The sequence below is a fragment of the Psychrobacter faecalis genome (assembly GCF_016107575.1).
Classification (GTDB): Bacteria; Pseudomonadota; Gammaproteobacteria; order Pseudomonadales; family Moraxellaceae; genus Psychrobacter; species Psychrobacter faecalis.
Map to the genome: position 1 here is coordinate 1 of NZ_JABAST010000001.1, position 57,671 is coordinate 57,671.

Genomic DNA, 57,671 nt, shown 5'->3' on the forward strand with positions numbered 1-57,671 from the left:
CGTAAAGGAATATGATTTTATCATCGAGACCTGAGATACGGGTTTGATGCTTACTAACGAGTACAGGCTCAAAGCTGCCACCGCGGTCTCTTGGGGTGGATATCTCAAGATCGCCTGTGTCACTGCGGACGGTCTTTTTAGTGTGCCCGTTACGCTTATTAGGTTTATCCGCCTTTTCATGCTTGGGATAGCCGAGATGGTCTTCCATCTCAGCTTCTAAGGCAGTATCAATAAAGGATTGCATGAGCTGCTTTTGAAAATCTTTGATGTCATCGAAGCTGTTCATGCTACCAGCCATTTGCTCGGCCAGTTTCTTGATGTCAGATTGAGTAGTCATTGCTTATTCTCCTGTTATTGGATTATAAGCAGTTACACAGTTTTTAGGAAAGGCTCTATTAGCTTTTTTATTTCATTCATCTTTTTATAGACATCAAAATAGGCTTTTTACTTAGCAGTAGTAAGCCTGTTTCCGATGTAATGAGTCTCGCAAATGTGCAACGAGCAGTTTTAACTTTTGATCTGGTTGCCTGGCCTTAGGATATACTGCATACATGCCCAGTTCCTTTCGTGTAAACCGTTGCAAAATCTGAGTAAGTGTATGTTGTTGTATCTCCTCATGGACCAACGCTTGGGGCAAAAAAGCAATGCCTAAATCGCTGAGCGTGGCTTGTTTAATCGCACTAAGATGATTGCTATGAAACCTACCATGGACAGGCATTAATTGCTCTGTGCCGTCTATACATACTGGCCATATGTTGTTAGAGGTATTATCTAACTTATAGATTATGCACTCATGATTGTCTAATTCTTCAGGGGTTTGAGGCGTACCATATCGCTTTAAATAGTCTGGCGTCGCACATATCACCCATCGGCTATCTATAAGACGTCTTGCAATGAGCGATGAGTCTTCAAGCTCAGCGGTCCTTATTGCCAAATCAAATCCTTCCTCTATCAAGTCAACCAATCGATTGGTAATTTGTAACTCTACCGATACTTCAGGGTGTTGTTTACAGAATTCAGCAATAGATTCGCTCAATATGAAATTCGCAGAGACCACAGGCAGGGTTATACGTATATGGCCTTTCATATCTTCGCCGTAACCCGTTACTGCATCTTCAGCTTCCTGAAAGGCATGTTTAGCAATTTTAGCTTTGTCGTAAAGCGTCCTGCCGGCATCGGTTAAGCTCAACTTTCTAGTGGTTCTATAAATGAGTTGAGTATTTAAGTTCTCTTCTAATCTTGCAATGCGCTTGCTCACTACTGAATTGGTTAATGATAGTTTTTCAGCGACTTTAGAAAATGACCCTTCCTCAACAACTTGGACAAATAAAACCATATCGTCAGCTTTGACCATACTTGTGCACCAATTGGCGTAATGCGGATTAGATTATAGCAAAAAAGGAAAATAATATTGTCCATTGATGCAATATATCAATTAATTAACAAGGCGTAGACTATTTTAGGGCTTTTTGAACATGGGCCATAGACTGTCGCAAGTCGTGCTCGGTTTTGTCTACAAGACGGCTTGGATAAATTAGCAGTCCCTGTTTGTGAATGTTTAATACAACTTAGTCATCATTGAGTCGTCAAAATAAAGGCTGCGATGACTTGGTTCAGGGAAGATCGCACAATCAAAAGGATGTAATTTTGAATCAAACAATATATGGGCTTTTGGCATTACTGCCAATCGTTCTCTGTGGTATTTTTCTTATAGGCTTGCAATGGTCAGCTAAAAAAACAATGCCTATCATTTTAGTTGTTACCGCTGCGCTTGCCATTTTTATATGGGATATGACGCTTAACCGAGTGTCATCATCTATTATTCAGGGTTTGGTGATAACTGTCTCGGTGTTGTGGATTGTCTTTGGTGCTATTTTTCTGTTGAATACATTAAAACATACTGGTGCAATCGCCGTTATCCGTGCTGGGTTTACCAATGTATCGCCAGATAGGCGTGTGCAAGCCATTATTATTGCATGGTGCTTTGGCTGCTTTCTTGAGGGTGCCTCAGGTTTTGGTACAGCTGCCGCTATTGCTGCGCCTTTGCTGGTGGCGATAGGATTTCCAGCGCTGGGTGCGGTGTTGATGGGAATGATGATACAAAGTACACCTGTATCATTTGGTGCGGTCGGTACGCCTATCGTTATTGGGGTAAATAATGGGTTAGATAAAGCGGCCATTAGCGCTCAACTGGCACAAGAAGGACTACAGTGGGGCGACTTTTTACAACTGATTACCAGTCAAGTGGCTATCATGCATGGTGTCATTGGTACGTTTATGCCACTTTTTATGGTGATGATGCTCACCCGCTTTTTTGGTAAGAATAAAAGCTGGAAAGAAGGCTTCGCTATTTGGCCGTTTGCGATTTTTGCAGGCTTGGCATTTACAATCCCTTATATGATAACCGGTGTTTTTTTAGGGCCAGAGTTTCCTTCACTGGTCGGAGGTTTAGTTAGTATAGCCATTGTTGTAAACGCTGCTAAAAGAGGGTTTTTAGTCCCAAAAACAACTTGGGATTTTGCGCCTCAGAAAAACTGGCCAAGCGAATGGATGGGTAAACTGGTGGTCAGTAAAGAAGATGTGACGCTTGATTTAACCAGTAAAAAGATGTCTGCGGTTATGGCGTGGTTCCCTTATTTACTCGTTGCAGTCTTACTGGTGTGCTCAAGAGTATTCGCTGGATTTGAATCCTTATTAACCAGTGCAACGTTAGATTTTACGACGGTTTTAGGAGAGGCAGATGTAAGCGCTAGTTTTAGTCCTCTGTACTTACCTGGAGGCTTGTTAGTAATAAGCGCCTTGGTTGCCGCTGCTCTGCAAACTAAAAAACCAGGTAGTGCACTAAATAATGCCTTTAAAGAATCAACTAAAACGGTCTTAGGAGCTGGTTTTGTACTGGTTTTTACGATTCCAATGGTCAGAATCTTTATCAATTCAGGGGTAAACTTATCAGATGTGGCGAGTATGCCAGTCGCCAGTGCCGAGTTGTTTGCGGGTACTTTTGGCAACGCTTTTCCGTTAATTAGTTCTACCATTGGTGCACTAGGGGCCTTTATCGCGGGTTCTAATACCGTTTCTAACATGATGTTTAGTCAATTTCAGTATGAAGCGGCGGTGAGCCTACGTATTTCACCTTCTTTAATCATAGCGTCTCAAGCTGTTGGTGCCGCAGCCGGTAATATGGTTGCCATACATAACGTGGTGGCTGCATCAGCAACGGTGGGTTTACTTGGTATGGAGGGCGCCACACTTAGGCGTACTATTTTACCCACCATATACTATGTGTTGTTCTGTGGCATCATCGTCATGGCCGCCATTTACATTTTTGGTTTTCAAGGGCCCTTAGCATGATGAATGACACACAATCACAAGATAAGGAGCATCATATATCTTCGTCAAATCGCGATTCTCAAGGCATGCTTAGTCCTGATCAAGTACTAGACAAGCTAACACAATTACTGGGTGCTAGTAATGTACAGGCTGATCCAGAGAAAAATGAGCACTATAGAATGGGGTGGCGCTCTGGTGGTGGCAGTGCCTTAGCCGTTTTATTTCCGCAAACACTGCTGGAGATTTGGCGTAGCCTAGAAGTATGCGTTGAAGGCGACTGCATCATTATCATGCAAGCGGCTAAGACAGGTCTGACTGAAGGCTCAACACCGAGCGGTAATGACTACGATAGACCAGTTGTGGTGATTAATACGCTTGCAATGAACCAGTTGTATTTGGTGAATGACAACGAGCAAGTGATCAGCTTGCCTGGTGCGACATTGCATCAGCTACAAAGTCAGCTTAATGCTGTCAATAGAGCGCCTCATTCCGTCATCGGTTCCTCGACGTTAGGCGCGTCTATTATTGGCGGTATATCTAATAACTCTGGTGGGGCTTTGGTCAAAAGAGGGCCCGCCTATACCGAGCTTGCGTTGTTTGCCCAAATAAACGAACAAGGACAGCTGGTATTGGTTAATCATCTAGACGTAGAGCTAGGTGATACGCCAGAAGAAATACTGACTAATTTGCAAAATGGTAATTTTGATAAAAGAGAATTACCTGATAGTGGCAAGCTCGCATCTGACAAAGAGTACATCGCCAGAGTAAAAGACGTTGATGCAAGCACGCCCAGTCGCTTTAATGCGGACAAGCGCAGACTGTATGAAGCCAGTGGCTGCGCTGGCAAGCTTGCGGTGTTTGCAGTACGTCTTGACACTTATCCAATAGCGGCAAAAGAGAAAACCTTTTACATAGGCACTAACAGTGTGAGTGAGCTTGCACAGCTCAGAAGGCAGATACTATCAAGCTTCGACAATATCCCTGAAGTGGGCGAGTATATGCATCGTGATATATTTGATGTCTCCGCTAAATACGGTAAAGACACGTTCCTAAGTATTAAGCATCTCGGCACAGATGCCTTACCTAGATTGTTTTCTATCAAAGGCGCTATTGACGCTAAATTTCATAAGTGGTCATGGATGCCAAAGCATTTTACTGACAAAGTCATGCAGTTCATCGCTACTCTATTTCCAAAGCATTTACCGAAGCGCATGATTGAGTATCGTGAACAATATGAGCATCACCTAATCTTAAAAATGAGTGATGAAGGGATAGCAGAGGCACAGGATTTTCTGAAGACCTTCTTTGCTGCTTCAGACACGGGTAACTATTTTGAATGTAGCCAGGAAGAGTCAGAAAGCGCGCTTTTAAATCGTTTTGCGGCAGCCGGTGCCGCATTACGCTATGAAATCATACATGAAAAAGAAGTTGGTGAGATATTGGCATTAGATATTGCCATACCGCGTAATGAATTAGAATGGCTTGAAACCCTACCTGAAGAAATTGAAAAACACTTAGAGATGAAGCTGTATTACGGACACTTCTTTTGCTATGTGTTTCATCAAGATTATATTTTGAAGAAGGGCAGTGATGCACACCTTGTTAAAAAGATGATGTTAGAGCTATTGAGCGCACGCGGAGCCAAATATCCTGCTGAGCATAATGTAGGGCATCTATACGAAGCAGAGCCTGATTTGCAGAATTTCTATAAAAGCCTAGACCCAACCAATAGCTTTAATCCCGGCATCGGTAAAATGTCGAAAACCAAACGTAACTGCTCGTGCTGTGTGTAATAGTGAGTGTGGGTTGAGCTTGCCGCTTCAAAAATAAGCCAATTGCATCCATCGTTTAGCACTAATCAATAAATAATTAGAGATTCAAAAATATTACATAGATATTTAACAGAATAAGGGCAAGCGTATGATTATTTCATCTCCAAACGACTACAGGGCTGCTGCCAAGCGCCGACTGCCACCATTTCTATTTCATTATATAGATGGCGGTGCTTATGAGGAATATACCTTAAAACATAATGTTGAAGATTTATCGAAAATTGCCCTTAGACAACGTGTACTAAATGATATGTCACTGCTTAGTCTCGAGACGCAGTTATTTAATGAAACTCTGTCTATGCCTGTCGCGTTGTCACCCGTGGGTCTGACAGGTATGTATGCCCGCCGCGGAGAAGTGCAGGCCGCTATGGCAGCCGATCAAAAAGGCATTCCGTTTACCATGTCGACAGTTTCGGTTTGTCCGATTGAAGAAGTAGCGCCTAAAATTAACCGTCCGATGTGGTTTCAGCTTTATGTATTAAAGGACCGAGGTTTTATGAAAAATGCCTTGGAGCGTGCCAAAGCGGCGGGGTGTTCGACCTTGGTTTTTACGGTAGATATGCCAGTACCAGGGGCACGCTACCGAGATATGCACTCTGGTATGAGCGGTAAAAATGCTGCTATGCGCCGTTACTTACAGTCTATGACGCATCCGCAATGGGCATGGGATGTAGGGCTAAATGGCCGTCCGCACGATCTGGGCAATATCTCTACTTATTTAGGTAAGCCAACAGGATTGGAAGACTATATAGGCTGGCTAGGTAATAACTTTGACCCCTCTATTTCTTGGAAAGATTTAGATTGGATTCGCGAGTACTGGGATGGGCCTATGGTCATCAAAGGTATTTTGGACCCAGAAGATGCCAAAGATGCGGTGCGTTTTGGAGCCGACGGCATAGTCGTATCGAATCATGGTGGGCGACAGCTGGACGGTGTTTTATCCAGTGCACGTGCTCTGCCTCCTATTGCCGATGCAGTTAAAGGAGAGATTAAAATTTTAGCCGACTCTGGTATACGTAATGGCTTAGATATTGTGCGTATGTTGGCTTTGGGCGCTGATATTTGCATGCTAGGGCGCGCTTTTATTTATGCTTTAGCAGCGGATGGCGGTGCAGGGGTAAGCAATTTGTTAGAACTGCTAGATAAAGAAATACGCGTCGCAATGACCTTGACTGGTGCCAAAACGATTGCTGATATTAATTCTGACTGTTTAGTAAAGCTGGAGAATTAAACTTGAAGCCGTTAGTTTAGTCATCAATCGTAATAATGAAACTCATAATATTGTTGGCTGACTAGGGATAGACAGATATACCATTACAGGAATGGCTGACCCAGTATCACCAAAAAATAAATGATTAATACATAAAGCTGACAACGTCTTGGCTGATGAGAAGCGAGAGCTTCGAGATCCACATAAACAGGTTAAATGGCTTACACCATAGAAAACCTACATTTAAGACCGCACGACTATATTTGAATGAATTTGATCAGGAGATCAAGGATGACTATTGATAACGACGTACTACGTGAACGCATCAGCTTATTAGGCTCATTTCTAGGAGAGGCGATTTCTCGGCAAACGGGCGAACAAACACTCAACACGATTGAAACCCTACGCCAAGGTTTTATCCAGCAACGCCGGGCGCCTAACGCAGCGAACCAGCAACAACTCATCGACTTTATTGCCTCGTTAGACAACCAAACCTTAAAAAATGTCATCCGCAGCTTTTCTATCTATTTCTTCTTAGCCAATCTCAGTGAAGAAAATTACTTACGAGAACAACGTCAAGCCTTGCGTATGCAATCGGAACATAGCTGGGAAGGCTCGTTTCGGCGTACGCTGCTTGAATGTCGTGAGCGCAATATTGAACCCGCCCAAATGCAAGAGCTGATTGAGCAACTAAAATTTATCCCAGTATTCACCGCCCATCCGACTGAAGCGCGTCGCCGTACGACGATGAATCTATTGCAGAGTTTATTCAAGCATAGCGATGCTTTGAATAATCTTCCTGAAAACAGTTTCGCCTATGAGCAAGCGAAAGAACAAACGGCGCAAACCATTGATTTATTATGGTCATCTGATGAAGTACGGACGCGTAAACCTTTAGTCTATGACGAGATCAATAATGGCCTGCATTATTTCAATGCCAGTTTATTCAGCGCCATTCCCAAAGTTTACCGTAATATTAAAGACGCCATTGTTGATATCTATCCTGAGCTAACAGACTATCCCTTACCGGCGTTCATGAGCTTTGGTTCTTGGATCGGTGGTGACAGAGATGGCAATCCCTTTGTCACTCATGACACCACAGAAATGGCCGTATTGATGCATGCCAATACCGTCTTGCGTCACTATCAAGTGTTGATCAAAAAATTGCGTCGTGAACTGATTCACAGCGATACAATTGTCGCTATCGAACCTGACGTGTATACAAAAATTGAAAGTTATCGTGAGCTCGACAGACGAGTCTTTGATTACAATACTGACGATTACAACAATGAGCCGTACCGAAGACTGTTATCGATTATTCTTGCCAAAATAAAATCGACTAATAGCCATATTCAAAGCAAAGGTAGTGATAGCGAGGCTGAAAAAGATGCTTACACCAATCCGCAAGAATTGTTAGAAGATTTACGCATCATTCGGAAAAGTGTCAATACTCACGATACGGCACATGGCGAAGGCTTATTACTTGATATGATTCGTTTGGTCAAAACCTGTGGTTTTCATTTGGCAGCGCTCGATATTCGTCAAGAGTCCTCTTATCATAGCGAGGTGATAGCTGATATTTTTGCCAATGCCTCTAATCTGCCAGATTATCAAATGCTCACTGAAACTGAGCGCCAAGAATGGCTAACGCGCTTACTTGAAAAGCCCGGTACACCGCTCATTTATACCGATAACTTGAGTGATAAAACACGCGAACAATTGGCTTTGATGAACTCTGTGGCAACCTTACGTAAACTGGTCGGGCAAGATACTTTCGGCAGTTACGTCATATCAATGACCAATAACGCCAGTCAATTATTAGAAGTGTTACTACTCATGCGCTTTGCAGGCTTATGTACAGTGAATGACGAAGGGCAACTGTCCGCTGACTTACCCGTCGCACCCTTGTTTGAAACCATCGAAGACCTTAAAAATATCGATAAGATTTTACCTGCCGTCTTGGATAATCCGCTTTATCGAGGGTTGCTGCAACACTTAGATAACACGCAAGAAATCATGCTGGGTTATTCAGATTCATCAAAAGATGGCGGTATTATCACCTCTGCATGGCAGCTGTATAGCGCGCAGCAAACCATTAACCGTATCGCTGAGGAATATGGTATCAAAACCCGCTTGTTTCATGGCCGTGGTGGCTCTGTCAGTCGTGGTGGCGGCTCAACACATAATGCAATTGCCGCTCAGCCCGCAGGGACACTGCATGGAGAAATTAAAGTCACCGAGCAGGGCGAAGTCCTTTATGCCAAATATGCCAACACCGATACCGCTGTGTTTGAGCTAACCATGGGCATCACTGGTACCCTCAAAGCGTGCTCAACAAGATTTGTGGTGCAACCGCCTGAACTACCAAATTATGAAGCACTCTTTGCGCGTCTAGCCGATGCGGGTGAACAAAGTTATCGTACGCTTACTGACCATACCGAAGGGTTTTATCAGTTCTACTCACAAGTGACGCCAGTGCAGGAAATCTCTTTATTAAATATCGGCTCACGCCCAGCGCACCGTAACAAAGGTCTGCCTAGTAAGACAACCTTGCGGGCGATTCCCTGGGTATTTGGTTGGTCTTTAGCGCGCTTTACCCTACCAGCTTGGTATGGCGTAGGTAGTGCTCTTCATAGTGTTAAACAAGACGAAGCTTTAATGAGGGAGATGAACAGTTGCTGGCCATTTTTTAACGTATTTATTAGTAATATTGAAATGGCGTTTACCAAGTCTGAGATGAGCATTGCTCAGGCTTATAGTCAGTTATGTGAAGATGAGGGATTACGTGAAAAGATTATGCAAGCGGTAATCGATGAGCACGAGCTGACATTTTCAGGTTTAAATTCTTTGCTTAACCAGACATCATTATTGGCACATCAGCAAAACCTTGCCGCGTCACTGCAGTGGCGAAATGCTTATTTAGATCCGATTAACTACATACAAATCGAGTTGTTGAAACGTGCCAGACAAAAAGACACTATATATGATGACGGTGACTTTAGTGTTGAAGATCCATTAATCCGTAGTATCAATGCTTTGGCAGCGGGTCTACGCAATACGGGTTAATTAATAGAGAATTACGTTCAGATATCTAACTTATGACCTAAATACATTGACTTCCTTTAATTAAATTAAGAAGGTTGAAAAGGTGTAAGGGTCAACTAATTTAGATGTGGGTGGGTTTCTATCGTCAGGCTCCCTAACTAAAATCTCCCGAATTTTTTTATACGGATTTGACGGTAGGGGTCAGTCAGCTACCAGCTATCGAGACGACCCGTATGTAACTTGGTGAAACAGATGCTTGATTATGCCACTACAGTCTATTAATTAGGCAGCAATTGAGACAAGATGTTAGAAAAAAATATTGCCTCTCAAAAAGCTCGATTATCACTGCCATATCCTATCCAGCACAGTGAACCAATTCTTTGACGTAATCTTTTCAATGAGTGGATCGGAGAAATGTCGTTGTTGCATGTGCTCAATCAGCATAGAGATTTGACTGATATCAGATAACTCATCTGGCAATAGACAACCATCAAAATCAGAGCCAAAACCGACGTGATCTTCGCCTAAATGGTCAACTAGATAATCAAGATGATCGACAATCACATCAACTGAAGTTTGCGTGTTGCGTTGACCGTCAGCACGAAGAAATGCAACATCAAAGTTCACCCCAACCATACCACCGCTTTGTTTAATGGCAGCCAGTTGCTGGTCAGTCAAATTCCTTGCTTGCTGACATAACGCGTGTGCATTAGAGTGTGTCGCGACAATGGGCTGATCAATAATCTCTAACGTATCCCAAAAAGCACGCTCATTCATATGCGACACATCGATTAGCATATGTTTTTCACGACACTTTAGAATGAGGTCTTTACCTTGATCCGTGAGACCAGATCCTGTATCGGGAGAATGAGGAAAGGAGGCATTTAAGCCATCACCAAAGAGGCTTTTTCTATTCCAGAGTGGCCCTATACTTCTAAGACCTGCATCATAAAAAACATCCAATAACTCAGGTTTAATGGCTAAAAACTCAGCACCTTCCAAATGAAGGATGATGGCTAATTGCTGATTCTGCTGACAGGCTTGAATTTGCGCTAAAGACTTACAAATCTGAATCTGACCGTCTGATCGCGCCTGTAATTGTTGCACAAGTGCCAACTGTGCACAGCAAATATCCACGATTTTTTGCGGCTCAAAATCTAAGCCTGAGAGATTTGATAACTTGTCAGGATGGTTTTTTTTAACATAAGCGTAGGGCGGCAGGAAAATAGAAAATAAGCCGCCCATCCATCCCGCTTTCTGACAACGTTGTAAATCCAAATGTCCTGGTAGCGTACCATAAATGAAATCATGCACAGGATCTGCGGCTGCACTCAGCCACAGTCGGGTCAATAGGTCGTTATGTCCATCAAATATCACAGGCTGAGCATTCATTATTCATCCATTACCGTACGAGTAGGAATTAATTGCTCTTGACTCAATAGCTTTGAGTTTTTAGGGTTCCTAAAGCGTAACTCTTCAAAGGAAACTGGCGTTTCACTGTTTATACGCGCTTCCTCGATCAGATAATGATAAGGTGATTTGCCACACACAGGATCGGCATTTTTGGCATCCCCAGTCAGCATAAACGCTTGGCAACGACAGCCGCTGTAATCCCGCTCTTTATCTGGGCAGCTTTGGCACATGTCAGGCATCCAATCGTCACCGCGAAACTGATTAAAGCTCGCAGACTCATACCAAATATCTGCAAGTTGGGTGTTGCGTACGTTAGGGAACTGTATTGGTAATTGTCTGGCGGCATGGCAAGGTAGGGCTGTGCCGTCCGGTGCCACAGTCAAGAAAATCTTACCCCAACCATCCATACAGGGTTTAGGACGTTCTTCGTAATAATCAGGAACGACAAAAATGAGTTTACATTTGATGCCACGTTTTTCAATTTTCTTGCGGTGCTCATTGGTAATACGCTCGGCTCGAACCACTTGCGCTTTGGTTGGTAGTAAGCCTTCGATATTCTCAAATGCCCAACCATAAAACTGACAAATGGCCAGTTCAACGGTATCGGCTTCCAGCTCTAAGCACAGCTCAATAATCTGATCAATCTGATCAATATTCTGCCGATGAATGACAAAGTTGAGCACCATAGGATAGTTGTACTGCTTGACCAGACGTGACATCTCATACTTTTGTTCAAAGGCATGTTTTGAGCCAGCCAATGCATTGTTAACCGTTGGATCACTGGCTTGGAAACTGATCTGAATGTGGTCAAGGCCAGCCTCTTTTAATCGAGCAATCCGAGATTCGTTCAATCCCATGCCTGATGTGATTAAATTGGTGTAAAAACCTTTGTTATGAGCATAAGCGACCAATTGTTCTAAATCTTGACGAACGAGTGGTTCACCGCCAGAAAAGCCGAGCTGCACCGTGCCCATTTGCCGCGCCTGATCAAGAACATCGAACCATTCTTGCGTTGTCAGTTCCTGCTTATACTGAGCATAATCAACAGGATTAGAGCAATAAGGGCATTGTAATGGGCAGCGATAGGTAAGCTCAGCCAATAGCCATAATGGCAGTCCTACTGGCGCAGTCATACTAAATCAATCCAATGTTCACGTTGAGCCACCAACATATATTCGATAATGTCTTGCTCGATTTCAGGTATATCACCAAACATAGCCTTCACCTTTTTAATAATATCAGCAATGGACGCTTGACCATCAATGTGTTGACCGATGATGCTGGCACTCTCATTTAATTTGATCATCCCTTCAGGGTACAGCAACACATAAGCGTTCTGTGCAGGCTCAAACTGAAAGCGATAACCATGACGCCATACTGGGACGATAGAGTGATCTAGTTCAGGTAAACTCATTTGAACAATCCTTTATGCCAGACATTATCATCAGTGACGCTTTGGTAAGGGGCTTGATTATGGACATAGGCCAAGCTCAAAGAATCCAAAATGGTCCACAAAATATCCAGTTTAAATTGTAGAATCTCTAGCATACGCTCTTGTTGTTCAACTGTTTTGAATGAGTCGAGCGTAATGGTTAGGCCATGCTCAACATCGCGGCGGGCCTGACTTAAGCGCGAGCGAAAATAGGTATAACCTTGCTCTTTAATCCAAGGATAATGTTTTGGCCAAGACTCTAAGCGCGATTGATGAATCTGCGGGGCAAAAAGCTCAGTCAGTGAGCTGCTGGCTGCTTCTCGCCATGAGGTACGACGCGCAAAATTTACATAAGCATCGACTGCAAAACGTACACCCGGCAACACCAATTCTTCAGAAATCACTTGTTCGCGGCTAAGACCAACCGCTTCTGCCAGACTCAACCATGCTTCACGACCGCCACCATCAGGATACACGCCATCTTGATCAATCATGCGCTGAATCCACTCTTGACGCACCCGCTGATCGGGGCAATTCGCCATGATTGCCGCATCTTTCAAGGGAATATTGATTTGATAATAGAATCTGTTGGCGACCCACGCTTGAATCTGCTGTTGAGTCGCTTGTCCTTCATGCATCATGATATGAAAAGGGTGGTAAATATGGTAATACTGACCTTTAGCCATAATCGCTTGTTCAAAGGCCTCTACGCTTAGGGCTATTTTTTCTTCTTGCATTATCTTCATTTTGCTGTCGCCTTACAATTCAATCTGCATACCATCAAACGCCACTTCAACACCGTGTTGTTTCAATGTTGCAGCCTGTTCAGATTGTTCATTCAATATTGGGTTGGTGTTATTAATGTGGATCAATACCTTACGAATGTTTTTGAGCTGATCTAAATAGTGCAGTGATCCATCTTCACCACTAATGTGTAAATGCCCCATGTCTTGGCCTGTTTTTGTACCGACACCGCATTCTTGCATCTCACTGTCAGTCCATAAAGTGCCATCAATCATCACACAATCAGAGGCTTCCATAATCTGCATAATATCATCGTCAATTTTGCCCAAACCTGGCGCGTAAAAGAGTTGTTTTTGCGTTTTTAAGTCTTTTACAATCAGCGCAATATTATCGCCATCATGGGGGTTATTACGATGTGGCGAGTAGGGTGGTGCCGAGCTTCTAATCACCAAAGGCGTCAATTCTAAATTGCTAAAACCTTCAATATTAAAGGTCTGTTTCGGATCAATTTGGTGATATTGCAGGCCACCATTCCAGTGTTTCAACATATTGAAAATAGGAAACCCTGTCGTGAGATCTTGGTAGACCATCTCAGTACACCAAACAGGAATCGGACACCCTTCTCGCAGGGTCAATAGCCCAGTCGTATGGTCAAGCTGACTGTCCATCAAAACCACATTCGTGATGCCTGTATCTCTCAGGTTACGTGCTGGCTGTGCCGCCTTAAATTCAAATAATTGCTGACGAATATCAGGTGACGCGTTGAATAAAATCCAATCTATGCCATTCTCTGATATGGCTATCGAAGACTGGGTGCGGGTCTTTGCTTCAATTGTGCCTTGACGAACACCATGACAATTATAGCAATTGCAATTCCACTGTGGAAAACCACCACCAGCCGCTGAGCCTAAAACGTGAATATACATAAATCAATATTTCCAAAAAAATAAAAGCCCTAATCATCTAGGGCTTTTAATGTATTTAAGTCTAGTAAATTTTAACGCGCTTCAAAATACATAGTGACTTCGAAACCGATACGGATATCTTGAAAAGCTGGTTTAGTCCATTGCATAGGATTACTCCGGAAAGATCTCACTAGCTAATAAGTAAGATTAGTAAAAAGAATCTTTAATGGTATTCTAATCTAGCCCCTGCTGTCAAATCTGTAAAAAGACGGGAAACATTTTAGTTACGCAGTCTAACAGTAGTAATCAAACTATACTTATCTTGGCATATACCACTGTTCATTGTAAGGTAAATTGGATATATGCCTTAGTAATAAAACGGCAATGAATCAAATCATTACCGCTTCATTAAACAGGTATGATGTTACTTGGCTTTGTCAGCAAGTTTATAAGCCATAACATAATCCCCAATAGTAGTACCAACTGAACCATGTCCACCAGCTACCAATACGACCATCTGCTCACCTTTAGAATTTAGATAAGTCATAGGCGTCGCTTGGCCACCTGCTGGAATACGAACATTCCACAATACATCGCCATTTTTTAAATCATAGGCGCGGAAGTTGTTTTCAGTAGCCGCTGACAAAAATGCTACGCCTCCTTTTGTGATGATGGGTCCGCCAATACCAGGAACACCCAGCTCAAACTTCAATGGAATAGGGGACAAATCTTGCACGGTACCGTTTCTACGTTGATAGGCAATCTCACCGGTTGCTAGGTCAGCACCCGCTACTGTGCCCCATGGTGGTTGCTGACAAGGAATGCCTAACGGTGATAAAAATGGTCCCAGCTCTACCGCGTAATCTGCACCTTTATTTTCATTAACTCCTTGCTCTCCTGTATTGGTTTCTCCCTCACCAAGATTGTCTCTAGGAATGAGTTTTGATGTAAATGCCAAATAAGTTGGCATACCAAACATTACGCCATTTTCAGGATCAACGGCGAGGCCGCCCCAGTTAAAGGTACCGAAGTTACCAGGATAGACCAAACTGCCATTCGTCGATGGTGGTGTATAACGACCATCATAATTGAGTTGGTTAAACTCAATACGGCACATCATCTGATCAATGAGGCTAGCGCCCCACATGTCTTTTTCTTTCAACATCGGCGGCTCAAAACTCAAACCAGAGTAAGGTTGCGTTGGAGCGGCATGTTCACCTGCAACCAAGTAACCTTGCGGCGCGGCGCGTTCTTTGATCGGTACGATTGGCTCGCCTGTTGCGCGATTCAATACATACACATCGCCTTGTTTGGTGGGAACAACCAGTGCAGGCTGAACACCTTCTTTGGTTTTTAAGTCAAGTAAGCTTGGCTGAGCTGGCGTGTCCATATCCCAAAGATCATGGTGAACAAATTGTTGAACCCAGCGCGCTTTACCTGTTTTAATGTCTAAAGCGACAACAGACGTCGCATATTTTTCTTCATCTGCGGTTCGATAGCTGCCTAATTGATCCGGTACACGATTGCCCATAGGGAAATAGACCAAACCAAGTTCTTCATCAGCGCTGGCGATCGCCCATGAGTTTGGTGAACTGGTTTTGTACATCTGAGTTGGATCATTGACATCGAAAGGCGCTGTGTTATCAGGATCTCCTGAATCCCAGTTCCATAGTAGCTCGCCAGTATTGACATCATACGCACGAATAACACCAGAAGGTGAATTGACGTCGTAGTTATCATTAACGGCACCTGCCACCACAATCGTATTGCCTACCACTATCGGAGGCGACGTTGAATAATAATAACCCGCTTGTTTAAATGGCATATTATGCATTAAATCTAAAGCACCATCTTTACCAAAATCTTGACAACGTTGCCCAGTATTTGGGTCAAGTGCATATAACTTAGCATCGGAAGTTGGAATAAATATTTTTGCATCGCATTGCTTAGACGCGTTTTCAAAGGTATTACCAGCTACTTTCTGAACTGGTGTATGGCCGGTCTTGACAGTTGTGTTAGTCACAGCTGCATTATTACTATTTGTCTCATCATTAATAACTGGAGAAATACTATCAGTACCAGCTTGACCTGCATAATAGGACACGCCTCGACACGTTTGATGTTGGCGTTGTAGATTTTTTCCTACTTTGGGGTCAAACTTCCATAATGTTTGACCAGAGTCTGCGTCCAAAGCTAATACCCAGTTGTGTGGAGTGCACATATATAGGGCATTGCCAATCTTTAAAGGAGTTGCCTGATAGGTGGTCTCACCGATATCATTAGGACCTTTGACATCACCTGTTTGAATTTGCCAAGCAAGCTCTAAGTCTTTGACATTATCAGTGGTGATTTGAGTCAGAGGCGAGTAGCGCTGCCCATAGTCAGTACCACCATACGCGCTCCACTCACCCTCTGGCGTTTGCTCGCCATTTGATAACGGAACACCAAGATTTGTAGGTGTTGAATTTTGATCAGCACCATCTTTGGCAGTTAAATTGAGTTCACCTAACTTATCGGTGGCATTATTAGCCATACTACCAAAAGAGATCAGTGCGCCCACAACCACACTAGCCAGCAATCCCCAATAATAAATAGGGTTTTTTGAGTTATTTTTGGCGTCTTTGAAGGGAGTTGTAATAAGATTTTCGGAATGTAAGCTCGATGTACCATTAGCAACTAAATTTTTATCAGAGCTCTTTGATACTCGAGTTTTATTACCCTGCATCTTGTTAGATACCCATGGCAATAACATTAATAAACCAAATATCAGCGGAAAGCCCAAGCGAGTTGCCAGTGCCCACCAATAAAACCCAGATTCCCAAAGCGCCCAAGCCAGGGTCGCTATAATAAAAATAGTATAGAGCCCATAGGCGCTCCAATGTCTTTTAAATAGCAAGAATGCTGTGACAAGCATCGTAATGCCAGCAATAACATAGTAAGCGCTACCGCCTAACGAGAGTAAGTAGGTACCTCCAATAAGCAAAGGTGCGGCAAAAACCGCCATAATAATAGCTATGAATTTTTCCATGAGCGGAACCACCTGTTTATATAAAAGCAGATTGGCATGCAATGATGGACGACCAGTTAAAACTAGACGTCCATCATTACATACCTATGTAATTAACAAATAAATCAAACGTCGAATAACGTTTTGGACTTTATTTTATCACTTATACACAAGATCAGTAAAGGTGAGGTAAGATAGGAAAAACTGTTTGGTAAGTGTTTTAGATACTAGGGCGTGTCTTCATTTTAAAAATGGTAATAAAAATTAGATAAATTGTAGTCAAACAAGGAAAATAGCGCCGTTAATATCGGGATATTACCTAGCTATTTGATGAAGTTTGGCAAAATTTAGCCATTTTTAGCCCATTTAGATGTCCATCGATTGAATTGAAGACACGCCCTAAACTGTTTTTGATATAAATCCATAAATGCATAGCCTAAGACTCAAGTCCTCACTAGCAGACTGAGCTTCTTCCTAGAGATGTTACGTTAAATGGTTTTCATGCAAAAAAAGTCATCGGTTCGAGTGCTCGAAAATAGCTCTGCTATCATGAGAATAATACATAAGTTTAAGTTCCAAAAAACTATCTATAGAAATCTGCTATGACCCTCCCTAAAACCTCTTTAACACGTAAATATATCCTTTTTTAGCAGCAGCGATGCTGTCTGTGTCAGCTATGGTTACTGATTTTAGCCAAGTTCAACGCGAAGCTAATCAAGGTGATGCTGATGCCTAATATGTGCTTAGGATGATATACGTCAAAGGCGAAGGCGTGCGACTAAACACCATGACTACTAAAAAATGGTTTGAGCTATGCTGAAGAAACCGTAGAGGTAAATTTGGTAAACTAAGCGTATTAATCGGAGTTTATCATGACCAAGAAAGTAAGAACCTACTGTGACGAATTTAAAGCCGAGGCAGTCAAGAAGATAGCAGACAATAATGGCAATATCTCAGCGACCGCAAAGCAGCTTGGCATCGCCATGCAGACCTTATCTAATTGGCACAATAAAGCCAATCAAGGCAAGCTTATCAGCACTCAGCAATATGAACCTGATCTTATGGCAGCTATTCAAGAAATAAAGTAGCTCAAGCGACAACTTAAAGTTGCTGAAGAAGAGCGAGAGATATTAAATGAGGAGGGATAAAGCGGAGCATTGCTTCGCCCCGACGCAAGGGGAGAGCTATGCTCGAGTGAGGCGACGGCGTACTTTGCCAAGCACAGCTAGTAAAGTACGCCTTTATAAAAACTAATAGACAGGTCTTTAGTATCGTCTCTATGTGCCGTGTGTTAAGCGTCAAACCATCAAGCTATTACGACTGGAGTAGTCGCGATATCAGCGAGCAGCAGATACATCGCAACCATTGTGAGCTACTAGTTAAAGCCGCTCACAGTGAAAGTAAAGAACGTTATGGTTATGAACGTTTGCATGCAACACTCACCGAGCAAGGCCATGACATCACCTATATCTGGACAAATGAGGGTTGGCTGTATTTAGCAGGCGTTAAAGACTTATACATTAAAGAGCTTGTCGGTTACGCCATCATCAAACGCATGACAGCAGATCTAGTATGCAAAGTATTGAACATGGCCATCAAGAACAAACGACCCAGTAAAGGGCTAGTCGTTCACTCTAAAATAGGCAGCCAGTATGTAGCCACGCGTACCATAAGATCATCAAGCAGCCTCACTTTACAAGCTCAATGAGCGCTAAAGGTAACTGCTTTGACAACGCACCCATAGAAAGCTTCTGGGGCATATTGAAGAACGAACTAGTATATTACCAAGACTATAAAACAAGGTTTGCCGCTATTACCAATATCATTAGATATATCGAGTTGTACTACAATCAAACGAGGATGTTGATGAAGATGACTTTATGAATAGTTAGTAGGTATGAGAATTAATCAATCATCAACCAATCTTTATAGGGATTTATCATATAATTATAATCCCATGAACTTATTGTATGGTACCCTTAGTTTAACATAATATACATTATGCGAAAACAAACCAACGGTCTTAAGAGTTAAGTGCATAAGGTTTTTATCTAACTTTCTCTGTAATAATTGTCGTTCGTTTCCAGCCAAACTTAAACATCTACAATATTCATCTTCGCATTTAATATTAATACCAGCACCGACTTTAAAATTTTCATTTAAAACTTAAGCGCCAGCTAACGACAATGCTCTAGTAAATACTCGCGTAAAGATTTTCCATCCTCATCTAGGATGACATCCGTCACTTGGCAAGCCACGTCATTATCAACGCTCTTACATGACAGTTCATAATACACATCATCGCCTTGTGCCAAGCTGACTTGCACCAATCCTTGCTCGGTCACTGCAAACTGCTTATCTTGCTCATAATCAGGATCTTGCGAATTCCATAAAACATCATAACCAATATGACAAGACATTTGCTCTCTAGCAAAATAATCCCGCTCAAGCTGCATGGCCGCTTTTAGCTCTGGGCTGCCATATTGGTGCAAAACCACTGGATAATCTTGACCCTGATTATCCACATCTTGCTGGTACATATCTGCGATGGTCGTGACTTTCATGGCAAACGTCGTCTGCAAGGCTTCTGTTAGATTGGCGGTCGCAGACATGGCAAAAGACCCTATGATTAACATCATGATAGAAAATATGGTTTTCTGCATGGCGCTCTCCATCGGCTACGACTTATGATGTATTATATTCGTAAATAAGAATATAAACTATCATTTTACGCTATTATTATGTCAATTAAGCTTTTAAACCAAAACCCCGTTTACACAGCAACATTATCAACTTTGGGCAGTTATGAGTACTATTGATAAATAATCGCTACTGATAAGCGAACACCGATGTAAACCAGTAATGACCTAGGTTTCAAGCTATTCTAATTTTAATAAGCTACGATAAGGATATTTTTATGATGTCATCATCTCGTTTTAATATTTTTCAGTCAGGTTTGTATAAATTAACCATTGCTGCGTGCTTTGCTTCCATACTTGTTACGACCGGCTGCTCATCTTCCGCTGAGTCTAGCGTCAAAATACCCAGCCAACAAAATGGCAACACCTCAGCCCCCGTTATCTCCGATATGAACCAGCAAACGCTCAGGCAGCAAGCTTTACGTATCCAGCGTGCCCTAGCGAACAACGACTTTGCGCGCATTACCAACGACATTCATCCGACGCGCGGCGTGCGTTTTTCCATGTATGCCTATGTGCGCCCTGAGACTGATAAAGTCTTTAGCCGCGAGCAATTCGCGCAGTACTTACAACAAGCCAAAATCCGCTTTACTTGGGGTGAACGTGATGGGTCTGGTGAGCCGTTAGTGATTCCGCTCCCAGAATACTTGGAAACGTGGGTCGATGGCGATACCTATAACAATGCCAGTATCAGCATTAATGAGTTTAAGCACAGCGGCAATATGATTAATAATTTAAAGGAAGTTTATCCCAATTCCGAGTTTGTTGAGTTTTATCATAAAGGCTCAGAACAATACTCTGGTATAGATTGGCGTATCCTGCGCTTGGTGTTTGATGAGTACCAAGGCAAACGCTATTTGGTCGCTATCGTCAATGAGCAATGGACGGTTTAAATATTTTTATCTGCAAAAACAGATATTTACACCTATAAAAGATAATAAGAGGCAGTGTGATTAAATCAATACACTGCCCTTTTCATCTGTTTTCTAAGCTATTAAACCGATAATTAAGACATTAGCGACTGAAAAATCCGTAAAAATACTTATAAACTGAGCAAACATTGATGATTTTTATAGATCATATAGAAGGTAGTAGCAGTACTCTTATTCTCTTTGCTTTCATATACTGGATAATCATATGCTTCCTCAAAAACACCCTTATAACTATCTAGTTTATCCATGCCTTTTGTCGTTAAATCTGCTTTGTTGTTTATGTTCATTAAATGATAAATGTCACTATAATCAACCCCTTTTTGTCTCATCTCCATAATATTGAAAGCAAAAGCTGACTGAGTTGAACAGAAATCTTCATTATTATCAGGTATGTTTTTGACTTTATCGAGTGTTGAATCTATATATAATCCTAATTCTTGCAGCTCTTTAGGATACTGTGAGGGCTCGTTGATAGCATATGCTGTATGTGTTATCAATAAAGCATAAATTAAAATTAGCAATTTTTTCATGAAATTCATATTCTCGTAAGTATGGTTTTTTCTAATCGCTTTTACCAAGACACCTTTCATTCAAAGCGGCGTTTGGCGAAAAAACTTCACCATTATGTCGTAAATATCAGGATAAGCATCAATCAGCTTTTGCGGCGTCTCAAAAAATACCTCACTGAGTACCGCAAAAAACTCCGCAGGATTGGTCGCGCCATAACGGTCGAGACCTGATTTATGATGGCTTTGAAAATCCTCAAAGTCGCGGCTCATAATTTCAGTCCAGTGCGCAGGATCCATATCGGGTTGTAGCGGCGGAAAGCCATTGGCACGACCATTTAGCATATCAAGCTTATGGACAAACTCATGAATGACCACGTTGTGACCATCGCGCTCGCCTGAGTGTTTGGCATCCTTCCATGACAGAATGACAGGCCCGCGCAGCCACGCTTCTCCGCTACGGTGCTGACTGCCCTCATGGACAATCCCCAACTCATCGACGGTGGTGGTTTCGCTTTTGTAAGAACCTGGATAAATAATAATGGCCGACCAGCCAGCGTACCACTCAAGGCTTAGGTTTAAAATAGGCAGGCAAGCTTGTAAGGCGATAGATTGCTTGACCGCATCGGTAATCTCGAAACCCTGTGCGCCAGTAATCGACTTACCCGCCAAAAACAACGTCGCCAGCTCAAACAAGCGTGTTAGCTCATCCTCGTTTAGCCTATCAAGTATCACAATACGCTTAGCCGCTTTCAGCCAGTCAGCATGGGTAAACTCGCTGTTGCCCAATATGCGCTGCTCGCGCCAGTCTTTTATGATGCTAAACATAGTGGATTTCCTTTAATTTTGTCGTTAGACTGTGATTTTTATTATTGGTGTTATGCGTTTTAAGGGGTTAAGTGATGCTGACAATAAGTCTGTTTATCAAGATTCTAACGACAGCATATTCATAATCAATTTAATCAAGGTTTCTTTTTGGTTGGGGTCAGATTCAGCGACCAACAAGGTTAATGCGGCAAGCCCCGTGTTATTAATAACCATGTCACCTTTATCATTGAGCAGTCGATTATTACGATGCAGAAAATCCACAAACAAAAAAGCGCCGCTGCGTTTATTGCCATCGGTAAAGGGATGGTTTTTGACCATAAAGTACAGCAGATGCGCCGCTTTACTCTCGATGGTCGGGTATGCAGGCGCGCCAAACACCGTCTGCTCTAAAGTACCTAGCACGCTGTCCAAACCATCACCGCGAGGCTTAGCAAATAGCTCAGTCGCCTCACCTCTATCTATCAGCTGCGCTTTCAAATCTGTCAGCGCTGCCATCGCCTCAGTTGGACTGGGTAAGATACCGCCCTCTTGCCCGGCCGGATCGTCAAGCAACCCTTCATCATAGCGCTGTAACCATAAGAATGTCTGTGTATAACGGCTGATAATCTCAACCAAGCCGCGTCCTTCATCAGTTTTAAGCTCAGGACTTTGCGCGGTTTTTCGAATTAAATTCAATGCTTGTTGTAGCTCGCTTGAGTTTTTATCAAAGCGCGCTTGATTGAGCGTGTAGCCTTGAACCAAGTATTCACGTAGGCGCTGCGTTGCCCAGCGTCTAAACTGCACACCTTGGGGAGATTTGATGCGATAACCCACTGAGATAACCACATCTAAGTCATAAAACGTCACAGGGCGATCAGAATTTGCAATATGCATTTTTTGCATATTGCTTTTTTCAGCAATCTCTTCATCGTTTATAGCATTGGCAATATGACGCGAAATCACTGATTGGTCACGACCAAACAACTCGGTCATTTGTGCTTGCGTGAGCCAAACAGTCTCTTGCTCGAAGCGAACGTCTACCTGCGCCTCTCCATCAGCGCTTTCATAAATCTCTACTTTTGCTGTTTTATCATTCGTCGCATCAGTCATCTTGGTTTTTCCTTAACTTAATATACGCGATTATGCTCAATTCATAAATCATACAGCGACTGCGTGACAGAGTACATAACAATGACTATTCTGTGCCTGTGCTTGGAGTATCTCGCGGCGTATAACCGAAATGCTGCTTATAAATGCGTGAAAAGTAACCTTGGTCGCCATAACCGACCCTATGCGCCACTTCATCGATGGTTACATAGCTTTTGGTTTTTAAAATATGATTGGCCTGCTTTAAACGTAGCTCTTTTACCCATTCTGAAAAACTATAGGGCAACTCAGCAAACAGCTTATGCAAGTATCTGACCGATATATGACAAGCAGCAGCGACCATTGCTGGAGTCAAAGCAGGGTTTTCTAGGTGCAAATAGACGTAATGCTCGATGCGCTTTAGGTGTACCGACTGTATGGACGAGCTGCTACTCATCATCACCTCTTTCGGGGCGCTCAATGTCAATACAATAAGGTTAAGCAGCTGCTGCTCTAGGATTTTAATCTCTAAAGCCGCCAATCTATGCTGCTGAATCAGCTCTAATATCTGTCTGATTTGAAAAACCAGCAACCTGCCAGCCCCTTCATCAATAGACAGGCTACGGGCAAACTGCCGCTCTATCGTACCCATTTGCGGGCTTAATAGCGCTAATGGCACTTTAATCACATATAACGATACTTCTTGCAGATGATAAAACTTGTAAGGTAAGTTTGATAATTCAATAAAAAACTGACCCGGGTTTGAGATTAATTGGCGGTTTTTTTGCGCAAAACGAACGCTACCAGTAACAGGAAAGGTGATTAAAATACTGTCGTCGCTACGGTTATTACTGTTGCCGTGACTAGACTGATTGCTTGCTAAGCTGCGTTTATAATATACGGTATTGGCATGATAATGCGATACGCCGATATCCAAAAGCTTGGCGTGTTGCAAGTAACCAGAAAACTGACTTGGTTGGCGAAAGCTGACATTGAGATCAAAATAGGTGTCATTGATGGTGCGCTTCCAATCAAACGCGTCTAACGTTTGAGGAGCGCTTATCGGAGGCGTTGAAGGTAACCATAAGGAAGGAGGTAATTTTGCATTCATCCTTGAATACTCTGTATGTAAAAATAGCTATCACAAAATTGATAGGCATTTAGGTATCATGCCAGCTAATAAAATGTCGTTCTCCTTTATATCATACCTGTATGACGACTGGATTTCTAAATATGATACCTACTAAATATGATATAAAAAACAAAATCAGGCATTAAATGAGATTTAATGCCTGATGGGAAGTTTATAAGGTTATAGTGATAAAAGAACAGTAAGCTAAGCCGCTTTGGTCAGCTTATAAGTGCCCGTTTCATGCAATTCTGCTCGCCAGCCTTTTTTAATCACAATCGTGGTGGTTGGCTCTTGAATAAGCGCCGGACCTGCAATCAATGCTCCTGCACCAAATTCCTCACCATTATAAATAGGCGTATCAATCCATTCGTATTCTTGATCCATGATCATCTCACGGCTACCGACTTGCGCTTGACTGACATCACCTTGTTGCTTAGCAAGCTCTGGTAGCTTGGGCTTACTGATTTTACCGATGACAGCGACTTCGATATTGACCAGCTCGACCTTGTTGTCACACTCATCATAAGTATAAAGCTCTTTATGACGGTGATGGAAGGCTTCCAAAATCGTTTGCACGCTATCGACATCAAGCTTGCCATTGGGTATCAGCACATTACACTCATGCACCTGCCCGACGTAGCGCATCTCCATGGTACGCTCGATGATGATATCATCTTCTGCAAAGCCATCTTCTAACAGCTTTTGTACGCCTAGGCTTTCTAGCTCGTGTAAGGTAGCATTAAGCGACTGTAGCTCTGAATCTGGCGCAATAATCATCATCTGCGTGGCAAGATAGTTATATTTAATATCAGAGATGATTTGACCAAAGGCGCAGAGACATGAGGCAATCTTTGGTATCAAGATAGTACCAATCCCCATCTCTTCTGCCAAATCAACAATATGCATACCACCTGCGCCGCCGGCACAGATAAGGGCAAAGTCGCGAGGGTCATAGCCTTTTTCAATGGTAATACGGCGAATCCCATTTGCCATGTTTTGATTGACGATGGCACTGATACCAAAGGCGGCATGTGCCAATTCAATCTTTAATGGATCGGCGATATGTTTTTGTACCGCTTGCAGCGCTTTGTCTTTATCCAAAGTCACGCAGCCGCCTAACACGGCATCTGGCTCAAGATAGCCTAACACCAGATTGGCATCGGTGACCGTTGGCAACTCACCGCCTTTACCATAAGAAGCTGGACCTGGGGTCGCGCCAGCACTTTGCGGCCCTACCTCTAACATACCAAAATTATTCACATGACCAATAGAGCCGCCGCCTGCGCCCAGCGTTTCGACATGAATCATCGGCACGCCAATACGATTGCGTAAAAAATCAATATCACGGTTTAGGCTGGTTCGGCCAGATTTGGCCATCGTGATGTCAAAAGACGTACCGCCCATATCAACGGTGATAATGTTATCAATGCCAAAGGCGCTGGCAATATACAGTCCTGCTTGCGGTGCTGATGCCGGTCCTGAGTTGATGGCATTAACCGCCCGTTCGCGCATGATGTTACCGACCGCAAGCCCGCCATTCGACTGAAAGTAACGAACAGGCTGCTCAGCGCCGAGCGCCTTAAAGTAATCATCAATCTTATGTACATAAGACGCCATAACGGGGCTTAAATAGGCATTGACCAATGTCGTTGAGGTACGCGTATATTCCTTAATCTGCGGATATACTTCACTACCGCAGCAGACAAACACCCCCGGCATGTGCTGCTCAATCAGCTCTTTGGCACGCTGTTCGTGCTCGGTATTACGGATAGACCACACAAAAGAGATGGCAACCGCTTGCACGTCTTGCTGTTTTAACACTTCAATCGCATCGAGGATATCTTGCTCATTTAACGGCTCGTGTTCGCTGCCGTCTGCCAAGATACGACCACGGATAGGAAAGCGGCGGTCACGCGTAGCAATTTGTGGTGCCGGCGGGTAACTGGCATCATAGCGGTGTCCTTCTTCTTTGTGCCCTAAGCGTATCTCGATACTGTCTTCATGTCCTTTGGTACATAGCAATCCTACTTTTACGCCCGTCATCTGAATCAACGCATTTAGTGCGACGGTCGTACCATTTATGCACAAATCGCAGGCTTGAATGATGTCCTCGATAGGACGGTTAAACTTGTTGGCAATTTGCTGGAGACCATTGGCAATGGCTAAGGTGCCATCCTCTGGGGTCGATGGCGCTTTAAACAGATGAATGTCACCGGTTTTTTCTGCCAAGACAAAATCTGTAAAAGTCCCGCCAGCATCAACGCCAATACGAAAATCGTTGTTCATAAGTCATCCTTAACTCAATCATGAAAGTTCAATGTGTGTTTTATGCGGTTATCTGGCGGCGTAAGTAATCAGTCTCAGCTTCATTTAGCGTCAAAGTTTCTGGGTCAAGTACCACACCGTATTCAATCTTTGCCGCAGCAATTGAGATAATCCTTTCTTTTACATCCTTGATGACCGCTTGAATATCGCGATCAAATGAGCTGCCGTAACCGCCGCCACCCGGGTTGATATTGCGCGCGCGTTCACCCGGCGTGATTTCCGTAACGGTGTTTTTTCTATATAAGTCCGTTTGCCCGTCTTTATGTAGTATCTCTAGACGCCCAACTTTGAGCTCAGGTGAGATTTGTTCCGCGCCGCCGGCGCCCATAGTAGGATGCTGGCGACCTTCGCCAAAGGCAATAACCGTCATAGTATGGTCTAATGGCTCAACTTCCCAAACCGTACCACAACCGCCGCGGTACTCGCCTGCGCCGCCACTGTCTTCTGCCAAGCCATATTTATGGATTAAAATAGGATACTGGTACTCTAACAGCTCAATATCTCCCGAACTTAGCGCGCCAAAGCAGCTCAATGGCCCACAAGCGTGCCAGCCATCCATCTGCTGGGTGGCGCCGGCACCCGAGATAATCGATGCTAATATCATGGTGACGTATTGCTCGCCAGTTTTTGGGTCGATACCAGCAATATTAATCCCTGATGAATGCCCCCAAGACGCGGTAACGCGCTCAGGTGCTGCTGCTTCAAATGCCATACGTACCGCATCGGTTAAGGTTTCCATCGGTGTGGTTGTACAGTTAACATGCGGCGCAGGTTCTCTGGCATTACATAAGGTGCCATGCTCACCCAAATCAACGGTAACGCAGCGGTATAAACCTTCGTTATACGGCGGCTCTACTTGGGCAAACATCATTAGCCCAAGCAATACCCCAGACATCGAGTTACCAGCATAAGAGTTGATAAAATAAGGGACTTGCGGCGGACTGGTGATTTTAATATGTACATCGCTGTCTTTGATGACAATGTCGGCGCTGATGGTCATATCACCCAAGCCATGACCTGAGTCTTCTAATACCGCCTCGCCATGATAATCGCCATCTGGGATAGACGAGATTAACGAGCGCATATGATGGTCAGCCATGCTCTTTAGCTCTTCAATCGCGCCACGTACCGTCTCAATGCCATATTTGTCTAGCAGCGCAATCATATTACGCTCGCCGACCGCGCACGCGCCGTACTGGGCATTGAGATCGCCTTCTTGATTACGGCGTGAGCGCATATTGCTGTGCAGCAAATTAATGACGTCATGGCGTTTGACGCCTTTTTCCCAAAGCTTAATGGGCGGAATGCGTAAGCCTTCGGCATATATCTCTTTGGCATCGGGGTTATAGCCGGCTGGTACAGGGCCACCGATATCAGTGACATGACCTTTACAGACCGTCCAAAAGACCAGCTCACCTTTATAAAACACCGGCTTATACATACAGCAATCTAGGATATGGCTGCCCATCATCACAGGGTCGTTATGATAAATGACATCGCCTTCATGAATGTCATCACCATAATATTCGGCGACGGCTTTCATGGCGGGCATCAGTGAGCCTAAATGAATGGGAATGTCTTGCCCTTGCAAAATCATCTCAGGCAAATGATCAAACAGCGCATTACTATAGTCATGAGCTAAGTTAAAGACACTCGAACGAGCGGTTTTTTCTAAGGTGGTTGTCATCTCACGCTGCGCCGTTTCTAGGGCGCCACGTACGACAGACAAGGTAATGGGATCTATAGAAGGGTGAGCGTTGCTCATAAAAGACTCCTTGTCGAGAAATTTGGGTCAGAACAAGCGCATTTATATAGGCGAAATAAAAGAATATTCCGGTCTATATGACCATTTATCCTTACCTTTCAGCGTGCGCTTTATCTGGCTTATCATCTATCCTAATGATCAAGCTTTTTCACTATAGCGAGGTTTTGGTCAAATAGATGGACTGTGCGTGCAGAGTTTTTGACTGTGAGTGTACAGATGTAACGATAAATAGCCTGTTTTCATCTTTATCATAGTGGGATATAAAGCGTTCAGAATAGAAAAAGAGCAGTGCCTCACATATGAGGCATTGCTCTTTTTGTCTATTCTTACTAACTCTATAGGAAGCTATAAGTTATTTACTACTATACGTGAGCAGACTTCCTGCCTAGACCTATCTTCACATTAGCCAATACCAGTCCAGATAAGATAAGCATCATCGCTAGCATCTTCCACCATGTGACCACCTCTCCTGTAAACAACACTGAAGTCGCCATCCCAAACACGGGCACCAGTAAGGCAAATGGCATTACCTTAGAGGCGATATTTTGGCTAAGCAGATGCGCCCAAAGTCCAAAGCCAATCAGGGTTGAAACATAGACGATAAATCCAAGCGATAACCAAGACTTGAAAGACGCTTGCGTAAATGTCGCAAGCGTCCATGCTTCATTTTCAAATAGCAGAGAAGTTAAAGTCAAAATTACACAAGCAATCAGACCGCCCCATACGACTAGTGATAGCGCTGACAGGGCCGATGTTTTATTTGAAGCTTTGTTGCTATTTGCAGGCGAGGTAGTAGAAATATTACCAATACTTTGCTGCGTTGAGGCCTTTTTTGAAGCAATATTACCAAAGCTCCAGCCTATAGCCGCAATCAATATGCAGATAAAGCCAATCAAGGGCATATCACCGCCGAGATTTAGCGCAATCACACCCAGCCCTAGTACACCGACCAACATACCGATAATCTGCATGCGACTCACCGCTTCACCTAATATGATATACGCCAGCAAGACGGTGATGAAAATCTGAACTTGTAATAATAACGCCGTCAACCCTGCCGAAGCGCCTAAATGCATGGCGGTAAATACAAAGGCATATTGCATGACAAAGGTGCCGATAGCATAAATAAATAGTGTACGGTTGAACTTAGGCGGTTTAAGGAACAAAACCAACGGCACGGCAGTAAAGAAAAAACGTAACGCGGTTAGCATCAGTGGCGGAAAGCTTTCAAGCGCCCAGGCAATAAAGGTAAAGTTCACGCCCCATATAAAGGTAACCAATACGGCTAAAGCAATGTGGATTGGGGTCATGTGCCTATCCTAGAGGGTTTTTAAAGTCAATGGCGTCAGGCTGGCGTGTTGGCATATTGGTCTGTCCTGATAATGATATCGATGAGGTAATGCGTATTAAAACCTGAAAAATCCAAACACGCCAGCATTTAGTTAAGTGCTATCACCCCACCACCAGCCGCATCATTTGCGTACTGATATAACCGCCAAAAGTACCCACGGCATAGCCTAAAATACCCAAGAACACGCCAACTGGCGCCAGTGACGGGTGAAATGCCGTAGCGACAATCGGTGCTGATGACGCGCCGCCAGTATTGGCATTAGAACCAACTGCCAAAAAGAAGAATGGCGCACGAATCATTCTAGCAACCGCAAAAACAATCACAACGTGAATACTCATCCATAACAGACCAATGAGTAGTAAGCGCCATTGCGAGACAATGCCCGCTAGATTGATTTGCATACCAATAGCCGCGATTAAGACAAAGATAAAGACCGTACCGATTTTGGAGGCGCCAACATGGTCAAGGCGGCGGATTTTGGTAAAGGAGAAAACTACCCCTATTAAGGTAATAATCACCACCATCCAAAAGAATGAGCTGGCAAAGCTATATTGCACTGCCCAACTATAAGGTGCAAAGAAGCCTGCTATTTGCCCACCTGCGAAATGCGCCACCCCGACCATGGCAAAACACAAGCCAAACATCACCATCAAATCATTGATAGTGGCAGGACGCGCATGGTCTCGCTCATAGCTTTCCACCGCAGCAATCACTTTATCAATACTACTGCTGTCCGCCCGTAAAAACTTATCTATCTTCGCGCTGTGCTTGGCCATGACCAAAATCGCCAATAGCCATAATGAGGCGTTGGTGGTATCGACCAAAATCATCATGCCAAATAAATCATCACTGACGCCAAACAGCTCTTTCATCGCCGCTTGGTTTGCTGCCCCGCCAATCCAGCTACCCGCGACCGCTGAAAACCCGCGCCATAAGGTATCGTCGGTAAACATATCAGGTGATATCCATTTGGCAATGCCTAAGCTAATCGGCCCACTAATAACAATGGCAACACTGGCCGCAAAAAACATGGCAATGGCTTTCCAGCCAAGCCCTAAGATTTTTGGCACATCCATCGACAACGTCATCAATAGCAAACTGGCTGGCAACAGATAGGTGGCGGTAAAGCCATAAATCTGCGAACCAATACCATCAGCAAAGACACCCAAGCTATTTAGGGTTGCAGGAATGAAGCAGCACAGCACAATACCCGGCAGGACGGCATAAAAGCGGCGCCAAAACTTACCAGGCAGCCCTTGGGTATAAAACACCAAACCAATAATGGCCATGATAATGCCAAAGGCTAACGGCAAATTATCAATGGCTAAATGAGAAATATCGGGCATCAGACAGCTCCGCAGCACACGATGATTAAAAGCCTGTCAGTATAGACAAGGCGAAAAAGACGCGCAAGCAACGATATAGCATTGTTGACTTTTTATTAGTGAAACATACAAGTATTTTGACGCACAAAAAAGCCAGATAACAAGTATCTGGCTTTTTAATATGACGCTATATGATTAATAATGACATTTATTTAAGCCATTATTAACCATTCATTATAACGTTATTACGAGTTTCTACCGCGATTACCGCCTGTTGGACGACCTTGACCACGGCTGTCAGAGCGATTTGCTGGGCGACCTTGGCTGCCACTTGGACGACCGCGACCGGTTGCAGCGCGATCGCCACGTGGTGCGCTGGTGCCGTCACCACGGCTAGGCGCGCCTGTGCGTTTGCCTTGATAGGGTTTGCCACCTGAGCGCTCACTTGGCTTGCCTTGGTAACCGCTGTCATTGCTTGCGCGTTGACCAGTCGGCGCGCTGTCGCTTGAGCGACCACGGCCTTGACCATTACCGCCGCCGTTTGAACGACCTGCATAACCGCCTGCTGAACGACCACGGCCTTGACCGTTACCGCCGCCGTTAGAGCGTCCGCGACCACGGCCACGACCATTACCTTTGTTTTCGCTTGGTACATAAGTCTTCTTAGGTTCCATACCTTCGATAACACAGACTTCCATTTTGCGATCTAAGTAACGGTTGATAGCGTTTAGCTGTGGACGATCATCCATGCTACATAAGCTGATGGCAATACCCGTACGACCAGCACGGCCACAACGACCGATACGGTGGACGTAATCTTCGGTTTGACGTGGCAAGTCATAGTTAATAACGTGTGAAATCGCTGGTACGTCTAGACCGCGAGCAGCAACGTCGGTCGCTACTAGGATTTTAACCTTGCCATTACGTAAGTCTTGTACGATACGGTTACGCTTGCTTTGCGGCAAATCGCCATGGAGGAAACTGGCTTTATGACCAGCTTCTTGCAGCTGTTTGGCCAATTTTTCTGTACTACGTTTGGTCGCTGCAAAGATAATGATTTGTTCCATATCTTTGTCACAAACAACTTTATCAAGCAAACGGTTTTTGTGATCAAAATCATCACAGTAGTATACTTTTTCTTCGATATGCGCCGATTCAACTTTGATTGAAACGCGCTCAGGATTTTTGGTGAAGCTCGCCGCAATCTTGCCAACAGGGCCATCCCAAGTCGCTGAACACATAATCGTTTGACGATTATCAGGTGCCGCTTTCAAGATATCGTTGATATCATCAGCAAAACCCATGTCTAGCATACGGTCAGCTTCGTCAAGTACCAACACTTCAAGGTTTGATAAATCAACGCGACCGGCTTTGATATGGTCAAGTAAACGACCAGGCGTCGCAACAATCACTTGAACGCCTTTTCTTAGCGCAGTAATCTGACCGTTGTACGGTGCGCCGCCGACTAATGGCACACAGAACAGACCGCGCATGTCTTTTGAATAGGTACGAACGCTGTCATGTACTTGCTGAGCAAGCTCACGCGTTGGCGTTAAGATAAGGGCTTTGGTTAATTTGTCAAAGCTAGTGGCACGGCTTAAACGGTCAAGTACTGGGATAACAAATGCCGCAGTTTTACCACTACCGGTTTGCGCTGACAATAATAAGTCGCGACCCGCTAGAGCAAAAGGAATGGCTTGTTCTTGAATAGGTGTTGGGTTGGTATAGCCAACGCGGTCAAGCGCGGTCAAAATTGGCTTGGCAATATCAAGGTCGCTAAAAGTGATTTTATTTTCTTCAGCAGCGTCAGTAGTAGCCGCTTGATTATTGGTATCAGCAGTTGCAGTGGTGTTTGGGGTATCAGTGCTGTCGATGATGCCGTTTTCAGCGGCGATAGCAGATAAGATGTCAGTCATAGTAATCCTTGGTAAGTATAAGCTGCTGTAAATTCAGCAAGCTTGATGCATACCACTGATAACCGTTCATCACGCCGCATTTATAAAATTATTGTCTCACCTTAAAAGGCTTAACAATCAAAAGCCAAGCCATAAAGCTTGTCAATATTATAAAGGCGTTCGTGCTGTCTGACGTATTTTGGTGGTAGTGCCGAGTGTCTTATCCTTGTTTGCTAAAAGCGCATTATCAATGCTTTGTCCAAAGCAGATAAAGGCTGGTAACAACCAATCTAACCGATATAGCGGTCAGTAGATAAGATATGAGTCAAAAATAACGGATTTTTCACTATTAATAGAAAAGGTTATTTAAGTACACAAAATCATCGGCAACAATTACTTATGGTCATCCTAGACCCAAAATCGCAGGCGATGTTATCAATCTCATAATTCACGCTAGTCTATGCTAACGTGGCGACGCAGTATAGCACAACATAAGCGCAAACAGTACCTATTTTTCTGTTTATGATAAAAATAGGTCAGATCTCAAACAATTTAGGCTTAAAAACCGCTGCGCCAGTCTTTAATACAGCCGCTTGAACGCTTTTATCTTTAATGTAATAATTTCTAACATACGCGCTATTAACGCGACATTTTCACTTCCGTCACATAGGTTGGCAATTGCCAAGCGCCGCCCGCCTCTATCAGCCGGCACATACCTGTGGTGCTTTCATGACTTTTCTCAAACGCTCTGCCTGTCCATACCCATTCACTTTTGGCTAAACAGTCGCCAAGCCCGCGGCCTTTTTGCACCGAGGTTATTTTACCATCGCCATAATCGGTCGCGCTTGTCGTCACCAAGCTCGGCTTATAAGGCTTAGTGTCATTGAATACCCAAACACCCGTACCCGTGTTATAAGCGCCCGTCCAACAATCATGCTGGGCGAGCAGCTGCTTACTGTTTAAACGGCTGACGCGCCACGCTGTCTTATCCGCTAAGTTTGGACATTCAGTGTTGACATCTTTCATGGTGGTTTTCATCATCTCTGCCAACTGCGATGAGCGCATGGCAAATTTTTTCTTACTACTAGAGAGGGCGTTAGGATTAGGAGTGACCAGTCGTAATGAAGGAGCGGCTTGCGGCGACAAGATGCCGCTATTAGATTTACTGGTGTTATTGCTAATAAAAGCGCTTGAGGTCCCTACCCGGCCTTGAGCTTCGTCGGCTTTGAGCATCACTGCACTGGCCCCTTTATCCGATAACTGCCAGCGCGTGTTACGAATCACCAGCTCAATTTTGCTCGATTTGGTCAAGGCATCAAGCAGCGCGCTCACCTGCGCTGAGGTTAGCTCGGCATGACCTGCGGCTACTGAGTAAGGCTTGGTTTCTCCATAATCTCTATCATTAATAAACAGTGAGATACGATGGCGATTACCAAGCTGCATCAGCGCTTTAGCAGAGCTTTCTTTAGCGCCGCCAAGCTTTACTTTGCCATCGACGGTAGCGTTTGCTCCTGCGCGGCGTACCAATAGTAAAGACACAGGTAAATCGCTATTATTCTCCGCTTGGTAACCTGCCAGCCGGCAAGTACGCGTATTGTCGCAAGCGACTTCCCAATCTTGATTACTAAAGCTTACAGGCGTGGCAGCCTGCGTCACGGAACTCAATAAAGCGGCGCTAAGGGCAGCAAATAACGGTAATATCATTTTTTTTGTCATGAATAAAGGCAACTTTTTTATTTTTATCAAAATGTTTTTTCTATGCGGGTTGTTTTTGCTAGGAGCATTGTCTGTTAGCAGACTACATGCGCTTGGGGATTGACGAGTGAATGGTAAAGGTAGAAAAACCATCTCGTTGAATAGAGGTAGTAGTATAGGCTGAGTTTTATTATTCTTCATAGTCATTACTCATTAATAGAAGAAATATCAACACCTGCCCAAGAAGGCGGTGGCTACTATCTTAACGTACTAATGTTTCTATCTGTTATGCTAATGTACCATTATGTAAAGACGAAAGTATAGTCAAAGAGCGATATACCGATAAATATATTTGGAATAACGGATATTAAAAAAGCAAAAGGTTAACAAGCAATGGCTTATTAACCTTTTTATGAAAACTTATGTTTTGCTACGACTATTTAAATATAAACTGATAAAGTTAAATCTTTAAACAATAGGCTTTAATTCTAAATCTACGGCGCGTTTTACCGCTGGACGGTCGGCGATTTTTTGTGCCCAACGTTTGATGTTTTTGTAATCATCTACTTGTAAAAATTCTGCCGCATCATAAAGCTTGCCCAGCACCAGCTGACCGTACCACGCCCAGATAATCATATCAGCGATATTATAGTCCGCCTCATCATTACCGCACATATACTCGTGGTCTTTGAGGTGCTTATCTAGCACATCAAGCTGGCGTTTGGTCTCCATCGTATAGCGATTGATAGGATACTCTAGCGGTTCGGGCGCATAGGCGTAGAAATGCCCAAAACCGCCACCTAAAAACGGCGCACTACCCATCTGCCACATCAGCCAAGACAGACAATCTGCGCGCGCTTTACCTTGCTGCATCGGGATAAATTTGCCAAACTTTTCCGCTAAATATAATAAAATAGCCCCCGACTCAAAAAGCGCAATAGGCTCGCCAGCATTTTTATCATTTAAAGCATCAGTATAATCAACCAGCGCCGGGATTTTAGAATTGGGGTTGATAGCGACAAACCCTGAGCCAAATTGATCGCCCGCAGAGATATCTATTTTGTAGGCGTCGTACTCAGCGCCTTTAACATTCAGCTCGGCAAGCTCTTCTAACAAGATATTTACCTTGACGCCATTCGGGGTATTTAGTGAATACAGCTGTAAAGGTGCATCGCCGACCGGTAATTTTTGCTCATGGCGCGCGCCAGCTGTTGGGCGATTGATACTGGCGAACTTACCAACATTTTCGCTGTCGTTTTTCCATACTTTAGGCGGCGTATAGGCTTTGGTATGGTTGTTTTGAGTGTCATTATTTTCGTCATTGTTTGATTGATGATTGTCACTACTCATAATAATTCCTATTTTTTTGTTGTATAAAACAGAGCCAAAGCGAGACTGAGGCGGCAAAAGATTTATATTAGTCTCACGTCGTCCTATATGATAATTCTACTATAGCAAATCTTTAGTTAAAGCCCTGTCTTGTAACCCATTTTTAAAAGTAACGAGCACGAGTATCAAAGCGTTTGAGAACACACTTCTTATGAATGAGCTTACACCGTTACTTTGCTACTCTTTAACTCATAGGCGGTTATTTTTATACTAGCCCAACTTAACAGCTTTTTAGAGATAGGCTTAACAACAGAAGTCAAAAGATGAGGTCAAAAGACATGGTGATGACAATATGGTAACCCTAACCCCAACGCAAGATAAATACCTACCCTATGTCTTGGCGGTGGCGCTATTTATGCAGATTTTAGATGCTACCATCTTAAACACCTCTTTGCCGCAAATGGCGCAAGCCCTTGGCGAGTCACCATTAAAAATGCAGTGGGCGGTTATTAGCTATGCGCTAACCTTGGCGATTTTTATTCCTATAAGCGGCTTTTTGGCTGATAAATATGGCACGCGGCGGGTGTTTTTATATGCTGTAATCATCTTTTGTATCGGCTCACTATTGTGTGCCGCCGCCCCAACGTTGAATTTATTGATTGGTTCGCGCGTCATCCAAGGTATTGGCGGCGCGATGATGACCCCTGTGGCGCGTCTCATATTGGTCAAATCTTATCCGCGTAATAAGCTATTAACCGTGATGAACTTTGCGGTGATACCCGCGTTAATCGCGCCCCTAGTTGGACCAGTATTGGGCGGTTATATCGTGCAATATACCAGCTGGCATTGGATATTTCTCATCAATATCCCGATGGGTATATTTGGTTTTATCATGGGTAAAAAGCTGGTACCCGCTTTGTTTGAGGACACCAAGCGTTTAGACTGGACGGGTTTTGCTTTATTTGCTGCCGCCGCTTGCGGATTTACTTTGGCGGTCGAGTTTGGCTCACAGACTGGGCGTGGGTTTTACGGTTTGCTACTCGCATTGGGCGCCAGCATCTTGATAGGCGCGTATGTGTGGCATGCCAAACGCCGTGCAGCGCCATTATTTCCACTAAGTTTATTTAATATTCGCACTTTTCGTATCGGTATTACTGGCAACTTATTCACCCGTTTAGGCATCAGCGCCGTGCCCTTTTTATTGCCGCTATTACTACAGGTGGTGTTTGAATACTCACCGTCGCAAGCGGGTTGGCTGCTTGCACCTATTGCCGTTGGTGCAATCGGTATCAAGCCTTGGGTCAGTAAAATTATTCAGCGTTTTAGCTACCGCAAGGTGTTGGTGGTCAATACCTTTTTGATAGGCCTGCTTATTATTGTCTTAGCGCAGTTTAATGATGCGGCAAATTGGATTTGGTTTATCCCTATTTTGACCGTCATGGGTGCCTGTAATTCCATGCAGTTTAGTGCCATGAATACCATTACTATCGGTGATTTAGAGGGCGCGCAGACCAGTAGCGGTAACAGCTTAATGGCGGTCAATCAGCAATTGGCGATTAGCTTTGGCATCGCTTTTGGGGCGGCGGTCTTGAATCTACTGCGGGAACGCTTCGAGCTTGATACCTTGGTCGCCTTTCAGACCACCTATTGGATACTGGGTATTTTAACCATCCTTTCAGGTTTATACTTTTTACGCCTCAAACCTGAAGACGGTCGTGGCTTATATTAAGTTATTGGTATTGAAAGATACTTATCTCTAAAAGTAACAAACATTAAAAAAGCATTAAATATAAAAACGCCAGCGTAACCTAAAATCAGTTAATCTAAAACTTATCTTAGGATACGCTGGCAAGTAACGGCAATTCTTATAACTTTAAGGCGTGTGGTCATCATCCATTTGTGACTGAATATAATTTTCAATGCCAACGTCTTTAATCAAGTCCTCTTGGGTTTCAAGCCAGTCTTGATACTCTTCATTGCCATCTTTTAGGATAACCAATAAATGACGCGAGACATAGTCATGCTTGCTCTCGCACAAGGTAATTGCATCAGTTATGATAGAAAATTTCTGCTTTTCTAAGCGCAAGTTGCAGTCAATCATTTCAGGCACATCTTCTGCGATGAACATTTTGCCGTAATCTTGCAGGTTTGGCAGACCGCCTAACAATAAAATACGCGCAATAAGGTCATCCGACCATTTCATCTCTGCAATAGATTGCTTATAGAAATTTTCGTTTAATGCCTCTAAACCCCAATGACGGGCAATACGGGCGTGCAAAAAATACTGATTGATGGCGATTAATGACTGACCGAGCACTTGATTGAGTGCGCGAATAACTTCTTTATCCCCTTTCATGCTGTTCTCCCTGTCCTGCTTATTCGTTTATCAATTTAATATTCGTGAAAACTGCTTAATATACGTCAATCTCAACTTATCGTAGGCTTTTGATTTTTATAGAATTTAAAATTCTAATTGTTTTAACTGAAATTTTAAAAAGTAAGTAAACCAATACCTTAGAAAAATAAGTTGAGAGTGGGGTTTAATATATAAAATACTAAACAATATCAGGAGACACTTCCGCCATCTGGCTTTGTAAATAATTGGGCAGACCAACCATATCAATCAGGCGCAGCTGCTGCTCTAACCAATGGGCATGATCTTCTTCGGTGTCTTTGAGCTGCTCAACCAACATCTCACGCGTCACATAATCGTGCTCTGCTTCACAAAGCGCAATACCGTCTTTTAGATGCTGCTGTACTTGATATTCTAAGTCTAGGTCCAATTGCAGCATTTCAGGTACCGTTGCGCCAATATTAATCTCATTGACGCGCATCTTCGGCGTACCGCTTAACATCAAGATACGGCGGATAATCGCCTGCGCGTGCTGCGTTTCATCTTGCATCTCATGGTGGATACGGTCGTATAATTTACCGTAATGCCATTCTGCATACATCTCAGAATGAATGAAGTACTGATCACGAGCCGCAAGCTCGCCACCTAATAAAAAATTTAAATAATCAATGACCTTTTGGCTGCCTATCATGACTCATACTCCTATGTTTTTATTTGGCTACTAATACATTCACAATAATAAATATAGTTAAAGTACCATTCGTAAACCAATCAGTAAAGATTAAAACCCATCAAACGTCTTACAAAGTTAGATAGATATAGTAGCATAGGCACGCCGTAGCGCTTGTAACGATATGAACTAAGAATAAGATGCTAATTGAGAATTATAATTAACTCGCTTACACCGATAGCGTTTAGCGAGTAATCTTAAGAGGCGACCTATAAAGGCAATTTATAAAGGTAAACAGAAATAAGGGATAGCCGCACTAGCCTTTTGAGTTACTTATCGTCTTTTATAGTGATGGCTTTTAACCATAAATAACCCTAAAAAGACGATTTGAACGCGGATAAAGGCGAATTAGCGGCTAAAACACTACAGATAGAGGGAAAGCAGAAACGTGATTTGAGCGGATTGGCAATAGAAGTGGAAACAGGCAAATGCTTAAACTGTCTCTTAAACTGCGTAGGCCAACGCATCAAGCTTGGCATGATGTTCGTCAAGAAAGTCGTTGACCATAGGTTCGCAGCAGCCACAGCACGTCGCTACATCAAGGGTGTCTTTTAACCCCTCTAATGTGTCAATGCCTGAAGCAATGGCAGCTTTGATTTGTTTGTCTTTGACGTCGTTACAGATACATACGTACATGTGCGGCTCCTACTATGAATATCTAGCTGGTTATGCTTTATAATAACGATAATTATTACCATTTACAATAGTATTTGGTATATTTATCCGTCATATTAGGTACGGCTAAAAGATATATTACCCTAACTTTATCCATGTAACTGAATACAGTCTTAGGTGTAACCACAAAGTACCAAAGGTAGTAAAATGGCGACGAACTGTAAATCTGCTCATTTTTTAATCGATTTTACCGTTAACTGCTGTTATATTGACCCCCTATTAATTAAATCTATATTGGAATTGTTCTATGTCTAATAATAATTCTACGATACAGCCGCTTGAGTTATTTAAAGTCTTATCTGACCCAACGCGCTTAAAGATTTTTCAAATCTTATTTAATAAAGAGTCGCGCTGTGTTGGTGAATTGGTAGAAATACTCGATCAGCCGCAGCCGACCATCTCGCGTCATTTAAATCATTTGAAAAAACTGGGCATTTTAAGCTGTGTTCGTGATGGGACGTGGATGTGGTACGAGGTGTCTGATGATTTGCCAGAATGGTGCCAAGATATTTTAGAAATCACCTATAAGCAAATATCAACTAAAGACATCAATATGCCAAAGCCTGCTTAATGTCAAAAAAAGCAGGTTGAGAAAGTCTAACGACAAATAATTGAGCACATAAAAAAGACCTCTCATTGATAGGTCTTTTTTGTTTTTAAGCGTTGTTTTAAAATACGCCCTTAATATAAATAAGCCTAAATTAGACTAGGTCTAAAAAATCACTGACAAAGGCGTTTGCTGGCTGGTGAATCAGCTCCTCTGACGTCCCTACTTGCTCGACGCGGCCCTGATTCATCACCACAATCTCATCCGATACCGCCCGCGCCTCTTCTTGGTCATGGGTTACCATAATGCTCGTAATACCCAGCTCGTGATGGATATTTTTTAGCCAAGTGCGCAGCTCTTTACGGACTTTGGCATCTAGCGCGCCAAACGGCTCATCGAGTAATAGTAGTTTTGGCTTTACTGCCAAGGCTCGTGCCAGCGCGATACGCTGACGCTGACCACCTGATAATTGATGCGGATAAGCATTGGCAACTTGCGGCAACTGTACTAGGTCTAGCAATTCAGCAACGCGCTTATTGATATCCGCTTTACTCGGGCGCTCATTCTTCGGTAGCAAGGTTAAGCCAAAACCTACATTATCGGCGATGTTTTTATGGCGAAATAACGCATAATGCTGAAACATAAAGCCGATATGGCGCTTTTGCACTGGTGTATTGGTGACATCGAGCTCATCAAATAATATCTGCCCAGAGTCCGCATATTCTAAACCTGCAATGATACGCAGCAAGGTGGTTTTTCCGCAGCCTGACGGACCAAGCAACGTCGTCAACTTGCCTGTTGGCACGGTGATATTGATATCATCTAAGGCGGTAAAGTTACCGAATTTTTTATTAACGTTGCGAATCTCGATACTCATAATGGGTTCTCTTATTATATTTTTGGCTTAGCAGATGCCTTTCTTGCTGACGGATTTGTAAAATAGCGCTTATAGATTACCTGTGCTTTTTGCTAAAGTGGCATCTGTATCCTGCGCTTTCTTAGCACCTTTAGTGTTTGATGTATTGCTAGCATTGCCAGCGTTGTTAGCATTGTGAGCGTTGGCACTTACTGGCAATTCAGGCGCACTTGCTAGACGCTCAGACTTAGCAAATTTGCGCTCTTGCAGCTTGGTCATCACTTGTTGTATCAATAGCGTTACCAGCGCTAAGGCAGCCAGTAAGCTCGACAAGGCAAAGGCGGCGGTAAAGTTATAATCGTTATAAGCAATCTCAACCAATAGTGGCATAGTGTTGGTTTCACCGCGGATATGACCAGATACCACGCTTACTGCGCCAAACTCGCCCATCGCCCGTGCGTTGGTCAAAATCAAACCATACAGTAGCGCCCATTTGATATTAGGCAGTGTCACATGCCAAAAGGTCTGCCAACCGCTAGCGCCTAAGGTTAAAGCTGCTTGCTCTTCACTATCGCCTTGGGTCTGCATCAATGGTATCAGCTCACGCGCGACAAACGGAAAGGTCACAAATAGAGTCGCTAAAATAATCCCTGGGACAGCGTAAATCACCTGAAAGCCCATACTTTCAAGCCAGCCGCCAATGCTAGAGTTTAGACCAAATAGCAGCACAAACATCAAACCAGCAACCACCGGAGATACCGAAAACGGTAAATCAAGCAAGGTAGTCACCAGCTGCTTACCTTTAAATTGATAACGGGTCACTAGCCAAGCTATTGCAATACCCATCACCATATTAATCGGCAACACGATAGCGGCAGTAATTAAAGTTAGCTTAATTGCCTGCAAAGCTTCAGGGTCAACCAGTGAAGCGATATACAACTGCCAGCCGTTTTTAAAGGCTTCATAGAACACTGCTAAAAGTGGCACCACCAACATCGCCACCATAAACAACACAGCGATACCGATAAAAGTACGGCGTATCCACGGCGTGTCTTTGGTCGCTGGATTGCTTTGGTAGTCGTAGCTATTAGAGATTTGCATTAGCGGGCTCCTACGCGGCGCGACAGCTTCCACTGTACGATGTTAATGGTCAATAAAATCACAAACGAAATCAGTAGCATAAAGAGTGCGACAGCGGATGCGCCTTGCACATCAAACTGCTCAAGCTTACTAATAATGATTAAAGGTAAAATCTCAGACTGCATCGGAATATTACCAGCAATAAAAATCACCGAGCCATACTCACCAGTGGCACGGGCAAACATCATACCCGCGCCCATCAGTAGAGCCGGCAATAGCTCTGGCAAAATTACCTTACGAAAGGTCGTAAATCGATTGGCACCCAATACCGCCGCCGCTTCTTCGAATTCAACGGACAATTCTGCAAGCACTGGCTGCACCGCACGGACGATAAACGGGAAGCTGACGACCACTAAAGCGAGCCAAATACCGAGTGGCGTAAAAGCAACTTGGATGTCAAATTTGGCAAACCATTGGCCGATTAAACCATTGGGTGCATAAAGGGTCGCAAGCGAGATACCGGTAACCGCTGTCGGTAGTGCGAATGGCAAATCAACCAAGGCATTAATCAACGATTTACCCCAAAACTCATAGCGCACCAGCACCCAAGCGACCAGCGTACCAAACACCATGTTGGTTAGCATCGCCAAAAACGACATCCATAAACTGAGTTTGATAGCAGCAGTGACTTGCGGCTGAGTAATGGTTTCCCAAAAACCCGTCCAGCCCATTTGTGTCGTGGTATAGGCCATCATGGCAAACGGTAGCACCACCAGTAACGATAAGCTAAAGACGGTGATGCCCATGCTCAGTCCAAACCCTGGTAGCACATTGCGTTGACGCAAGCGCGTTAGCCACCCTTTTTTGATGGGTTTGCTGGCAGGAGAAGTTGTTGCACTCATAGTGATGTCCTATTGCCTAACTGCTGGCGCTTATTTGCTGCTTGTAAGCACCACGTGCTATCAGATGTATTTATTATGGGTCTTTGTAAGCGATAAAGGACACAGCGTGGGTAGCCATGTCCTTTAGGTGCTTGGACGTTACGGTAAAACTGACTATGCAAACGTTATTTAAGAAAATTTATAAAGCTCATAAATGGTTATTAAATCAGCATACTAGTGGCTTACTTTGGCGCATTAACGGCCAATTGATCAAATACGCCGCCATCGCTAAAGTAAGTGCTCATGATTTCATCCCACGTACCAAAGGCATCGTTTGGACGGAAAGTATCGATAGGTGGCAATTTATCGCTGTTTTTATCAAGAACGCTTTTTACACTTGGGCGAAGATATAAGTTAGCTGCCAATTGCTGGGCAGGCTCGCTCCATAAGTAATCAAGATAGGCTTTTGCCGCATCGGTGGTGCCCTTTTTGTCAGTCACGGTTTTCACAACAGCGACTGGGCTCTCAGACTTGATAGAGTATTTTGGATAGACGATATCGACTTGCCCTGCACCAAAATCTTTGGCAGCCAAGTTGGCTTCATTTTCAAAGGTGACCAAGACATCACCGATACCGCGCTGAACAAACGTCGTCGTCGCTGCACGTCCGCCATTCTCATAGACTTTGACGTTTTTCAGCATGTCTTTGACGTAGTTTTTGGCCTTAGTTTCATCTTTATTAAAGGCATGCAAACCATAACCATAAGCGCCTAAGAACGCATAACGACCATTACCCGTGACTTTTGGATTGGCCATGACAATCTCAACGCCTTCTTTGGTCAAGTCTTGCCAATCATTAATACCTTTTGGATTGTCTTTACGCACCAAAAATACGATGGTACTGGTAAAAGGTACGGCATTATCTGGGAATTTGCTTTCCCAATCAGCTTCAACCAAGCCTTTTTTCTCAAGTAGCTCGATATCAGAGCCTTGGTTCATGGTCGCCACATCGGCCTGTAAACCGTTAGCCACAGACAATGCTTGCTTACTAGAGCCACCGTGCGATTGCTTGATTAAGATATTGCTGTTTGGGTTCTCGCTTTTATAGTGCTCAACGAATAATGGGTTGTAGTCTTTATAAAAGTCACGGGCCACATCGTAAGAAACGTTTAATAGCTCAATATCTTGACCTTCACTAGCGGCTGGCGTGCCTTCTGCATTGGCAGTTGGCTCAGCTTTTTCACTATTGCTACAGCCGGCGATACCCAACGTAAGCGCCACACCGGCGATACTTAGTACGCTAAGCGTTTTGTTTTTATATTTATAACCTGTGGTATATGATGTCATGGCAGCCTCAAAAGGGATTAATTGGTGAATGCAAGTATGCTAACAGCGCCAGCTTATTATGTTTAATGATGAATATGCGTATGTTATTGCCAAAATGGAATAATGAAGTAATGGTGATTAAAATACAGCCTTATCAAGCACTTAAACGAGCAATCTCTTAAATAGCCTTTACACTTGTATTATTTGCTAATAAAAATTGTTTATAACTATTCAAAACTTGCTCTACTTCACCCTTGCCAGCTGATCAAAACGCCCACCATCGACAAAGAACGTCGCCATGATGCTGTCCCAATCACCAAATACCGCCACAGGCTCAAAGGTTGCAATTTCAGGTAAGGTCTTGCTGTGGGCGGCAAGCACCTTGGCATTACTAGGGCGCATATACATCTGTGCCATCAGCTCTTGTGCGGGCGTCGACCATAGGCCTGCTAAATAGTCATTTGCCGCGGCGGTGGTGCCTTTTTTATCGGTTACGGTTTTCACCACCGCCACAGGGTTGGCAATCACAATAGAGTAACTTGGATACACGATATCGACCTGACCTTTGGCAAACTGCTTAGCAGCCAGATGCGCTTCGTTTTCGGTGGTGATTAAAACATCACCAAGACCGCGCTGGGTAAAGGTCGTGGTGGCAGCGCGCGCGCCATTGTCATAGGTGACGACGTTTGCCAGTAGTTTTTTGATAAAAGTATCGGTTTTGGCGGGGCTTTGCACCTTTTCTTTAAAATGATGTAAGCCGTAGCCATAAGCGCCCAAAAAGGCATAACGCGCCGTGCCACTGGTCTTTGGATTTGGCAATACTACGGCAATATCGTTACGCGCCAAATCTGACCAGTCTTTGATGCCTTTTGGGTTGCCCGCACGAACTAAGAGCACCATGGTACTGGTATAAGGGACGGCATTGTTCGGTAATGCCTGTTGCCAATCGCTAGCCACCAAGCCTTTTTCAACCAACAAATTCATATCGCTTTCTTGGTTGAGAGTAACGACGTCTGCCTGCAAGCCATTAGCAACCGCTAGAGCTTGTTTGCTCGATCCGCCGTGCGATTGGTTGATATTCACCTTGATACTTGGGTGTTTTTGCTGATAATTTGCATTAAACAACGGGTTGTAGTCTTTATAAAAGTCGCGTGACACATCATAAGACACATTTAATAAATCAATATTTTTTACCTTATTGGCGGCGTCGTTTTGGTTGGCTTCGGTAGGGTTGCAGCCTGTGATCATTACCGCCGCTGCGAGCACACTACCAAGACCAAAACTGCTGGCAAAATTGATAGTAAAACTAAACCGATTGGTGAGCACTGTGCCGATGCTTTTAGGTTGAATGGCGAAAGAAGCACGCGCATTAATGTGCTTAGGAGGTATCTTTTGACCGCTCTTTTTATTTGGCTGCATATTTGCTCTCTAATAATAGGGATAAAAACCTTGCGTTTCGAAATTCGGTTCTATGGATAATGAGCAATATGCTAACAGCCTGCGAGACAATTGCTTAGTGACAAATACGCTTATCGAGTGATTAACTTGGCATAAGTAATTTTATTAGTTATTCTAAAGTGCTTGTTTTTCCTCGGTATTTTTGTAGTTTTGTGATAAGCAGACACTTTTGAGTAAGTTACGGTATTGCTTAGGCTCTAGACGAGCCTCTATAGAGTCGATATTATCCCTTAGCTTGTTGTATATCAGGCGCTGCACTGATAAAACTTAGTCGATGCGCTTTCACTTATTTTCTGTTTACTAACCCCTTTATTAAAGGTAATGCAATGATCAAGTCTCCACCTCGCCATGCTCGTCACTCACGCTTTTTTGTTGGTATTTTAACGACCTCTATGACTTTATTGGCCTTAAGTGGCTGTAATAGCGTAACGCCAAGCGTTAATAACCAAACGATTCAGCAACCAAACGCTGCTGTCACGCCAGCGGTGCAGACGGTCGTTGGCGATTACGCCTCTGACGGTTATGCCAAGCGTGCACAAGGCTATGATTGGGTGGGTGTGATGATAAGAGCTGACGGCGCAGACAATGGCGAGCAAATTGATATCAAAGTACGGGCGCGTAGTGATGTGAAAAAGCCAACTTGTCACTTCGATGGTAAAGCGACATTAATGGGTCAAGACGAGGCGCACGGTGTTATTTTCCAAACTAAGGTTAATGACAGTACCGCCTTTTTTCAATTTAAAGACGATATCTTGACCATTGATAGCCAAGATAAATATGCACTGAATTATTTTTGTTCGGGTGGAGCTTCACTCGTTGGCGAATATCAAAAGCTTGAGGGTGATTTAGCGCTCAATTAATAGCTTGGTGGTGTTCTAAAAAGTATGCTGGCGATAGAAGTCAATAAGAAATCTATGCTAAGTTCTCTGATTCTATAGGGCTTTCAAGGCTTCAAAAATTGTTCAAGTTTTAATCAGCATACTTTTTGACACACCACCAATAGCTTTAATTGCCTATTTTAGATAATAAAATGAAATAAGAAAAAAAGGTGCCAGATATTTATTCTGACACCTTTTTTATTGCGCATTATCTTTTTTAAATATTAAGGTTCTTATACTGCAGAAGCACCGACCAATTTCACCTCAGCACGTTCCTCTTTTGCGATACCTGCATAGTAATTGCGTAAAATCTCTAGCACTTCTGGACGGCTAAAGTTCTCTGGTACATCAAGATCTTCTGACAATGCTTTACGCAGCTTGGTGCCTGAAACCTTGACATGCTCAGATGCTTCATGCGGGCAGGTTTTATCAGAAGCCATGGCATTACAAGCATTACACCAAAACGTCCAACCAATTTTTAGCGGCTGCGTAATCAAGTCGTCTTTACCAACATATTCAAAGATGGTTTGCGCATCAAAGGCGCCATAATAATCACCGACGCCCGCATGGTCACGACCAACAATCAGATGACTACAGCCGTAGTTTTGACGGAATACCGCATGTAGCAATGCCTCACGTGGTCCTGCATAACGCATGTCGAGCGGATAACCGGCTTGAATAACGGTGTCTGCTCTAAAGTAATTATCAATCAAGGTCTTGATGGCTTCTTGGCGCACTTCAGCTGGGATGTCGCCCGGTTTTAGCGCGCCGAGTAGTGAATGAATCAATACGCCGTCACAAATCTCGATAGCAATCTTGGCAAGGTATTCGTGCGAGCGGTGCATCGGATTACGCGTTTGAAAGGCAGCAACGGTTTTCCAGCCTTTGGCGTCTAAAATTTCGCGAGTTTCAGCAGGCGTCTTATAAATCTCTGGGTATAAGGTTGGGAACTCACCTTCGCTTAGTACTTCAACACTACCTGCGATGTTTACCTCACCCTGGTTAAGTACTTGCTGTACGCCCGGATGCTCGCTATCGGTAGTGGTAAAGACTTGCTGACACTCATGGGCTTTATCAATGGTATAAGTTTCTTCTACCGTCAAGATACCCATAACCTCACCATCTTGCGCCACTAACGCGACTTTATCACCTTGGTTTAAGTTATCGGCAGTCGCTTTAGGCGCTGATAAGGTAATGGGAATCGGCCAAAACAAGCCAACATTGTCGCCGCTTTGCAGGCGCATATTATCCACGACGCCTTGCCAATCTGCCTGATTCATAAAACCATTTAACGGGGTAAAGCCACCAATCCCAAGCATAATCAAATCGCCGCGCTCACGAGAGCTTAAGGTAATCGTCGGCAACGTGCTGGCAAGATTTAATGCTTGCTTGCGCGCCTCACCTTTTAATAGTAATGGTTTTAGCTCGCTACTGCCGTGCGGCGGAACAAGTTTTGATGAGGAAAGATTGGGATTGGTAGATGTCATTTTTAAAACCTTAATAATGAAATTGAGAGATAGTTGGTCAGGAGAATGAGCGCTTAAATTTGATAAATATAGGCTACCTAACTTTGGTTATGAAAATTTATGCTGTGTTTGGATATGGATATGTCTTAAAGGAATTTATGTTTATGGGTTTAAGCTTATATGATGTGACTCTGAATTGTTTACCTTGCGATTGGCAATACAAGCGATCACACGCAAATCATTTTCGTCGCGGCTTTTTAAGTTAAAAACAAAATTGAGATTACGTCATGTATCAATATAATTACGCTGACCAAACCTTGGTAGAGGAACGAGTCGCCCAGTTTCGCGACCAAACCGAGCGGTTTTTGGCAGGTGAACTGCCAGAAGAGCAGTTTTTACCGCTGCGTTTACAAAACGGGCTGTATATCCAGCGCTATGCACCGATGCTACGTATCGCCGTGCCATATGGCTTGCTGGCAACCTATCAATTACGCAAATTGGCTGAGATTACCCGTAAATATGATAAAGGTTACGGCCACTTTACCACCCGTACCAATATGCAGCTGAACTGGCCAAAACTTGAAGAAGTGCCAGATATTTTGGCCGAATTGGCATCGGTGCAAATGCATTCTATCCAAACCTCGGGCAACTGTATCCGTAATACCACCACCGACCCTTATGCGGGTATTCATAAAGAAGAGATCGCCGATCCGCGTCCTTATTGCGAGATTATTCGCCAGTGGTCAACCTTTCATCCGGAATTTGCTTTTTTACCGCGTAAATTTAAAATTGCCGTCATCGGTACGGCAAAAGACCGCGCGGCAACGCAGGTGCATGATATCGGACTGCATTTAAAGAAAAATGACGCAGGCGAGCTTGGCTTTGAAGTGATAGTTGGTGGCGGTCTTGGGCGTACGCCCGTGATTGGCAAAACCATTAATACATTTTTACCACGCCAGCATCTGCTCAGCTATTTAGATGCGATTTTGCGTGTCTATAATCTGCATGGTCGCCGCGACAATAAATTCAAAGCGCGTATCAAGATATTGGTCGATAGCATGGGCGGCCCTGCGTTTGCCAAATTGGTCGATGCCGAATGGGAAGCCAATATCAAAGATGGGCCGTTGACCTTGACCGATGCCAACTTTGACAAGGCCAGCAGCTATTTTACTGAGCCTGATTATCTCAGCTTTGATGCGCTACAGGTACAGTCGGACTTGCAGCAGCAACTAGAGGCTGATAAAGACTTTGCCAATTGGTATCAGCAAAATACCGTGGCGCATAAAATCGCAGGCTACCGCGCGGTGGTCATTTCGTTAAAAGCGGGCTTGGTCGACGGACGCTACGTACCGTCAGGTGATATTACTGAGTCGCAAATGGACGCCCTCGCCGACCTCGCTGACGAACATAGCTTTGGCGAGCTGCGCGGTACTTATCAGCAAAATCTGGTCTTTGCCGATGTACAAACCAATCGCTTGTACGAATTATGGCAGCAGCTGGCGGCGCTACATTTGGCCCGTCCAAATATCAATACCCTAACCGATATGATCGTCTGCCCAGGCTGGGATTTTTGCTCGCTTGCCAATGCCACAACCCACAATATCGCTGAGCAAATCGAAAAGCAGTTTGATGATCTCGACTACCTTTATGACTTAGGTGAGATTCGCCTCAATATGTCTGGCTGTATGAATGCCTGCGCCCATCACCATACCGGCGATATCGGTATCCTTGGGGTCGATAAAAAAGGTGAATACTGGTATCAAATCAGCCTCGGCGGCAACTCTAGCAACGACGCCAAACTCGGTAAGATATTGGGCAAGGCTGTACCAACCGATGCCGTAGCAACAACGATACAAAAGATAATCGACGTCTACCTTGAGCAGCGCGTCAGTAATGACAATGATGTCGAAGGCTTTGGTGATTTAGTTGACCGTATTGGTATTGCTCCTTTTAAGGAGAAGGTCTATGGCTAATCATCATGTGTTCAATAACGATGGCACCGATATCAGTGAGACTGACACTTGGCTTGCGCTTAGCACCAATGAGCTGCCTGATGGTATTACCCTGACCGATATATCACTGCTAGAGCTGCTGCAAAAACAAGAAAAACTTGAAATCGTTTTACCGCTTGCTGATTTATTAGATGCTAAAGGCAATATTGCAGGCGGACTATTACAACAAGTACGTGAATTGTTAGCCAAGCATATTAGCCGTACCGGTGTCTGGGTGACATCAGATAGCGATACCGAAGTGCTGACGCGTATTCCAGAGTTTTTATTACAGCAAGATTTGATTGTGATTCACGTCCCCGCTTTCACTGACGGACGCGGTTTTAGTTACGCCCAAACCTTACGCCAAATGGGCTATCAAGGCGAGATTCGTATGGCTGGCAAGTTTGGTCGCGATCAAATCGCCTATCTGCTACGCGCAGGCGCAGACAGTTTTGTGATAAGCGCGCATGACCTGCAGTCTATCTCTGATATCAGCCAAGCATTTAATGCACTTGCCAGTAGTTATGACGGTCGTAACGCCGCCGACTTACCGATGTTTGCTGGTGCTTAATATTCATATTTACCACCCTATTTATTATCAATCATTTATATATTTTTTTACCCTTAAGGAATCCATCATGAGCCAATTACACCCAAACTTAGATATCGATCAAGCCAACCAAAAATTAAAAGGTAAATCACCAGAAGAAATCGTCGCATGGGCACTGACCCAAGCGAAAAACCCAATTATTACCACCAATTTCCGCCCATATGAGTCAGCGATTTTGCATTTGGTTGCTAAACAGCGCCCTGACATCACGGTATTGTGGGTAGATTCTGGCTATAACACCGATGCGACCTATCAATTTGCCAATAAAGTTATCCGTGATTTGAACTTAAACGTCATCACTTATATTCCTAAACAAACCGCTGCCTATCGTGACGCAACCATGAACGGTATCCCAGGCATTGATAATCCGCAACATGATGAATTCACTGATCAAGTAAAACTTGAGCCATTTCGCCGTGCGTTAGATGAGCTAAAACCTGATGTCTGGTTTAACGCCATTCGTAAAGATCAAACTGAATTCCGCCAAGGTCTTGATGTGCTTAGCTTATCAAAAGATGGCGTGTTAAAAGTAGCGCCGTTATTTGAAAAAACTGATGCTGATTTAGACGTGTATCTTGAAGAGCATAATCTACCAAATGAGTTTGATTACTTTGATCCGACGAAGGTTGAAGAGAGCCGTGAGTGCGGTTTGCACACGCAGTTATAATATTCCTGACTTAAGAAATCACTATGTTTGAATGTAAAAAGCCCTTTTAAATGAAAGGGCTTTTTTAATTTCGATAGCTTATAGCTTTTTAGAACGTTATTTACGACCGAGAACCCAGCCACCATCCATAAAGACGTTCGAGCCATGCATATAGTTTGAGTCATCAGACGCCAAAAATACCGCGAGCGCTGCAATCTCTTCGGGCTTGCCAGCACGCTTAGCTGGTATACGATTTAAGCGCTCATCATCAATACCATCGGTCATAGGCGTTTCGATAAAGCCCGGTGATAGAATATTTACTTTGATCCCTTGACTGCCAAAATCAAATGCCAATTGTTTGGTAAATCCTAACACCGCATGCTTGGAAGTCACATAAGCGGAACCGCCGGGTCCTGCCATTTGCGTCGCTTGCGAGCCAACATTGATGATAACTCCACGTCCTTGCTTGATAAAGTGCGGAATCACCGCTTTTGAGGCGAGGTATGGCGCTTTGACATTAATTGCCATCAATTTATCGTATAAGTCTTCTTCTAACTCGACGGCATTATCATAAGCGTCGTGGATGCCCGCACCATTATATAAAATGTCAATTTGACCATAAGCTTCTAAGGCTTTATCGACCACCGCTTCAATCTCTGCTTTTTTGGTCACATCGGCATGCACAAAGAGAGCGTCTTGACCTTTATCGGTTATGTCTTTGACAATACGTTTGCCGTCTTCTTCATCGCGACCCGTGACGACAACCTTTGCCCCTTCGTCGGCATACGCTTTTGCAGTCGCTTCGCCTAGTCCTGAGGTACCGCCAAATATAATAGCCACCCTGTCTTGTAATTTCATCATGTTCATCCTTGTTTTTTATATTGTAAATGAAACTTTTTCCTATCTGATAACATCTGGGTTAGATTAACATAGTCACCTAACTGTGAATGTTAGGCTATGTTAGACATTTTTAATCAGCCAATAACTGGCACTTATCTAGCCTTTTAGTTGCATAAATAACGTTTTCTTAACGTTTTATCGGCTAACATTAAGGTATTCTATAGCTTCAAAGCTGGCGCAACATCACATTAAACGTTAAGCCAACCTTTTAAAGCTAAACTATGGACGAAGCTGCCCGTCGTTGCGGCTACCTGTGCGCCTATTTATCATCAAGCTCGATCATGGCTTTGCCACCCTCAACAATATGGATAGTTGTTATGCCCTTTATAAAAAAAATTGATTCATTCTATGAAAAACTGCACGATAAGCTGCCAGTCGTAGGCAGAGCGGCTTCTTTTCTGACGGGTACTGGCGTCCTCACTGCCAATAGTGCGTTGGTTGGTCTACCGGTCTGGACTATGGGCGCGGCGAAAGTATTGACTGGGTCAAAACTGACCGATGATGCCTTAATTGCAATTACCAAATATTGGATTAATACTAATAATGCCGTTATCGACCACGCATTACCTCATAAAGACTGGCGCATCAACCTGCCCGATGATCTAAGCGAAGATAAGCAGTATCTCTTGGTCAGTAACCATCAGTCGTGGGTCGATACCAGTATCGTGCAATATATCAGCCAAGACACCCTGCCTCTAACAAGGTTTTTCACCAAGTTTAATTTGATTTATATTCCCGTTATCGGTCAAGCCTTTTATTTCTTAGACTTCCCAATGATGCGCCGCCACTCTAAAGAAGCGATTGCCAAAAATCCTGCCCTCAAAGGTAAGGATATCGAAGAAGCAAAGCGCGCCTGTCGTCAATTAAAAAACAAACCTTTTGCGCTATTAAACTATTTAGAAGGCACGCGCTTTACTAAAGAAAAACATGATAAGCAAGGCTCACCTTATGAGCATTTATTAAAACCACGCGCTGGCGGGTTGTCGTTAGCGCTTAATGCGTTAGGCGATGAATTGGATTCTATTTTAGACATGACTATCGTCTATCCCGACGGTGCGCCTGACTATGATGATTTATGGAAAGGTAATATCCGTCGCTTGGGCGTCGATGTGACGCGCTTAACCATACCGGACGAGTTATTTGCGGCCATTATGGATGGTGGCTATGACCGTGATGAAGCCACTAAAAAAATGATGTTTGATTGGCTCGAGGACATTTGGCAACAAAAAGATGCGCGTATTACTAAGATGCTAAGTGAGTTTGAGTAGACTTTGGCAGTACGTTAAACTCTATCCATGTAAATATAAGATTTAGAATCCACATCAGCCACAAGCTTAAAAGTGAGCTTGTGGTTTTTTTCTGCCACGTTTCTACGTTTTTATTCCCCAGCTATTCCACATCTTAGCAAAAACCATCAGCAACATGACAAAAACGAATATGTTAATGCCAATTCACTGCATGAGACGCTGCGCGTGATACCGCATAATGATGACATATTTTATATTGACTGAATCATTGGTGATGCTATGAACACCTTTCCGCTATTTTTTAAATTAGAAGACCGCAAAGTATTAATCGTTGGTGGCGGTGATGTCGCGTTACGTAAAGCAGACTTACTCAGGCGCGCTGGTGCTGCGATCACGATTCTTGCACCAACTATCAGTGCTGAAATACAAGCTTTGCTCAGCCATACTAAGGACAAAGCCAAGCACGAACTGATTTATGAAAACTACAATAAAGCTTATATGACTGGCGCACGCGTTATTATCGCCGCTACCGATGATGAAACGCTCAATCATCAGATTCACGCTGATGCCAGCGAGCTGAATATTCCCGTTAATGTGGTTGATACGCCGCATTTATGCGACTTTATTTTCCCAGCCATCGTTGATCGTAATCCAATTGTGATTGGCATCTCATCCAATGGCAAAGCGCCGGTGCTGGCACGTTTACTGCGCGCACGTTTAGAGACGTTAATCCCGCAAGGTTATGGCAAATTGGCCAAGCTGGCTGGTGACTTTCGGAATGAGGTAAAAACCAAAATCCCAACGCTGACAGGACGTCGTCAGTTTTGGGAGCGCGCTTTTGAAGGTGAAGTCAGTCAGCTGATGTTTGCTGGTAATGAAGATGCAGCAGCGGCGCGACTGCAAGCGGATTTAGATAACACTGCATCCGCTATCAATAAAAAAAGTACAGCAGATAATACATCTACAGAATCTCACACCGTAAAAAATCCAATGGGTGAAGTTTATATCGTCGGTGCAGGCCCCGGTGATCCAGAGCTGCTGACCTTTAAAGCGCTGCGCCTCATGCAGCAAGCCGATATCGTCTATTATGATGCGTTAGTATCACCGCAAGTATTGGATTTATGCCGTCGCGATGCTGACAAAGTATTTGTCGGTAAAAAACGTAGCAACCATGCCGTCGCTCAGTTTGGCATCAATGAGCTGCTTGTCAATAGTGCAAAAGAAGGTCGCCGTGTGGTGCGTTTAAAAGGCGGTGATCCCTTTATCTTTGGCCGCGGCGGTGAAGAGATTGAAAGCTTGCGTGCGCATGGCGTCCCTTATCAAGTTGTGCCTGGTATCACTGCTGCTAATGCTGCTGCAAGTTATGCAGGTATTCCTTTGACGCACCGTGATCACTCGCAGTCGGTACGTTTTGTCACGGGGTTTTTGAAGGCTGGCACGCCAAACAGCAACTTTAAAAGCTTTTTAAATACCGACGAGACGGTGGTGTTTTATATGGGGCTGCATTCACTACCACGCTTGACGACAGGTTTGATTGATGCTGGACGTAGTAGCGATACCCCTATCGCCATTGTCTCTAATGCCAGTATGCCCAATCAGCAAGTTTTGACTGGTACGCTTGCCAATATCGTTGAGTTGCAAGAACAAAACCAGCTACCCACGCCTGCTCTGCTGATTATGGGAGATGTGGTTGGACTGCATCATGATCTGGCTTGGTATCATGTAGACAATGAGCAAAACAACGAAAATGCTGCTGATACTGATAACAATTGGTTGCGCGGTGGCAAGACAGCGGCGGCAAAAGCCCCTACTAGCCAGCAAGCACATGCGCTATCAATGGTCGCTAATTTGGCGACCGCTGATGATGTGGAGCAACTAGTAATTGGTTAAGTGCGATTAAGGTCAAGCAACTATCGAGATTGTAGAGAGCATCAAAAACCTCTATGACGTTGACATAATAATAGTTTGTTAAAGGTATACCTACGAGGAACCAATTAGGTGCTTTAACTAATTCGGTACCCTAGTGAGGACTTGAACATTAGGCTGTATGCTATTGGTGTTAGTAGCCAAAATTATTTATAGCAGCTCAGTGTACATAGAAGTGTAATTTTGAACATAAAATGGTGATACCTTCAGTATAAAGACGTTTAGAATTATCTAAGCCCCAAAAGTAGATTTCTCTTGATAAACTAGTGTTCACTAAATTGATTGTATGTTTGCGATATTAAATAGTAAGTGCCTTCATCTATTTTTATAACTTAATGACAAACGATAAAAAGAAGTAAAGGCTAATAAAAGAAGGATTTTAAGGTTATAGTTATATGAAAGCATGAGGGGTAATCTATGAGAGATAAAAGGCTCATCATACGGGCAGTAGCAGTCTTTATTTTAATTATTGGACTAACAATTATCGTTATAATTCAATTCAAATTAATGTCACTCAGCATGTTTTATAGTCTTTTTTAATTAGGGACTGTATAGAATTCACTAATTGAAAAAAATAAGCAGCGCCTTACCCTCTTGTTTACCACAGCAAAGAAAAAAGGCGTCACTTATGGCTCGCCCTAAGCTCACTAATGAGTACTGGCACAAGCTGTCTAATATATTGCGACAAATCAACATATATACCAAGCCCAATCTAAGACTCACCGTTGAAGCGATGTTATATCGCATACGATTGAGCTGTCCATGGCGTGACTTACTGTCCTGTTTTGGCAATTGGTCTAGCGTTTATCACCAATACCGCTATTGACGTAAAACAGGTAAGTGGCAAAAACTTATGGCAATCGTAACAGTAGACTATGATAGCGAATGGTTATTTATAGGTGGCAGTATGGTCAAAGCCCATCAGCATAGTACAGGTGCAGCCAGTTGTCGTGATGAAGCTATAGTAGGAGCGTGGCCGATCATAGCAGCAAGCTGCACTTAGTGGTTGATGTTTGCGGTAACCCTATCTATGTTCAGCTGACAGGCGAACAGGTACATGACTCTAAGGTAGTCAATATATTAATTAAAAGCACGACTAAGAAACAGACTCAGACGGTAGTAGCAGGCAGAGGCTATGATAGTAGCGACATTAGAGCGTGTGACTTTAAGCAGTGTGCTGAGTCGGTCATACCGGTTAAGTCTAACTTTAAAAGCAATAACGATACCTTGGATTGATATTTATATCGCTGCCGCTATTTGGTAGAAAATGCTTTTGCTAGGTTGAAGCATTTTAGAGGCATCGCCACTTGTTATGATAAGCTTAAAGACAGTTACGGGGCTGCGATCATACTAGCTTGTGTTTTTATTTGGTTGCCTTTGATTTGAATTCTATACTGCCCCCAATCTAAGTTGTAATAAACCCAAGTTATTAGTCCATAAAGTAATTGCTCAAGGGGTTGTTCTAAAGTGCTGGATGTCATGAGAGATCTCATGGCATTTTCGACTGCGTTTATTTCAATAAAAACCGCTAAGAAATGGTCTGAAACAAGTCGACCATGACAAATAATTGTTTTGTATCCTACTGCTATGAAAAATAGATATCTTGTATTTACCGATTTAGATGGAACACTACTCAATCACCAGGATTATAGTTTCGCTCCTGCAAAAGAGGCCTTAGCACTTTTAAAATATCGCTCAATTCCTCTCATTATCGCTACGAGCAAAACCTTTAGTGAAGTAGTAGTGCTTCAAAAAGAGTTAGGCATGCGGCAGCCTTTTATTGTTGAAAATGGTGCTGGGATATTTGTGCCCTCAGAGTCTGTACTTGCAAAAGAGGTGGCGTTTAAAGAGGAGTGGATAAAATTCTCTAAAGCGCACTCCTACATAGAACTGAGACTTTTTTTCACACACATGAAACAGAGCTACTCTATAAAAGGTTTTGGAGATATGAGTGTTGATGAAGTAATGCAGCATACAGGTTTGCCAAGAGAAGAGAGCCTAAATGCCATGAAACGCGACTTTAGTGAGCCTTTTTTGATGCAAGACGAAAGAGGGTTTGAGGCTCTTAAAAAAGAGGCAAATGAAGAGGGCTTTGATATAGTAAAAGGGGGAAGATTTTATCACCTTGTCTCACTCCTACAAGACAAAGCAAATGCCATGCTTACACTTGCTCACATGTATGAAGAGTATTACAACCAAAAGTGTACCAAGATAGCCCTTGGTGATAGTGCAAATGACTTTACTATGATAAAAAAAGCAGATATTGGTGTTTTAGTTCCCCTCTATGATGGCTCTTTTAGTGCCATAGGAAACGCAGATATAAAAAGAGCAGCCTAT

Annotated in this window: 45 protein-coding genes and 2 pseudogenes (1 of these 47 running past the window's edge); 16 read left to right on the forward strand and 31 right to left on the reverse strand. The window is 43.6% G+C overall.

Annotated features, from left to right (window positions below):
- Both JFC07_RS00005 and JFC07_RS00010 read right to left on the reverse strand, forming a co-directional pair.
- A partial coding sequence (locus JFC07_RS00005) for a transposase (protein WP_198327777.1) occupies positions 1-337 on the reverse strand: 337 nt, incomplete at its 3' end.
- 111 nt (positions 338-448) lie between these two features.
- Entirely contained in the window at positions 449-1,354 is a 906-nt protein-coding gene (locus JFC07_RS00010) for a LysR family transcriptional regulator (RefSeq protein WP_068408371.1), read from the reverse strand.
- Positions 1,355-1,647: 293 nt separating this feature from the next.
- On the opposite strand from JFC07_RS00010, the gene JFC07_RS00015 reads away from it, so the two are divergent.
- From JFC07_RS00015 to ppc, 4 genes are all read left to right on the forward strand, one after another.
- Entirely contained in the window at positions 1,648-3,351 is a 1,704-nt protein-coding gene (locus JFC07_RS00015) for an L-lactate permease (protein WP_102076855.1), read from the forward strand.
- A gap of 65 nt (positions 3,352-3,416) precedes the next feature.
- On the forward strand, positions 3,417-5,123 hold the full coding sequence (gene dld, locus JFC07_RS00020; RefSeq protein ID WP_068408377.1) for a D-lactate dehydrogenase: 1,707 nt from the start codon (positions 3,417-3,419) through the stop codon (positions 5,121-5,123).
- A gap of 127 nt (positions 5,124-5,250) precedes the next feature.
- Entirely contained in the window at positions 5,251-6,393 is a 1,143-nt protein-coding gene (gene lldD, locus JFC07_RS00025) for an FMN-dependent L-lactate dehydrogenase LldD (RefSeq protein ID WP_068408375.1), read from the forward strand.
- Between the two features lie 270 nt (positions 6,394-6,663).
- Entirely contained in the window at positions 6,664-9,438 is a 2,775-nt protein-coding gene (gene ppc, locus JFC07_RS00030) for a phosphoenolpyruvate carboxylase (protein ID WP_198327778.1), read from the forward strand.
- Between the two features lie 321 nt (positions 9,439-9,759).
- Here the strand turns inward: ppc and JFC07_RS00035 are convergent, their stop codons facing one another.
- From JFC07_RS00035 to JFC07_RS00065, 7 genes are all read right to left on the reverse strand, one after another.
- Positions 9,760-10,809: a dipeptidase gene (locus JFC07_RS00035; protein WP_180952532.1), complete on the reverse strand. Its 1,050-nt coding sequence runs from the start codon at positions 10,807-10,809 to the stop codon at positions 9,760-9,762.
- The gene (gene pqqE / locus JFC07_RS00040) at positions 10,809-11,963 is read right to left on the reverse strand and encodes a pyrroloquinoline quinone biosynthesis protein PqqE (RefSeq protein WP_068407050.1); all 1,155 of its coding nucleotides are present in this window, start codon (positions 11,961-11,963) and stop codon (positions 10,809-10,811) included. The genes JFC07_RS00035 and pqqE overlap by 1 nt, the downstream gene beginning before the upstream one ends.
- Positions 11,960-12,244: a pyrroloquinoline quinone biosynthesis peptide chaperone PqqD gene (gene pqqD, locus JFC07_RS00045; RefSeq protein WP_068407047.1), complete on the reverse strand. Its 285-nt coding sequence runs from the start codon at positions 12,242-12,244 to the stop codon at positions 11,960-11,962. The genes pqqE and pqqD overlap by 4 nt, the downstream gene beginning before the upstream one ends.
- Positions 12,241-12,999: a pyrroloquinoline-quinone synthase PqqC gene (gene pqqC, locus JFC07_RS00050; protein ID WP_102076859.1), complete on the reverse strand. Its 759-nt coding sequence runs from the start codon at positions 12,997-12,999 to the stop codon at positions 12,241-12,243. Before pqqC ends, pqqD begins: the two co-directional genes overlap by 4 nt.
- 21 nt (positions 13,000-13,020) lie before the next feature.
- Positions 13,021-13,932 (reverse strand): pyrroloquinoline quinone biosynthesis protein PqqB, encoded by a 912-nt coding sequence (pqqB, locus tag JFC07_RS00055; protein ID WP_068407044.1) that lies wholly within the window; start codon positions 13,930-13,932, stop codon positions 13,021-13,023.
- A 71-nt stretch (positions 13,933-14,003) separates the two neighbouring features.
- On the reverse strand, positions 14,004-14,078 hold the full coding sequence (gene pqqA / locus JFC07_RS00060; RefSeq protein WP_082894360.1) for a pyrroloquinoline quinone precursor peptide PqqA: 75 nt from the start codon (positions 14,076-14,078) through the stop codon (positions 14,004-14,006).
- A 257-nt stretch (positions 14,079-14,335) separates the two neighbouring features.
- Positions 14,336-16,939 (reverse strand): membrane-bound PQQ-dependent dehydrogenase, glucose/quinate/shikimate family, encoded by a 2,604-nt coding sequence (locus JFC07_RS00065; RefSeq protein ID WP_192992256.1) that lies wholly within the window; start codon positions 16,937-16,939, stop codon positions 14,336-14,338.
- Between the two features lie 851 nt (positions 16,940-17,790).
- On the opposite strand from JFC07_RS00065, the pseudogene JFC07_RS00070 reads away from it, so the two are divergent.
- Positions 17,791-18,781: pseudogene (locus tag JFC07_RS00070) on the forward strand (IS3 family transposase); the annotation flags it as partial.
- Between the two features lie 314 nt (positions 18,782-19,095).
- Here the strand turns inward: JFC07_RS00070 and JFC07_RS00075 are convergent.
- On the reverse strand, positions 19,096-19,581 hold the full coding sequence (locus JFC07_RS00075) for a hypothetical protein (RefSeq protein WP_198327779.1): 486 nt from the start codon (positions 19,579-19,581) through the stop codon (positions 19,096-19,098).
- Between the two features lie 254 nt (positions 19,582-19,835).
- Between JFC07_RS00075 and JFC07_RS00080 the strand changes: the two genes are divergently transcribed.
- A complete protein-coding gene (locus JFC07_RS00080) occupies positions 19,836-20,510 on the forward strand; it encodes a hypothetical protein (RefSeq protein WP_198327780.1) in 675 nt (224 codons plus the stop codon).
- Positions 20,511-20,659: 149 nt separating this feature from the next.
- Here the strand turns inward: JFC07_RS00080 and JFC07_RS00085 are convergent, their stop codons facing one another.
- The 11 genes from JFC07_RS00085 to yghU all read right to left on the reverse strand — a co-directional run bounded on the left by JFC07_RS00085 (position 20,660) and on the right by yghU (position 35,786).
- Entirely contained in the window at positions 20,660-21,139 is a 480-nt protein-coding gene (locus tag JFC07_RS00085; protein ID WP_198327781.1) for a hypothetical protein, read from the reverse strand.
- A complete protein-coding gene (locus tag JFC07_RS00090) occupies positions 21,140-21,883 on the reverse strand; it encodes a M90 family metallopeptidase (protein WP_198327782.1) in 744 nt (247 codons plus the stop codon).
- A 96-nt stretch (positions 21,884-21,979) separates the two neighbouring features.
- Positions 21,980-22,972 carry a virulence RhuM family protein/type II toxin-antitoxin system death-on-curing family toxin gene (rhuM, locus tag JFC07_RS00095; RefSeq protein WP_198327783.1) on the reverse strand — a complete coding sequence of 331 codons (993 nt, stop codon included), beginning with the start codon at positions 22,970-22,972 and terminating at the stop codon, positions 21,980-21,982.
- 85 nt (positions 22,973-23,057) lie between these two features.
- Positions 23,058-24,059, reverse strand: coding sequence for a helix-turn-helix transcriptional regulator (locus JFC07_RS00100; protein ID WP_198327784.1), 1,002 nt, complete (start codon positions 24,057-24,059; stop codon positions 23,058-23,060).
- A 225-nt stretch (positions 24,060-24,284) separates the two neighbouring features.
- Positions 24,285-26,366 (reverse strand): caprolactamase subunit alpha, encoded by a 2,082-nt coding sequence (gene capA, locus JFC07_RS00105; RefSeq protein ID WP_198327785.1) that lies wholly within the window; start codon positions 26,364-26,366, stop codon positions 24,285-24,287.
- Between the two features lie 40 nt (positions 26,367-26,406).
- Positions 26,407-28,170 carry a caprolactamase subunit beta gene (gene capB / locus JFC07_RS00110; RefSeq protein ID WP_102076428.1) on the reverse strand — a complete coding sequence of 588 codons (1,764 nt, stop codon included), beginning with the start codon at positions 28,168-28,170 and terminating at the stop codon, positions 26,407-26,409.
- A 362-nt stretch (positions 28,171-28,532) separates the two neighbouring features.
- A complete protein-coding gene (locus JFC07_RS00115; RefSeq protein WP_193030105.1) occupies positions 28,533-29,480 on the reverse strand; it encodes an EamA family transporter in 948 nt (315 codons plus the stop codon).
- A gap of 142 nt (positions 29,481-29,622) precedes the next feature.
- Positions 29,623-30,867 (reverse strand): DUF819 family protein, encoded by a 1,245-nt coding sequence (locus JFC07_RS00120; protein WP_198327786.1) that lies wholly within the window; start codon positions 30,865-30,867, stop codon positions 29,623-29,625.
- A 224-nt stretch (positions 30,868-31,091) separates the two neighbouring features.
- Entirely contained in the window at positions 31,092-32,762 is a 1,671-nt protein-coding gene (locus tag JFC07_RS00125) for a DEAD/DEAH box helicase CsdA (RefSeq protein ID WP_068405469.1), read from the reverse strand.
- A gap of 618 nt (positions 32,763-33,380) precedes the next feature.
- Positions 33,381-34,457 (reverse strand): DUF1176 domain-containing protein, encoded by a 1,077-nt coding sequence (locus JFC07_RS00130; RefSeq protein WP_225211548.1) that lies wholly within the window; start codon positions 34,455-34,457, stop codon positions 33,381-33,383.
- A gap of 447 nt (positions 34,458-34,904) precedes the next feature.
- A complete protein-coding gene (gene yghU / locus JFC07_RS00135; protein WP_198327787.1) occupies positions 34,905-35,786 on the reverse strand; it encodes a glutathione-dependent disulfide-bond oxidoreductase in 882 nt (293 codons plus the stop codon).
- A 331-nt stretch (positions 35,787-36,117) separates the two neighbouring features.
- On the opposite strand from yghU, the gene JFC07_RS00140 reads away from it, so the two are divergent.
- On the forward strand, positions 36,118-37,494 hold the full coding sequence (locus JFC07_RS00140; protein ID WP_198327788.1) for a DHA2 family efflux MFS transporter permease subunit: 1,377 nt from the start codon (positions 36,118-36,120) through the stop codon (positions 37,492-37,494).
- A gap of 144 nt (positions 37,495-37,638) precedes the next feature.
- On the opposite strand, the gene bfr (JFC07_RS00145) is transcribed toward JFC07_RS00140, so the two are convergent.
- The 3 genes from bfr (JFC07_RS00145) to JFC07_RS00155 form a co-directional block, all read right to left on the reverse strand.
- Positions 37,639-38,121, reverse strand: a complete 483-nt coding sequence (bfr, locus tag JFC07_RS00145; protein WP_102076432.1) for a bacterioferritin — start codon at positions 38,119-38,121, stop codon at positions 37,639-37,641.
- Positions 38,122-38,320: 199 nt separating this feature from the next.
- Complete coding sequence (gene bfr / locus JFC07_RS00150; RefSeq protein ID WP_068405485.1) at positions 38,321-38,809, reverse strand: bacterioferritin; 489 nt, start codon at positions 38,807-38,809, stop codon at positions 38,321-38,323.
- 483 nt (positions 38,810-39,292) lie between these two features.
- On the reverse strand, positions 39,293-39,484 hold the full coding sequence (locus JFC07_RS00155) for a (2Fe-2S)-binding protein (protein WP_068405488.1): 192 nt from the start codon (positions 39,482-39,484) through the stop codon (positions 39,293-39,295).
- 286 nt (positions 39,485-39,770) lie between these two features.
- On the opposite strand from JFC07_RS00155, the gene JFC07_RS00160 reads away from it, so the two are divergent.
- Positions 39,771-40,094: an ArsR/SmtB family transcription factor gene (locus JFC07_RS00160; RefSeq protein WP_068405491.1), complete on the forward strand. Its 324-nt coding sequence runs from the start codon at positions 39,771-39,773 to the stop codon at positions 40,092-40,094.
- A 130-nt stretch (positions 40,095-40,224) separates the two neighbouring features.
- On the opposite strand, the gene JFC07_RS00165 is transcribed toward JFC07_RS00160, so the two are convergent.
- The 5 genes from JFC07_RS00165 to JFC07_RS00185 form a co-directional block, all read right to left on the reverse strand.
- Entirely contained in the window at positions 40,225-40,947 is a 723-nt protein-coding gene (locus tag JFC07_RS00165) for a sulfate/molybdate ABC transporter ATP-binding protein (RefSeq protein WP_082894303.1), read from the reverse strand.
- 69 nt (positions 40,948-41,016) lie between these two features.
- Positions 41,017-42,027, reverse strand: a complete 1,011-nt coding sequence (gene cysW, locus JFC07_RS00170) for a sulfate ABC transporter permease subunit CysW (protein WP_198327789.1) — start codon at positions 42,025-42,027, stop codon at positions 41,017-41,019.
- Positions 42,027-42,908 carry a sulfate ABC transporter permease subunit CysT gene (cysT, locus tag JFC07_RS00175; protein ID WP_144296177.1) on the reverse strand — a complete coding sequence of 294 codons (882 nt, stop codon included), beginning with the start codon at positions 42,906-42,908 and terminating at the stop codon, positions 42,027-42,029. Before cysT ends, cysW begins: the two co-directional genes overlap by 1 nt.
- A 221-nt stretch (positions 42,909-43,129) precedes the next feature.
- A complete protein-coding gene (locus tag JFC07_RS00180; RefSeq protein ID WP_198327790.1) occupies positions 43,130-44,233 on the reverse strand; it encodes a sulfate ABC transporter substrate-binding protein in 1,104 nt (367 codons plus the stop codon).
- A gap of 222 nt (positions 44,234-44,455) precedes the next feature.
- On the reverse strand, positions 44,456-45,631 hold the full coding sequence (locus JFC07_RS00185; RefSeq protein ID WP_265090557.1) for a sulfate ABC transporter substrate-binding protein: 1,176 nt from the start codon (positions 45,629-45,631) through the stop codon (positions 44,456-44,458).
- 365 nt (positions 45,632-45,996) lie between these two features.
- On the opposite strand from JFC07_RS00185, the gene JFC07_RS00190 reads away from it, so the two are divergent.
- Entirely contained in the window at positions 45,997-46,530 is a 534-nt protein-coding gene (locus JFC07_RS00190; protein WP_198327791.1) for a hypothetical protein, read from the forward strand.
- Between the two features lie 251 nt (positions 46,531-46,781).
- On the opposite strand, the gene sat is transcribed toward JFC07_RS00190, so the two are convergent.
- Entirely contained in the window at positions 46,782-48,035 is a 1,254-nt protein-coding gene (sat, locus tag JFC07_RS00195; protein WP_198327792.1) for a sulfate adenylyltransferase, read from the reverse strand.
- Positions 48,036-48,301: 266 nt separating this feature from the next.
- On the opposite strand from sat, the gene JFC07_RS00200 reads away from it, so the two are divergent.
- The 3 genes from JFC07_RS00200 (at position 48,302) to JFC07_RS00210 (ending at position 51,282) form a co-directional block, all read left to right on the forward strand.
- On the forward strand, positions 48,302-49,987 hold the full coding sequence (locus JFC07_RS00200; protein ID WP_193030465.1) for a nitrite/sulfite reductase: 1,686 nt from the start codon (positions 48,302-48,304) through the stop codon (positions 49,985-49,987).
- The gene (locus JFC07_RS00205; RefSeq protein WP_198327793.1) at positions 49,980-50,576 is read left to right on the forward strand and encodes a DUF934 domain-containing protein; all 597 of its coding nucleotides are present in this window, start codon (positions 49,980-49,982) and stop codon (positions 50,574-50,576) included. Before JFC07_RS00200 ends, JFC07_RS00205 begins: the two co-directional genes overlap by 8 nt.
- A gap of 67 nt (positions 50,577-50,643) precedes the next feature.
- A complete protein-coding gene (locus JFC07_RS00210) occupies positions 50,644-51,282 on the forward strand; it encodes a phosphoadenosine phosphosulfate reductase domain-containing protein (protein ID WP_198327794.1) in 639 nt (212 codons plus the stop codon).
- Positions 51,283-51,378: 96 nt separating this feature from the next.
- Here the strand turns inward: JFC07_RS00210 and JFC07_RS00215 are convergent, their stop codons facing one another.
- A complete protein-coding gene (locus JFC07_RS00215) occupies positions 51,379-52,122 on the reverse strand; it encodes an SDR family NAD(P)-dependent oxidoreductase (RefSeq protein WP_198327795.1) in 744 nt (247 codons plus the stop codon).
- 356 nt (positions 52,123-52,478) lie between these two features.
- Here JFC07_RS00215 and JFC07_RS00220 point away from each other — a divergent pair, with 356 nt between their 5' ends.
- The 4 genes and pseudogenes from JFC07_RS00220 to JFC07_RS00235 form a co-directional block, all read left to right on the forward strand.
- On the forward strand, positions 52,479-53,429 hold the full coding sequence (locus JFC07_RS00220) for a 1-acylglycerol-3-phosphate O-acyltransferase, YihG family (protein WP_198327796.1): 951 nt from the start codon (positions 52,479-52,481) through the stop codon (positions 53,427-53,429).
- A 258-nt stretch (positions 53,430-53,687) separates the two neighbouring features.
- The gene (cysG, locus tag JFC07_RS00225) at positions 53,688-55,298 is read left to right on the forward strand and encodes a siroheme synthase CysG (protein WP_198327797.1); all 1,611 of its coding nucleotides are present in this window, start codon (positions 53,688-53,690) and stop codon (positions 55,296-55,298) included.
- A 664-nt stretch (positions 55,299-55,962) separates the two neighbouring features.
- Positions 55,963-56,720 (forward strand): annotated as a pseudogene (locus JFC07_RS00230) (IS5 family transposase).
- A 201-nt stretch (positions 56,721-56,921) separates the two neighbouring features.
- Positions 56,922-57,671, forward strand: the 5' portion of a protein-coding gene (locus tag JFC07_RS00235; protein ID WP_198327798.1) for an HAD-IIB family hydrolase. It continues 54 nt past the right edge of the window; only the first 750 of its 804 coding nucleotides appear in the window; the start codon lies at positions 56,922-56,924; its stop codon lies beyond the right edge, outside the window.

Excerpts from the sequence above, each read along its gene's own strand:
- sat (WP_198327792.1), bottom strand. The coding sequence starts at position 48,035 with ATGACATCTACCAATCCCAATCTTTCCTCATCAAAACTTGTTCCGCCG.
- lldD (WP_068408375.1), top strand. The coding sequence starts at position 5,251 with ATGATTATTTCATCTCCAAACGACTACAGGGCTGCTGCCAAGCGCCGA.
- JFC07_RS00155 (WP_068405488.1), bottom strand. The coding sequence starts at position 39,484 with ATGTACGTATGTATCTGTAACGACGTCAAAGACAAACAAATCAAAGCT.
- JFC07_RS00130 (WP_225211548.1), bottom strand. The coding sequence starts at position 34,457 with ATGACAAAAAAAATGATATTACCGTTATTTGCTGCCCTTAGCGCCGCT.
- JFC07_RS00125 (WP_068405469.1), bottom strand. The coding sequence starts at position 32,762 with ATGACTGACATCTTATCTGCTATCGCCGCTGAAAACGGCATCATCGAC.
- JFC07_RS00010 (WP_068408371.1), bottom strand. The coding sequence starts at position 1,354 with ATGGTCAAAGCTGACGATATGGTTTTATTTGTCCAAGTTGTTGAGGAA.
- JFC07_RS00160 (WP_068405491.1), top strand. The coding sequence starts at position 39,771 with ATGTCTAATAATAATTCTACGATACAGCCGCTTGAGTTATTTAAAGTC.
- JFC07_RS00165 (WP_082894303.1), bottom strand. The coding sequence starts at position 40,947 with ATGAGTATCGAGATTCGCAACGTTAATAAAAAATTCGGTAACTTTACC.
- JFC07_RS00210 (WP_198327794.1), top strand. The coding sequence starts at position 50,644 with ATGAGCCAATTACACCCAAACTTAGATATCGATCAAGCCAACCAAAAA.
- JFC07_RS00115 (WP_193030105.1), bottom strand. The coding sequence starts at position 29,480 with ATGACCCCAATCCACATTGCTTTAGCCGTATTGGTTACCTTTATATGG.
- JFC07_RS00100 (WP_198327784.1), bottom strand. The coding sequence starts at position 24,059 with ATGAATGCAAAATTACCTCCTTCCTTATGGTTACCTTCAACGCCTCCG.
- JFC07_RS00205 (WP_198327793.1), top strand. The coding sequence starts at position 49,980 with ATGGCTAATCATCATGTGTTCAATAACGATGGCACCGATATCAGTGAG.
- JFC07_RS00215 (WP_198327795.1), bottom strand. The coding sequence starts at position 52,122 with ATGATGAAATTACAAGACAGGGTGGCTATTATATTTGGCGGTACCTCA.
- pqqC (WP_102076859.1), bottom strand. The coding sequence starts at position 12,999 with ATGCAAGAAGAAAAAATAGCCCTAAGCGTAGAGGCCTTTGAACAAGCG.
- capB (WP_102076428.1), bottom strand. The coding sequence starts at position 28,170 with ATGAGCAACGCTCACCCTTCTATAGATCCCATTACCTTGTCTGTCGTA.
- cysW (WP_198327789.1), bottom strand. The coding sequence starts at position 42,027 with ATGCAAATCTCTAATAGCTACGACTACCAAAGCAATCCAGCGACCAAA.
- JFC07_RS00085 (WP_198327781.1), bottom strand. The coding sequence starts at position 21,139 with ATGAAAGGTGTCTTGGTAAAAGCGATTAGAAAAAACCATACTTACGAG.
- JFC07_RS00190 (WP_198327791.1), top strand. The coding sequence starts at position 45,997 with ATGATCAAGTCTCCACCTCGCCATGCTCGTCACTCACGCTTTTTTGTT.
- pqqE (WP_068407050.1), bottom strand. The coding sequence starts at position 11,963 with ATGACTGCGCCAGTAGGACTGCCATTATGGCTATTGGCTGAGCTTACC.
- bfr (WP_068405485.1), bottom strand. The coding sequence starts at position 38,809 with ATGATAGGCAGCCAAAAGGTCATTGATTATTTAAATTTTTTATTAGGT.
- bfr (WP_102076432.1), bottom strand. The coding sequence starts at position 38,121 with ATGAAAGGGGATAAAGAAGTTATTCGCGCACTCAATCAAGTGCTCGGT.
- JFC07_RS00140 (WP_198327788.1), top strand. The coding sequence starts at position 36,118 with ATGGTAACCCTAACCCCAACGCAAGATAAATACCTACCCTATGTCTTG.
- cysT (WP_144296177.1), bottom strand. The coding sequence starts at position 42,908 with ATGAGTGCAACAACTTCTCCTGCCAGCAAACCCATCAAAAAAGGGTGG.
- pqqD (WP_068407047.1), bottom strand. The coding sequence starts at position 12,244 with ATGAGTTTACCTGAACTAGATCACTCTATCGTCCCAGTATGGCGTCAT.
- ppc (WP_198327778.1), top strand. The coding sequence starts at position 6,664 with ATGACTATTGATAACGACGTACTACGTGAACGCATCAGCTTATTAGGC.
- JFC07_RS00180 (WP_198327790.1), bottom strand. The coding sequence starts at position 44,233 with ATGACATCATATACCACAGGTTATAAATATAAAAACAAAACGCTTAGC.
- yghU (WP_198327787.1), bottom strand. The coding sequence starts at position 35,786 with ATGAGTAGTGACAATCATCAATCAAACAATGACGAAAATAATGACACT.
- JFC07_RS00080 (WP_198327780.1), top strand. The coding sequence starts at position 19,836 with ATGATGTCATCATCTCGTTTTAATATTTTTCAGTCAGGTTTGTATAAA.
- JFC07_RS00090 (WP_198327782.1), bottom strand. The coding sequence starts at position 21,883 with ATGTTTAGCATCATAAAAGACTGGCGCGAGCAGCGCATATTGGGCAAC.
- capA (WP_198327785.1), bottom strand. The coding sequence starts at position 26,366 with ATGAACAACGATTTTCGTATTGGCGTTGATGCTGGCGGGACTTTTACA.
- JFC07_RS00200 (WP_193030465.1), top strand. The coding sequence starts at position 48,302 with ATGTATCAATATAATTACGCTGACCAAACCTTGGTAGAGGAACGAGTC.
- JFC07_RS00065 (WP_192992256.1), bottom strand. The coding sequence starts at position 16,939 with ATGGAAAAATTCATAGCTATTATTATGGCGGTTTTTGCCGCACCTTTG.
- rhuM (WP_198327783.1), bottom strand. The coding sequence starts at position 22,972 with ATGACTGATGCGACGAATGATAAAACAGCAAAAGTAGAGATTTATGAA.
- cysG (WP_198327797.1), top strand. The coding sequence starts at position 53,688 with ATGAACACCTTTCCGCTATTTTTTAAATTAGAAGACCGCAAAGTATTA.
- JFC07_RS00220 (WP_198327796.1), top strand. The coding sequence starts at position 52,479 with ATGCCCTTTATAAAAAAAATTGATTCATTCTATGAAAAACTGCACGAT.
- dld (WP_068408377.1), top strand. The coding sequence starts at position 3,417 with ATGCTTAGTCCTGATCAAGTACTAGACAAGCTAACACAATTACTGGGT.
- JFC07_RS00035 (WP_180952532.1), bottom strand. The coding sequence starts at position 10,809 with ATGAATGCTCAGCCTGTGATATTTGATGGACATAACGACCTATTGACC.
- pqqB (WP_068407044.1), bottom strand. The coding sequence starts at position 13,932 with ATGTATATTCACGTTTTAGGCTCAGCGGCTGGTGGTGGTTTTCCACAG.
- JFC07_RS00120 (WP_198327786.1), bottom strand. The coding sequence starts at position 30,867 with ATGCCCGATATTTCTCATTTAGCCATTGATAATTTGCCGTTAGCCTTT.
- JFC07_RS00185 (WP_265090557.1), bottom strand. The coding sequence starts at position 45,631 with ATGCAGCCAAATAAAAAGAGCGGTCAAAAGATACCTCCTAAGCACATT.
- JFC07_RS00075 (WP_198327779.1), bottom strand. The coding sequence starts at position 19,581 with ATGCAGAAAACCATATTTTCTATCATGATGTTAATCATAGGGTCTTTT.